The sequence below is a fragment of the Zooshikella ganghwensis genome, assembly GCF_018263875.1.
Classification (GTDB): domain Bacteria; phylum Pseudomonadota; class Gammaproteobacteria; order Pseudomonadales; family Zooshikellaceae; genus Zooshikella; species Zooshikella ganghwensis.
Genome location: NZ_JAEVHG010000012.1, coordinates 57,672 through 115,342, shown reverse-complemented (window position 1 = coordinate 115,342; position 57,671 = coordinate 57,672). Strand labels below are relative to the sequence as shown.

Sequence of the window (57,671 nt, the reverse complement as noted above, 5' to 3'; positions counted from 1 at the left end):
TAATGCCCTCTTTTGCCAGAGCTTCAAACATCGTGGAGGCAACCCCAGCATGAGAACGCATTCCAACCCCAACAATGGACACTTTGGCAATTTTATTGTCACCTTCAACTTCTCGGGCATTTAACTCAGCAGCCGTTTTTTCCAAAATATCCAATGCTTGCTGATAATCATTACGATGAACAGTAAAGGTAAAATCTGTTGTCTTATCATCAGAGACATTCTGGATAATCATGTCCACTTCAATATTAGCGGCAGAAATGGGCCCCAGAATTTGATACGCAACACCTGGTGTATCAGAAACACCTTTTACTGTTAATTTCGCTTCATCTCGATTAAAAGCAATGCCGGAAATTAATGGTTGCTCCATTGAGTCGTTTTCCTCGTAAGTGATTAGTGTGCCAGGACCTTCTTGAAAACTGTGCAGTACTCGGAGGGGAACATTATATTTCCCAGCAAACTCTACAGACCTTATCTGTAGCACCTTTGAGCCTAGGCTGGCCATTTCCAGCATTTCTTCAAAAGTGATTTTGGGGAGGCGCCGAGCATTATCCACAACACGGGGATCAGTAGTGTAAACGCCATCAACATCAGTATAAATTTGGCATTCATCTGCTTTAAGTGCTGCAGCCAACGCAACGGCTGTAGTATCCGAACCACCTCGACCAAGCGTGGTAATAGCCCCATGAGGATCAATACCCTGAAAACCAGCAACCACAACAACCCGTCCAGCATTGAGGTCTGCTTGAACTTTCTCTACATCTATATGCTCGATGCGTGCTTTGTTATGAGCATTATTCGTCTTAATCGCCACTTGCCCACCCGTATAAGAGCGAGCAGGACAACCACACTCATTAAGCGCCATAGCAAGTAACGAAATGGTGACCATCTCTCCCGTTGAGAGCAATACATCCAGCTCTCGTGCGGTAGGTTTAACTTGCATTTGCTTGGCCATATCAATAAGCCGGTTAGTTTCACCACTCATGGCTGAAACCACTACGACCACATCATCGCCCTTATCCCTGAACTTCTTAACTTTGTCAGCAACTGCTTGGATTCGCTCCAAGGAGCCAACTGAAGTTCCACCAAACTTCTGTACTATTAGTGCCATATTCCACTTGCTGCCACTGATGCCATGATACAGCTACTCCACATTCAACCTACAGACTATCTATTTGTAGGCCATCACTATGTGGTTCGTTAGCGCTTAAGATGAACTAACGAGGCTGCGTTACAAAAAAGAGCAATAATTAAACATTATTTGCCTGCGCTTGCAAACTGATGAGTCAGTATTTTTACTAACTCATCTAAGTAATCCCATAAAGTTATGGATTACGCATTCTCTTCAAGCCAAGTAGTTACCGATGCAACGGCAGTTGCGAGCTTAGCTGGCTCAGTTCCCCCACCTTGTGCAAAGTCAGGACGACCACCCGCTTTACCACCGACCAAACCTGCTACATAGCGCAAAATATCCCCAGCTTTAACCTGATTAGTAAGGTCCTTGGTTACACCTGCGGCTAAAGCCACTTTTTCTTCACTGATCTTAGTGCCCAAGACCACGACGCCTGACCCCATTTTATTTTTCAGCTGATCAATGGTGTCACGCATCGCTTTAGCATCAATTCCAGGGACTTCAGCGGCTAACAGTTTTACACCAGCCACCGTTTTAACCTGACTCAATAAATCGCTACCCGCAGCAGAAGCTAGCTTTTGTTGCAACTGTTCAACCTGCTTTTCCAGTGACCGGTTACGTTCTAAAACTGCACCTAGCTTATCCAACAATGTTTCGCGCGAAGCTTTCAATAGGTTTGAAGCTTGCCCAATCAGCTGTTCACTCTGTTCAATCCAGTTTAGTGCCTGTAAACCAGAAATAGCTTCAATACGACGAACACCTGCAGCAATACCTGTTTCCTGCACAATAATAAGGGCACCGATGTCACCTGTTTGCTTAACGTGGGTACCACCACATAGCTCCACGGAAAAATGCGACTGCCCCATGGCAAGTACACGAACCTGTTCGCCATACTTTTCACCAAATAACGCCATTGCACCCATTTTTTTAGCACTGTCGATATCGGTCACTGTTGTTTGAACTGGGGTGTTGGCTTTGATTTGCTCATTAACCAAACGTTGTATTTCAGCTAACTGTTTTGCAGTTACCGCTTCAGTATGAGAGAAATCAAACCGTAAACGCTCATGATCCACCAATGAGCCTTTTTGAGTAACATGTTCACCGAGCACTTTACGGAGTGCTGCATGTAATAAGTGCGTGGCAGAGTGATTTTGTGCTGTTGAAAGTCGCTTATCTCGGTCCACCAAGGCATTTACTTTTTGACCTACTGTAAATGAACCTTCCAAAACCTGGCCTAAATGAATGTGGTTTTCGCCTTGTTTTTGCGTATCGTTAACCTGAAACTTGCCATTTTGCCACTGCAAAAGCCCAGTATCACCTACCTGACCACCAGACTCTGCATAAAATGGTGTTTCTTCTAAGACAATAACACCCTGCTCACCGATTTTAATCTCTTCTACAGGCTCGCCATTGATAAATAAACCTGTAATTTCAGCCTGGTCAGTAACACGCTCATAGCCAGTAAACGCAGTAGCACCTTTAATATCCAGAACGTTATTATAGTCAACGGTAAACTTACCACTTCTCCTTGCTATTTCCCGCTGTTTTTCCATTTCCTGCTCATAACCTGTAAGATCCAATGTCAGGTTCCGTTCACGAGCAATATCATTGGTTAAATCAACCGGAAAACCATAGGTATCATAAAGGGTAAAAATAGTGTGACCAGAAACTTCATTACCCGACAGGTTAGCAATAGCCTCTTCCAGTACACGCATACCTTTATCTAAGGTACGAGCAAACTGTTCTTCTTCTCTTAATAAAGTACGCTCAATACCTGCTTGGGCTGTTACTAATTCAGGGTAAGCTTCGCCCATTACCTCAACAAGCGCTGCTACTAATTTATAAAAGAAAGGCTCTGTTGCACCCAACTTATTACCATGTCGAATCGCACGACGGATAATACGGCGTAAGGTGTATCCACGCCCTTCATTTGAAGGAATAACACCATCCGCAATAATAAACGAACAGGATCGAATATGGTCAGCAATAACACGTAATGAAGTATTATTTAGTGCAACACCGCCCAAAATATCAGACGCCTTCTGCAGTATGTGCTGAAACAAATCAATATCATAGTTGTTGTGAACATTTTGCAAAACCGCAGCAATCCGCTCTAATCCCATCCCCGTATCAACTGAAGGTTTAGGCAGAGGCTCTAGCTCACCACTGGCTTGGCGATTAAACTGCATGAATACCAAATTCCAAATTTCGATATAACGATCGCCATCATCATTCGGTCCACCTGGAGGATCTCCAGCGACATCAGGTCCATGATCATAAAAAATCTCTGTGCAAGGACCACAGGGTCCCGTATCGCCCATCGACCAGAAATTGTCTTTTTCACCTAAACGCGAAAAACGGGTTTGATCAATTCCCACCTCATTAAACCAAATGTCTTCTGCTTCTTTATCATCCTTATAAACCGTTACCCATAGCTTTTCTGCAGGGAGCTTCAGCTCCTCAGTCAAAAATGTCCAAGCAAATTTAATAGCATCTCGCTTAAAGTAATCGCCAAAGCTAAAGTTACCCAGCATTTCAAAAAAAGTGTGGTGCCGAGCGGTATACCCCACATTTTCCAGGTCATTATGTTTACCTCCGGCTCGAACACAGCGCTGTGATGAGGTTGCTCGCGTGTAGGTTCTTTTTTCTCTGCCCAGGAATACATCTTTAAACTGATTCATACCTGCATTGGTAAACAATAGTGTTGGGTCATCCGCAGGTATTAATGAGCTGCTAGGCACAATTTCATGACCATGGCGCTTAAAGAAATTTAAAAAAGCTGTACGTATTTCTGAACTCTTCATAGATGCATTCCATCAGGGCTAATTTGCAACCTGTTTAAGTCTTCACGAATCACTTAACATTGGTGAAACCGTTTCAGACAGCGTGTCATTCTGTTGCCCCCCGGCTGTCAGCCAAAAGGCCTGAAAAGGGTCTGTTCAAGAACCTATCAGCGGGGACTGCCAACGCGATGCCACAGAACAACACATTTTCGCGCACAAAAGCGCGGATTATATAATGATTTGGGTGAATGTTTCACCCAAGATAGTTGTTTAATTTTGTATCGATAAAGGCTTTTAAACAATCGCAGCTAGTCTTTCTTAACCTGAGCACTGATTTCTAATAACGCAAGCAAGCTAGACGTATCCCAACGACTTCCACCGATTTGCTGAACAGCCGCATAAAATTGATCAACTAAAGCAGTAACAGGTAAGTGGGCACCATTTTGCCGTGCTTCATCTAATACAATCGATAAATCCTTGCGCATCCAGTCCACAGCAAAACCATGATTGTAGTCACCCGCAAGCATCGACTTATGCCGGTTATCCATTTGCCATGATTGAGCCGCACCTTTGCTAATTACATCAACGACAGCCTCAGGATCTAAACCACTGGCTTTAGCAAAGTGTAGCCCCTCCGCCAACCCTTGAACTAAACCCGCAATACAAATTTGATTCACCATTTTGGTTTTTTGACCAGCACCTACCGGCCCCATATGTCGAACTGCACGGGCATAACAATAAATAACTGACTCAATACGGTTAAAGATATCAGCTTCTCCCCCAACCATGACGGTTAATGCACCACGCTCCGCACCTTGTTGTCCCCCTGAGACCGGAGCGTCTAAGAAATGCACCTGTTGTTTAGCAGCAATTTCAGCAACTTCCTCAGAGACATGTGCCGAAACTGTAGTATGATCAACCAACACCGAATTAGCAGGCATTCCAGCTAAAATACCTTCTTGCCCTAAAACCACACTACGTAAATCATCATCATTACCAACGCAAACAAACACCACTTCAGCATGACTGGCTGCAAGAGCGGGTGTATTTACACTTTTCCCACCATAGCGATCACACCACGCTATAGCCTTGTCTGCCGTGCGATTATACACACACACCTGATGACCCGCTTTTTGTAAATGACCAGCCATAGGGTATCCCATTACCCCTAGACCAATAAAAGCAACTTTCATAAACTTCTCCCTTTTATATACCCCACGAAAGACGTAGCTCGTTTTTTTAAAACACAACAAGTGTCACACACAATATTATACACTTTGTGCTTAAGTAGCTTTTTATTGTATATCATACAAGCACCCATGCTTTGATTGTCCACTCAAGCATGTCAGAACTTAGAAAAAAAGCAGTATTGTTAAGCTTGATTACATTGTAAGTTGTCGTCCATGCGTAACGCCATTATTTTTATATCATGGCTTTTTTATATCGTAGGCCTAGCAACCTATATAACGGAACTAACCACAATTCAACATGATTCACCTAGCCTTTAACTTGCCAGCACGAGCATCGGAATATCTACAATGTGTATTCAATATCAAAATTGGGTTTATAAAAGTGGATTTATAACACGAATACTCTTTGATCTAGAAAAGAGAAATCGAATTTATAACAACTCACCATTTACTTCAGTTGAACGCGCATTAGAAACCAACACACTTTCACCTTCTTTAAATTTATTATCGACTAAAGAGCTTTCATTTAATGCTAACCACTTGGTTAGCATTAAATGAAAGCTTTTAAGTGTAAATGGCTTTATTAATATATCGTTCATACCACTATTAATACAGAAATCTCTACTTTCCACTAAAGCACAGGCAGTAAGCGCAATAATCACGCTACCTTTACACATCGACTCTGCACGGATTTGCTTGGTTGCAGTCAACCCATCCATAACAGGCATATTTAAATCCATAAAAATAACATCATAAAACTGTTTTTTTGCTGCATCTATTGCAGCCAGCCCATTCTCCGCAAAGTCAACCGTTGCTCCCAGCTTTGAAAGAATTTTCCCCGCTAAGATACGGTTCATTTCTACATCATCTGTTACCAACACACGATACTTACTTAAAGAATTCTCTGTATTAAAATCATCATTTTGTGAACTATTACCTGGCACGATGGAACACCTTCCACTTATTTTTAGTAAATCAGAAGGTCTTACGGGTTTAGTAATAATAGAATCAACACCCAACTTATTTTTTAAAAAATCAATATTTCCCCTTAACAAAGGACTAATAAGTACTATTACTATTTTTTTGTTTACTTCTAATTGAAAAGCATTAACAGTATCAGCTGTACACTCATCAAATAACTCTGTGTCTAGCAACAAAATATCAGCCGAATAGTTTAATAAACTCTCTTTAACGGCGAGCAAACTTGATACTAATGTTACTTTGCAGCCCAAGCGCTCTAATTGTTCACCCAATATTTTTAGCACTATGGTGTTTTTATAGCCCAGCACTATAGAAGTTGATTTCCTCTTATCTATCAATGGCACTGTTTGAAAAGTATTTTTTTCATCACTTTCAACCATATCCAAGTTAATCGAAAAGCTAAATGTACTACCAAAACCGGGTTGACTTACTACTTTAATAACACCACCCATAAGTTGCACAATTCGCTGAGAAATTGCCAACCCTAAACCTGTACCACCATAATTTCGTGTAATACTTGAGTCTACTTGGCTGAATGCGGTAAATAATAAACTTTGTTTATCTTTAGGAATACCAATACCTGTATCTCTTACATAACAATTCAATATTATTTTAGCTCCATCCTGGGCAAGAATATTAACGCCTATTTCAATTTCTCCCTGATGGGTAAATTTGACTGCATTCCCTATAATATTAGTTAACACCTGACTTAACTTATCAGCATCACCTTTTAACTTCTCAGGAATACCATTACCTATACTGACACATAACTCAACACCCTTTTCCCCTACGGCTTTACTGAATAAAATTAGCTGCTCCTCCAAGAGTTCCTGAATACTAAATACTGTTGGTGACAATTCCAACTTTCCTGATTCAATTTTCGTCAAGTCAAGGATGTCGTTTATGATCGTAAGTAGAGACTTCGATGATATCAATATTCTGCCAACATAATCCTGCTGACTTGACGTTAACGGTTCTGTATTAAGTATTTCAGCAAAGCCAATCGTTGCGTTTAATGGAGTTCGTAACTCGTGGCTCATACTTGCTATAAATTGAGTTTTTATTCTAGACGCACTCAGGGCTTTTTCTTGTAAAGCAATAGCTCTAACAGCAGCATTATTCAACCGGCTACTGGTAATGTAATAATAAATCATTATTAATAAAAAAAGCACCACAAAGAAAACTAAAATTTTATAATTTATTGCTTTTACAACAATTTCAGCCTCATCACTTGCAGCTATTATTTTATTAATTGACTGTATAGAAAGCTCTCTCTCCTTAGTCGCCTCCAGGCTAGTTTGTTCATATATTTCTTTAAACTCACGATTAATTTCTTTTAATATACTGTTAGTTTCTTTATACAAATAAAGCAGCTCACCAGCCGAAGCAACTTGTGCATCTTCAATAATTCCGCTAATAATTAAAACATCTTCTCCTAGATCTCTCACAATTTTATTCGGCAACTCAGGTGGCCATAACTCCTCAAGTTGACCCTGTAGCGCTAAGACCTGCTCACTGACAGATAAGTATTGATCAGTATTACGCTCACTATCAGGGTCATTAACCATCTGATAAAATGAAGCTGTAAAATCTTTCAGTAAAAGGAGCTGATTACTCAGTATATTCTCAATCACTAAAAGGTTTCCCAGTTTCTGATCAACTCTTTTTAGTTGAAGCGTTGAGTATTTATTATTTTCAACTATTTTCTGCCCAACACCTTCCAGGTTATAGTAAAAAATAAAACCAAAAAATAACAACAATAAACCAAGCCCAACCACATTAATATAAATCACATACCGACTATTAGTATGGATTTTTCTTTTTAACTTCCTTAAGTACTGCATGGTATTTGCAAACAAAACTTAAAGGTCAACACTTCTGAAATAACGTGATCCTGATCACTAGTCTGATCAAATATAGCTATTCCACCCAATACACGTTCCCCAAGTCTAAAGACAACATCATCTGGGTTTCCAGTATTTAACAGCCTAGACATTTCAACACGCCAAACGCCATTCTGCCATATCCCTTTTGCCTTAATATCTGTTGATGAGCCTTGAGGAGACTCCGCAAATTTATATTTAGGCATAATGTTATCGATTTTTGCACCATATCGCGTGGTTGTATAAAGGTCATCACCTTTATCAGAGAGACGCTTGATATAAATAGCCCCCCCCGCTGTATTTACTTTTAGAGAACCACTCATTTTTGACTTACTGATAATTGTCATTTTATCATGAGCAAGTCCCAATGGATTGCTTCTAAACGCTTTCCAGTGCCACATATCGGCCACAAACTCATCACCAGAAAGCCAGTTTGTATTGTATTTCCCAGACATAGCAAACTGTATGGCAATACGATCTTCTCGTTGGGGACCTGTTTCGTAACGTCCTTTTTGATCAGACCAGATAAACGGCTTGTGACTTAAGCTTAATGTAGAGTCCTTCCATTCGCTGTATATGTAAACACTATCTTCAAACGTTGCAGCCTTTATAATAACCTCTGCAACGTTCGTCTTACCTTGAGGATCACTTTGTTTCAACGGTATTCTATAAGATGGAATATTTCCCCATTCATCACCAACACCATTAATTACAGGTTTTCCATTAGCTTGAACAACATGAATAGTTTGCGAAAAAGAAACTGCAGAAATATGTAGACTAAATAAAAGCAAGCTCCATTTAAAGTAGCTAAACATCTCCATTAACCATATTCTCCTTTTCAAACTATTCCTTAAAGGCACCTCTAAAGTTGATTTGTGAAGGGATAGATTAGTACTATTTTAATCTGTTAGTGCCCATTCACTCGCAAGCATTCTCCTCCTGTAATATATGTTAATAAATATTCAAAACTAATCTTAGCAAATTTTCCAGCAAGACAAGTGGGGTATACAAACAGTAGCTTTGCAAACTTGAATGGGTTTATGAGGCAGGTGCTAGAAGCATCGTAAGCATTATCTAATGACCAAACAACGTTTTGCGCTTCCGCTCAACACTGTGCTTACCAGGATGACTAATTCCTCTAAACGCACGCATCCATGCCATTAAATCAGACTCTTCAGAAGGCAATAAGCGAAACCCTGCAAAACAATGTTCTGCATTTTCTTCATCAGGTTTAACCCACATCACTTGAGCGATCAATAAGTATCGGTGCATATGATCAGCAACTGAAATGCACACATCCACAATGGCCCCTTCTTGAATGAGGGTAGGCAAATGTGCTTTAAAACCTGTAACTGAGACATCTCTAATTTGTGCAGATACAGTGACACCTGACTCACCCAGCCTGGCACAACCAGATGATAGCTGAATCAGCGCCCGCTCAATTCGCTCAACACGGGGGCTATGTCGCTTATTTTCTCGCATGTGACCAATCCATGACAGTTTGTCTACTCTAAGCATAGCCAATGTATTGACAGCTGCTAGGTAACCTGTCTGGATTGTAATCGAGTTAGTCAGGGGATCCAGGCCTGCACTACAACGTTAACAGGCCTATAAAATGGAATGGTACATGCTGTTGATGTTAAGCAAGCTTAAGCCTAACGATTAACTCGACGCCGGAAGCCAGCTAAGGCGAGCAGTGACAAAGCAACGACTGACAAAGTGCCAGGTTCCGCTACAGGTGTGGGATCTGGCTCAGGGTCAGGATCGGGAAAGATTTCATCTGCGGTGCCCTCCACCCCAACAGTAAACCCATTCCAGTTTTCATTACTGAGACTACGCCAGCTTACTGTATCAAAGGCTCCTGTAAACCTAATCGTGCCGTGGGGTTCACCTGTGCCAAGCAACTGATACTCAAAGACGCCATCACCAAGGTCTACAACACTTTTAAATGACGTACCACATCCCCAAAAACCACAAGCATTGCCATCAGAAGGATGGCCAAAGCTCAATATTTCGAAATCCTGATCAAATGCATAGCCATTACCATTTAAACTCACGTACGAAAAAACAGGGTTAGCTATCGTTTCTGAAAATGAAAGCGTTTGCATGCCTGCAAATCGTAATGCAATGATGTCAGTTCCTGTTGGAATATTATCCACGACATCACTTGTATAAGGTGAAGTCGCAGGGTCACGAGGTGTCCAAAAATCCACGCCACCACTTGGCTGGTAAAAAGAAATACCCCGAGGGTTCATATAAGTGACGTCAATTGTGGCTGTATCTGTCGTAATCACCCCCATTCCCACAAAACCATCTGCGGTTGTCTCTCCCGTTGTCCAATCAGTCCATTGAATAGGAACAGCAAGTGCTTGTATGCTCAAGAAAGAAAAAGAAATACCTAATAACGTTTTTTTAATTTGGCTGTTAGCCATCATATTGCCCTCATTGCTGCAGCTTCAATAAAACCCAAGCTATAAAGGCAAAAAATATGCGCACTTCGTTTATTGCTATTAATTCATAGGGTTAGTTTTTTATTTAACGATAAATCATTTTTTTTTGTAATATAATCTGACCGATTTTTATTGATTACTCAATTTACCACCTGGAGCCTGTTTAGCACCCACCTAACATGCCATGAATCCATCATTGTTAATAATGACTAATACTGTTGTATAACAGACATTATCGCTTGCTGTAGACTTGTTTTATCATGATAGTATGGCTGCTTGGCATCTCCTAACCGAGCAACATGAAGCTTGGGGTAAGCACGGGGAATAGGCGTTCTCTCTGCCGGCCAGATCACCCGATCTACTTTAATTTTCGTTAACTGGGCTAACCAATCAAGCTGTTCTGTTAAACTTAATTTTCCACAACTGCTCTTTTCAGGTTGCATATTAGCCACAAAAATAATTGGCACTGCCTGCTGCAGGATAGCCATTACGATATCTGACAATAATAAAGGCGGCATAATACTAGTCATAAAGCTGCCTGGTCCTAGAATAATATAGTTGGCTTGTTTTATTGCCAAAACAGCTTCATGGGTAGCCTGAACACTTGGCTCTAAAGCTAAAAAGCTCGGCAGGTGGTCTGCGGCATCAATTTTTGTTTCACCCCTCACATAACGTCTATCTATTTCAGCAATGAGATGCGTGGGCCTTTCAGACATGGGAATTAACTGAGCATCAACCTGTAAAAAGTCCCTTATTAAGTGTATGACGTCCATAGGACGCACACTTAACTGGTCTAATGCAAGTAAAATGAGGTTACCAAGATTATGTCCTTGTAATGTACCATCACACTCAAAGCGATATTCAAACAGTGTTCGGGCCAAGTTAGGCTGATCCGCAGCTAATTGATTAAGACAATTACGTAAATCTCCCCAGGCAATACAACCACTTTCCTCGCGTAATCGTCCCGTTGATCCCCCATCATCTGTCGTAGCTACTATTCCTGTTAAACTTGTGCCTAAAAACGCCAGTGCTGACATTAATTTTCCCAGACCATGACCACCACCTATGGCCACTAAATTGATTTCTTTTGCTAAAAATCCCATAGGCCTCCTCTTTATGAATGATCTGCAATAAAAAATTAACAACGATGAAGTATCAGGTTGATCTATGTTGTTAAAGGTAAATACTTAAAAGGACGTGTTTCAAAGGTATTAAATGCTTGGTTGAGGCAAGCTTATGTTTATTGAAGGCAATTTTCCTTCTTCTCTCTGTATAACATACAAGTTTAATGACCAAGATGTTATTGCTTTCAAATCTGACCTTGACATCAAGACAGTACAAGCTGCTCACCCTCTTATTGAGCGTGTTATTGAAGAGGCTGATAGTAACGTACTGGTCGATATGAGTGCTGTTAACTTTATAGATTCATCTGGAATCACGGCACTGTTATATTTGTATAAAAGACTCATAAAAGCGAACCGTACCCTATCATTGATTGGAGTGAAAGAACAACCTCTCCACCTCCTTCATCTCTTCGGAGTTAATCAAGTACTCACATTTTACGATTCGCTGGATACCTGTATTCAGGCATTATCATCACCTGTTAATCAAGTTTAACATGTTATAACTTACCGCTATGAATGGCTGTATCTGTTATTGCGCGAAGATTAAATAAGTCGAGTTGATCCCAAGCAGGCATAGCGTATCTAGGATAAAAATTACCCCGTTTACAAACTAAGGTTTAACCCAGCCAAGCAGATCCCGCAGGCTCGGCTTATACTAAGTCAAGGACACTTGCAAATATTCAAAGGATTTTTTTATGGTTAAGCAACGGATAGTGCTAACTGTTGAAGTAAAAGCCAGTAGCTTCAACGTCGAACCTAAGCACATTTGTTACCAAAAAGCACCTTACCTGAGCGCTTACCCCCCTTGTTTCTTTGTTTATGCTGAGAAATTAGTAAAAGGTGTGCTATGAGTGCTTGCCTCCTAGAAGAAACCACAGAAGCAAACTTAGAAAATATTCGTAAGCTTCGGCATACACTCGCAAAAACATTACCGTTGACTAAACTGCCCGCTGAAACGCAAAACAATATCCTGCTGGTTTGTAGTGAAATCACTACAAATATCATTAGACATGCTGACCCTCCAGCAACATCCATAGGTATTGAGCTGCTCAAAGCAGATAATCATTGGTACTTTTCCGTTTATGACAATGGCGGCGTGTTTCTCGATTTTGCCACCATCATGTCCAATAAAAAAGATGCCATTGCCGTATCCCATGAAAGTCATTTAAATGAATCAGGCATGGGACTTGCGCTCATAAGTACATTATTTCCAGAACATCACTATGAATGTCGAGAGCAGCGAAAAGATAACCGTAACTGTTTTCAAATTCGCTGTGAGCTTGTTGAGGTCAATTTACCTAAAGTCGCGGCAATAGATGATGACCGAACTACCGTATCTATCTTAGAGCGTTACCTACAACAAGAATTTCAAGTCCAAACCTATACCGACCCCATTGCTGCTGTTAAAGAAATCAGCCGTCATCCCGTTGATGTGGTAATTTCAGACATGATGATGCCTGGTTTGAATGGGCTTGAAGTAAGAAAACGTTTTGCTGCAAACCCAAATACCAGCAACATGCCGTTTATTTTTTTGACAGGTAATGAACAAACTGAAGCAGATGCCGTTGATTTAGGGATTGATGACTTTCTTGTCAAACCGGTGAAAAAAGACAAAATTCTCGCGGTTATTCATCGTGTTCTCAATCGGGCCAAACAAATTCAATCATCTCTTGGCGATCGGCTGGACAACGCAATAACTAAAGCACTTCGCGTTCAATTGCCGAATCAACTTTGGCGTTTTAATACTGCCACTTATATTCAGTCAGCCTCTTCTGGTGGTGGTGATTTTATCTATAATAGCCCAGACAAAAAGCTGTTATTACTTGGTGATATCATGGGACATGGCGAACAAGCCAAATTCTTTTCCCATGCTTACGCCGGGTTTATTCATGGTTTTATTCACGCTACCCATAATGTTGCACCCTCTCCTGATGAGTTATTAAATGCACTTTCAGAAGCAGCAGAAACAAATGATGTACTTCAGTCCACCTTAGTCACCTGTATCTGTATTGCATTTAATGAGTACGAAGACACACTGCTATGTGCCAGTGCCGCGCATCCCCCACCTTTTGTTGTGAGTCATGAACATGGCTGCAAGCCTATTAAAGTTGAAGGGCCATTACCTGGCTTGATTCCTGACCAGCACTATGAACCTGTCAATATTCAGCTTTACCCAGGTGAGCGGCTCGTCATCTATACGGATGGTTTGTTAGAGTCTGCCAACACTCCCCATGGACGCAAACAACTTGAAAAACATATTAAGAGTACACTGAAAAATACCTTGGATTTACCCATTCAGCGTGCCATGGACAAAGTCATTGAAACCTTTTATGCCTACGCGGCATCTCCTTTGCCGGATGACGTTACTGTAATTATGCTAGAACTAAATAAATCCAATACCCAAAGCCACCATAACGAATCTTAATAACCAACACAGTATTCTGTCGTATTAGGGCCTGTTAAAATAACATGATATCGGACAAAAAATGGTTTGTGCTCTCATATTTCACTCTCTAAGATATACTGCACATGACATCTTTATTTAGTAGTTTTAATCTCTTATGTCAGAAATTACACAACTTATTAAATCGCTTAAACAACAGTTGCGAGCACATGGCATTACCTATGCCCAAGTTGCTACACAATTAGATATTTCTGAGGCCTCTGTAAAACGACTGTTTGCCACTGAGCAGTTTTCACTGCAACGATTACACTCCATCTGCGGTATGATGAATATATCTATCGCTCAACTGGTACAACAGAGCCAGCAGGAAAAGTTTCCATCTGCGCTTACCATACAGCAAGAAAAAACACTCACTGCTGACTACAAATTGTTGCTCATTGCTATTTTGGTGTTAAATCATTGGCAATTTCATGAAATACTTGCTTACTACAACTTGGCAGAAACAGAACTCATTCAGCTACTTGCACAACTTGACCGTTTAAAAATCATTGATCTACTCCCTAATAACCGCATTAAGCTACGAGTGGATAGTAATTTTCACTGGCTTGAAGATGGCCCGATTCAACAGTTTTTTCAACAGCATGTACCTAACTCCTTTTTTCGGAGCCGCTTCCGGGCAAAAGATGAGCTGTTACTTTGTGTAAATGGTATGCTTAGTTCTGAATCTATTGGCATACTGCAAAAACAGCTTAGAGAACTGGGACGAAAGTTTAATGAGCTACATTATGATGACACGCGGCTATCCTTAGAGGAAAGGCGGGGTACATGCATGGTGCTAGCAATACGCCCTTGGTCACTGCCTATGTTTGAGGAGCTAAAACATAACAGTCGCTAGGCACTCAATCACTATTAATGCCCAAAACTCATAGTGAAAACAACTTCTGCGAGGGAACGCAAAATGATTATCGGTGTTTTCGGCTCGGCGATAGGCTCGTCTCCACTACTACAGCAGCAGGCTGAGCTGCTTGGCCAATGCATTGCTGAAGCAGGTGCAACACTTATTACAGGTGCCTGTCAGGGATTACCCTATGCAGCAGTAAAAGGCGCAAAAAAATACAACGGGAGTACTATAGGGTGTACTGCCGTTACGCACGAACAACTACATGAATCAATGATGGGCACTTCCGTAAGTGATTATGACCAGCTCATTTTTATTCCAGATGATTTTACTCATCATCATCAGCACCAGGTTTGCTTAAAATATCGCAATGTTGTTGCTGTCAGTCGCTGCGATGCTGCAGTTTTTATTAGCGGCCGCTGGGGGTCACTCAATGAATTTACCATTGCCTATGACATTGGTAAGCCGATTGGTGTGCTTACCGGTAGTGGTGGCATGACTGAATTCTTGCCTAGTTTACTTGAAGCATTTCAAAAACCCAGCAACAGTCGGTTATTTTTTAATGAACAACCACCAGTGCTTATTCAGCAACTTGTCGAAAACCACCAGACAAATGAATAAGTTCTTACATGAATAACTAACAGGTCCAGATTAAGAAAGTGCTACACCACCAAACAATCATAGAGACGATGTTATAATCTTATCGCATAAACCACTAAGTATACTGGCCACCATTAACAGATAAAATAGCACCTGTCATATAATCAGGTGCTTCCAATGCTGCATAGTTTAACACACTGGCAATTTCATCGACTTGTCCCGCCCGTTTAATATGCGTTGACCGTATAGCATCTTGCTGACGTTCAGGTGAAACATTATTAGCCATCAGCGAATCAAAAATACCTGGATTGACCCCTAACACCGTGATGCCCTGGGTTGCAAATGATTTGGACAAGCTAAGTACCAAGCCATTTAATCCTGCTTTAGCAATACCATAACCAATGTCTCTACTCCCAACCCAGGCAGCAGATGAACCAACAATCACTATACGACATTTGCCACCTGAATAGAGACAGCGATTTATTACTTCACAACAAAAGGATGTTACATACATTAAATTAACATTAATTTGCGCTAACACATCTGTTGTAGATAACCTTGATCTACCTTGGAGCTTATCCTTACGATCACCAAAGCGACCTATACAGCTGATAAAAACAAGCTCACCTGAAAAATCCAATGGCAGCTCTTGTCCTATTTGCTGAATTGATGTTTGCGAAAAGTCCAACATCATATAATCAGTTAACTGTGAGTAACTTGCCTTTTCTTGTCGATCAATACCAAGCACATGATAATGAGTAGGCTTTTTCAGTTGTTCTAAAAATGCTCCCGCTAATGTGCTATTTACACCTAGTATTAACAGTGTATGCGCCCTCATAGCCTGACCTCTGCTAACTGTTCCCTGTAATCACTCAAACGTTTTGCAATTACACGATTAAACTCATTTCGTGAAACATCCTTATTCATTAACGTTAATGATCGAGACAAAGGAAAAAGCGTTCGAGAGGAAAATTTTCCCCAAAAAGCCTGCTTCCTGTTACACTGACCGCCTTGTGCTCCCATACCAGGTACTAAAAATATACTTTCAGGTAAATAGCGCCTTAACTGTTCTGATTCATCAGGTAAAGTTGCGCCCACGACAAAGCCTATTACCTGACTTAAAGCCGACTCATTACCATAAAATTCCAGAAAACAATTAATAATATACTCGCTTAGCTTTAGATTATGCCCCATGAAGTTTTGAACTGAATCACTGCCTGGATTTGATGATCTCAACACTAAAAAGAGCCCTTTACCATATTGTTCAGCCAAATTTATAAAAGGTTGCAATGCCTCATTACCTAACCAGGGAGAAACTGTAATGGCATCAACTAAAAAGCTGTCTGCCTTATTACTATCATCAAGATAAGCCTGAGCATAACATTGATTAGTTTCTGCTATGTCTCCCCTTTTAGCATCTAAAATAATTATGTAATTTAATTGACGGGCATAAGACAGGCAATTACTTAAGGCAACCATTCCCAATAATCCATACTGTTCAAAGCAAGCACTTTGAAACTTAACTGCAGCAACATTTTCAACTGCCGCTGTCAATAACTCTCGACAGTATAGCTCCAATGTTGCTTCTATCCGGTGAGACTGATTAAAACAGTTAGGTATTCTATTTAAATCAGGATCTATACCTAAAACAATATTGCCATTTTTCTCAATACTATTCACAATTTTTGTTAGAAACGTTGATGATGCGGCTTGTAGTGTAGGTGGCCTTGACGAATAACTTTTGACCAAAGACATGCTTGATGCTCCTTGCGGTGACTAACAATAGGTATGACCTCTAAGACATCTATTCCATGAGTCTTTAAGTATAAACATTTTTGAGGGTTATTTGTAATAAGCTTAACACGATGTATATTTAAATCATGTAAAATTAAAATAGCATAGTAAAAATTACGACTATCTTCAGGCAGGCCCAATAGTTTATGCGCAGTAAAAGTATCGATATTTTTCTCTCTCATAAGCTTATAAGCTTTTATTTTATTGACAAAACCAACCCCTCTTCCCTCATGATTAAAATGGTATGTCATAAGGCCAGGTTTTTCTATGAGCAGCTCCATAGTTTGGCGCAACTGAAAGTTACAATCACAGCGATTATCGTCAAAAATATCTGCACTAAAACAAGCTGAATTTATTCTAAAAAGTGGAATTGTATCTTTTTCAAAAATAAGTGGATTATAAACAACAGCATGAAAAGATAAGTCACCCTTCTTATTAGTAATTTCATACCCTCCTAATGATAGACCTTGATATGTTCCAATTAGATCCAGCCCCAAAGCTCTACGTATTACTTTCATAAGACCTCCTTTCTTAAGCTAGCAATACTCAAAACCAAGTATAGCTTGAGATGTTATCACAAGATATAACTTACGATTAAGATATTACATTTTTAAACAGACCATATAGCATTAACGAATAAGTTCGCATAAAACAAAAAAAACCGAAATATAACTTATCTTTTAAAATTTTCACAAAACACAAAACAAGTTTCAATTACAATCCATTACTACATGTTAAACTCTATACCACAAGGCTTTTATGCCATAGAAACACCCTATTGAATCTTTTTATACGTACGATCCATAACGGATACCTCAATGGGTTTACAGCTCAGGACAACTGTATATCATAATAACTTGTCATAAATAGAGATTACAGCGACTAAAAGAACTGTTTCATATAACCTATTTTAAATGTACGATCACTCCAAAAAATAGCCATTACAACCAGATTAATCCACCCTACACTTAAACAAAACATATCAAATGAACACAATATTATTGTATGAAAGCTAACATAAAGATATCAATATTAATTACCTTCATAATTACTATTTTTGTTGTTAAAGATATTGTATTCATTGTTACTGAAAAAAGCCTTTTATTTGAACAACACCTCAATGAAAGTAAAGTAATACTGCAAACTGCAGAAGGTGTTCTTAATTACTATTACAGTCAACAAGAGCATATTGGTACTGAAAAAGCACAAGAATTAGCCTTAACCATTCTAAGGCAAATGCGCTACGAAGGAGGTAATTATATTTGGGTAAACACACTTGAATATCGATTTTTGATGCACCCTTTGCTAGAGACTGTAGAGGGCCAAGATATGTCACAGCTAACAGATCCTGATGGTATCAAACCAATTATCGTGGCCACAGATACTGCACTGGCAGGTGGAGGAACATTTCGCTACTCTTGGCCAAAACCTGGACAGCCGGCTGATAAATATTTTCCCAAAGTCTCTTATGTTATTCTATTCAAACCGTGGAAATGGGTTGTTGGTACTGGCTCTTATGTTGACCATATAGAGTCATCATACCTGAATGTTATTGCTTATAAACTTATAATCTCTTTAGCCTGTATTATTTTGGCCATACTTATAAGCACTATTATACTTAAACAGCTATATACTTTAGAGAAAGATCTCTAAAGGTTTATACTCAACATGTTAAGAATCAATTTACCGAAAAACTAGCTAGCGATAAATACCAGCGCCAAGAATAAGGTGTTTATTGACTTTTCTTATGTAAGTTGTTTTAAGTTGCACCTTTTCTGTAACTGGATTTTTCCACCAATAATTCACCCATCCTTCACTTTTCTCTTCAGCAATACGTAAAAACTCTTGAATAAGTGGAAATCCTAGTTTATCTCTTAGATTTATAACCAGCTTTCCATTAAGCTCTGGAAATGGATGTGCAACTAAAACACCATCGGTACTTAAGGCAAAGATATAAATCTCACCATAATTGAATTTGCTTTCAGGCTTCCTAAATTCAACAAACGCTCTTTTTTCTCCATTTTCATCTATATAGTCCTGAGCCCTATTTATCAGCCCAGTAATATCTTCCTCTGAAAACAACTGAGAGGACATTGTTTTATAGTCATACTTATCATATAAATCTATTAACTCACCAGCAACAATTGCCTCATTAAGCGCCTTATTAAACCTATCAAAAAGAGACTTAGCATTCGGGTTCAGTTTATTAAAGGCAATGTAAATAGGTTCAATTTTGAATGGGGGGGATACCTCTGCAACTACCGCCCTGTAATTGTTCTTATCGCTACTCGATAAGAAGTACTCTGCAGCAAATCTATCAGCCAAGACAAGTTCTACCCTATAGTTTTCTAAAAAATGAAATAGTGACAAATATGATTTAACGCGTGTTGTTTTTGTATACTTAGCAAACAGCGGCAGCTCATGTATATTTTCAAGCATACCAACTCGATACCTTATCAAATCATCACTGCTTTTGATTGATATGGGTATGTTATTTTTTAACTGATAAAACACCAGTGATACTGCAGCAAATGGCCTAGGTAGCATCACATTTTTAGCATCCCCAGTCTTAAAGTAAGGAACAGTAGCAAAGTAATTCGGGTTTGTTAGATTTTTATGCACTCGTGCCGCTGGGTTAAATTGAACATTATATTGAATATCTGCCTTTTTGAAGATGTGATCGATAATTTCTAATAGGAATCCTCCTTTTACATCATGTTTATCTATATAAGGAGGCCAATCAAGTGTATTGATAATTTCTTCTGAATAGATACAATGCGACCATAGTAAAAAACCTAAAATTGCACAAACATTCAACCTATTCATAGTAAACTAAACACAAAAGGCATTTATTTATAAGTATATACTAGCACCCTCTATCTCTCTCCCAAGGACTATACTTAAGAAAAATAATAGCTAAAAATTAGTGTGGGTTGCTAACCTATTGAATTATGAGGTTATTCAATGACAACACAGTTGCCATTACCTGATGATAAAAAGATGGTTATTTTGATTCGCGTTGAGCCTGGCTGTTTAGGGCCAGATGGAAAAAGCCATATTGAACCTTTCTGTATTTATATGCAAAGCCACGTTGCCTCCGTTCACAGTGACTTTGCTAAATGGGAGATCAGACCTCGACATGACAAAACGCATCCTGAACTTGAATACTTTTTCATGAATAAGAAGTTAACACCTGCACGTGTTGAAAAATACTTACATTTCTTTAACTTGGATTTAGCACTCTTTGAAGATGAGATACATGAATTGCTCGATCAGCAAATCGAACAATTCCATGCCTCACCATCAAATACACCAATGCACTAATCCGTTATCAATTTACCAAACGTACATGATGAATCCAGAGGCCACCGTCTTTTCTAGGAGCCACCCATATTTCCTGATGAGCTGATTTGTGCACTCTAAAACCCATGGGAGCACGACTACCTATGTTATTTTTATTACAACCTTTTCCTGGTGGTGCATTACAAACACCTTCACCACCTGCGTCATCGCCACTGTCCAAATAACTATTATAAGCATCCAGATGACCATAGAGTTTGCTTAATTCTTCATAGTCATGGGCATTAGGCCACTGGCTATCAGGATCGGTTGAATAATCCATGCAGGTTTTTTGACTCGTTCCATCCTCAGATGTATGCCCTAACCCTAGCAGGTGACCAACTTCCTGACACATAACATGATTCATTTCTCCAGGAATAGTCCAATAAGTTGCATAACTATCGTTTACTTTTGCTGTACCCCGATCAATATGACCATTTGCATCAATGCCAATGGTTGCCAGCCCTAGCCAACCATTAAAACCATAAGCAGCGTTACATACACGAATTTGACCAGCTTGCATTTTACAACGCTTTCGAACACGATTACTGTCTTCTTTTTTTACAGTATCCAAAGGAATAGCAACAGACCACTTAACCAGTGTTTGATCGTATGAGCTTCCCCACTCAGCAGTAGTACTATTGATCACCTCTAATCTAAATACCGTGTTATCCATTCTCGCCCAGTGGTAATTATTCCAGTTATGATCAGCTACAACCATAACGGGAAACAAACTAGCTACTACGATAAAACGATAAAGTATTTTAAGTTTATTCAGGCGAATTAATTTTATTTTCAACACAGACTTTTCCTTTGTATAGTTCACTAACTTACAAGAAAAGCCATCAAAAACTATGCCTTATTTACTAACTGACAAGGATACAGTTTTCGTAATCAATTTATCAAAAAATAAAACACTAAAGACTTAACCGCTAAATTGAAACGACTGATTTAGCCGCTAATAGTCGCTCCATTTCTGGTGTCTGGATCTTTGGTGCATGATTATTGCGACCAGCGATATAGCATTGATTAAATACATGAAAGTAGTCTGCCAACAATTGTGCACTTTGTACCTCGCCCATAGCCGCCAGTAAGTGAATAACCACTTCAGCGGTGGCTAAATTACCTTGATTCTGAGCCCTACGAAGCTGATATCCAGATAGTTGCTGTGAACGAATACTGACCACTGGTAGTTGGTGTAGGTAACTACTTTTGCGGTAAATTTTTCTGGCTTGCTGCCATGTACCATCCAGTAAGACAAAGGCAGGGTTAACAATGTCCTGTAGTCTGGTCTCAGACATAACAGGATTGCCCATCAACATATCATCAGGAAAAACCAATATCGGGGTATAGCGTTCAGAATGCATTCGGCTTAACAAATCAGTATTTGGCGTCGTCCGAAACCAGTCAAACATAGTTACATCAGGCAAAGTATCAACCAGTAACTGACCGGTATTGGTTGGTTTATGACGTTCATAGGGATGCATCAATAACCAAAAAGCTGCTTTAGACTCAAGGGCTGGCGTAAAAGCACAAATACATGCAACAGTTGGCACTCGACATTGAGGACAACGTTGTATATAGGCGCCACGAGCACGAAAAGGACGGGAGTGAGTCGCTGTATTAGTCACACCATTAACTATTTATTTTAACAACCAATGAACTGAGCATTTTAATAGATCCTGGCTTATCAGTCACCATTCGATTGTCCTGCTTATCTGCAAGAGAATAATGAGGAGCATTGATCAAACGCAAACCTATGTAATGCATACTTCATTCAGCATTGAAGTTTTCAGCATATCATCAAATAATGATGCATAATTTCGTTTAGTCGAAAGGACTACACCATTCTCATTAGTTTAACCTGATAAGGACCAAACATGGCAACAAAGCATGTCAATGTTACCGCCACAATGGGCGAGTCTTTTTTAATCAAGACCCAAGTCGGTAAGCACGAACTTATCCTTGACCAACCAGAACAAGCAGGTGGTACAGATCAAGGCCCAAATCCTCTGGAGTACTTTTTTGTTTCGCTTGCCGGCTGTGTTGCCTCCATTGCTCGAATTAAAGCCAAGCAGGATAAAGTCAACCTCCGCAGTATGACAGTAAACGTCAGCGGCGACCTTAATCCAGCGGGCTTACTTGGCAAACCTACAAATGATCGTACCGGATTTGATAATATCAAAATTGCCGTCACAATGGATGCAGACTTATCTCAACAAGAAAAGCAGCAATTTATTGATGAAGTATGTGACCGTTGTCCTGTACATGAAAATATAAAACATGTGACAACCGTTGCTCATACAACGGAATAATCCCACTTATACCCAATACGAATGGTTTTTAGGTGCGGCCATCGAGTGACGAAGAAGGCTGAATAACGCACGTCGGAACTGTTTGCCTCAAAGTAGCGGCAAACAAACTTCCAATGAAAAATTCACAGTGTGTTCGACGAGCGTTATACGGCCCTCTGAAATGAGAGTAGTACTATTGACGCATACTCACTGCAACTCTATTCAAACCATTCATTAAAGCAATAGCAAATGTTAAATCAGATATTTCCTTATCTGAAAAGTGGTTTTTTAATGGTAGATAGTCATTATCTTCAGTATGAGAGTGCGCAATATGGGTGACCGACTCTGCCCAAGCCAGTGCAGCCTTTTCCCGCTCAGAAAATAAATGGCTAACTCTCCACCCTGCTAACGCATCAATTTTTTCATTGCTTACGCCTTGATCCCGTAATGACTTAGCATGCATATTTAAGCAGTAGGAGCATCCATTTATTTGGGAAATGCGCAAGTAGACTAACTCAATCAGGGCTAACCCTAAGGGACTATCTTCAAGGCACTTTTTGACTTGTCTAAATCCTTCCAAGGCTTCACCAGAAAGCTCATAATAAGGCAGTCGAGGTTTATTCATAGATGTAGACTCCTTTTACAGTAAATAGACAGCATTAATTGTATAGTTTTCAATCACTATAAAAAATATGGTAATACTGTCATCATAGGATAACCACTGTATAGATATACTCAGATAAATACTACCCCTCTCTGGAGTTTGTAATGCCTAACCTATGCAAACGACCTTTATTTCTATTTAATATTCTTACCGCATACCATATCTTATTCAATGCTTTATGCTATGCTACTACCTCTCCCTCTACATTTATCATTAATAATATAAGTGTTGTTAATCCAGACACAGGTACTATTGACAAAAATCGCTCCGTTTTTATTCAAAAAGGTATTATCAAGCATATTACTTCTTCCGACAGTATTAGAGATATAAACATTAAAATAATTGACGGTTCGGAAAAATACTTAATTCCAGGATTAATTGACAGTCATGTCCATATCAGTGGCACTGTTGGTATGCAATTACCACACGAGAAAAAGCACCCTGAGATAGTTAAATTATTTAATGCCCAGCTGCCCCGCTGTTACCTTTACCACGGATTCACCACACTGGTTGATTTAGGGGCTTATCCGGGCCGCGTGGAAGCATTTAAACAACACGTTATCAGCCCTGAAATATACAGCTGTGGAAGTAGCTTAATGCTGGAGAATGGCTACCCTGCATTGTTTCAACCCAAAGAAAATCGAGTTGCACTTTTTCCAAACCTTTTATTTAATCCACAGAGTAAAACCCATTTACCAGGACTTTCTGCAATCCAAAATAATGTCCGCAATAGTATTAAACGTGTAATCAACGAAGGTGGAATTTGTGTAAAGAGTTACCACGAAGATGGTTTTGCTAAATCAATTTGGCCTGTTCCTTCAAATGAGCTACAACAAACTATCAATCATGAAGCAGCAAAACACAACTTACCTTCTATTGTGCATGCAAACTCCATTAATGCCTACAAAGCCATTATTAATTCTGGGGTAAATATTATTGCACACGGGATGTGGAATTGGGATGAATTTAAAGGTCAGTCTGGTGTTCCTCAAGAAATAAAAACAACACTTGAAAATGCCGTTAATAATAAAGTAGCGATCATGCCAACATTCCGAGTTGTTGGCTCTAATATGGATCTATTTGATTCTACCTTCCTGCATGACAAAGCACTTACCCATGTGCTACCCAAACAACACATTGCCTGGTTAAAAACCCCTGAAGCTAACTGGTTTAAAACCATGTTACTTAGCAATCTACCAAAAGGGACTCCCATACCTGAAGTCCTGAATATAATGCACAATATATACAATCAAGGTCAACGTGCCTTCCAGTATTTTTATCAACTTAATGGACAAGTTGTATTTGGCTCCGACACCCCCTCTTCCCCAAGTTACGGCAGTATTCCAGGGTTAAATGGTTATCTGGAACTTCGAGCTATGGCAATGGCAGGCATGACCCTCAAAGATATTTTAGCTTCTGCCACTATTAACAATGCTCGAGCCTTAGGCCTCGACCAAAGTATTGGTTCAATCACCGAGGGTAAAACCGCAAACCTGCTTATATTAGATAAAAATCCTCTTGAAACAATTAGTGCCTATAATGCAATTGATACGGTTATTATTAAAGGACAAGCCTATAAACGAAGTTTTTTTTCAGCTAAATCAACGTTATAAATAAAATCTAAAAGGAGTGATGATTATGCGCTTTTTTATGGTAATTTTATTAACGCTATATTCTTTAACGGCACTTGCGTCATGTCCAGAGTATCTTAACGTAACACTTCGCAAATTACACTCACAAGACAGTGTTAACTTATGTCAAGTCACAGCAGGAAAACCCGTTCTTATCGTTAATACAGCCAGTCACTGTGGTTTTACTCCACAATTTAAAGCATTAGAATCACTTCATAAGCAGTATAAAGATAAGGGGCTTGTCATTCTCGGTTTTCCTTCGAATGACTTCCGTCAAGAGGCCAAGAACGAGGCCAAAACAGCGAAAGTCTGTTATGTTAACTATGGTGTCACTTTTACCATGCTGTCCCCCTCATCAGTCACAGGAGATCAAGCCAACTCTGTTTTTAAATATTTAGCCACAAAAGCTACACCTCCTAAGTGGAATTTTTATAAATACCTGGTAAGTGCTGATGGGGCTACTGTAAAAGCCTTTGCCAGCGCAACAGAACCAAATAGTGATGCCTTTCTACAAGCCATAGATCACTTATTATGACTAATAGCAAAATATATATACCCTGCTCGAATGATTTCTAGGTTTTGTTATCTTCACTCTTGACCACCAAGGATGGTGGAAATGCAGTTTATGCAGGAGCATTTAACTGCCACCCCAATCACCTATTAATATGGGCTCATGGGGCTTCGTCACTCGATGGCCGCATTCGTATTGGGTATATATGCACCTCCTAGTAAGGTGTAAGAGAGAGGTATGAGCCTACTGAAACCTATTGCCTGTTGCAGTTGAACTTTTTGAAATGCAAGGTATCCTAGTCAACATTGGCCCACTAAGTGTCTATTACATAACACTCAAGAAAATACTTGGAATGAATCTCAAACTGTTTTCACTCATAATGCTTTTACTACTGACACTCACCAGTCAGAGTAAAGTATTTGCTGTGGAAACAGATACGACACATGCTATGCAGCTCCAGCAAGTTAAGACTGAGCATCAAACTAAACATCCCAGAACTAAACATCATAGTGATACAGCAGCTGCTACCCAACAAATGGATAGCAACACTCACACATGCTGCAAAGCGTCCTCTTCTTCTCAATACCACAGCAAGTGCCAGCAAAGTGGGTCATGCTCCAGTGGTCATTGCTTATCATCTGTTGTATTACCAACAACCACGTCCTCAACACCTTTACCCGAAAAAGCGTTGGAACTTAGTCTGTATACCACCTTTACACCTTCACACCCTTCAAGTATCCCCTACCGACCTCCCATTATTGGCTAACCTGTCTATATCGATCGCATATCCTTAGTGTTGTCACTTTGGACTTCGCGAACAAACCCATTTCCAGGTTCACAGTACAGATTTTGCTAAGCAGCTTAAGCAGATAGGTTTAAAGGCAACGATTGCTGTTGTTAATAAATATCAGCTTTGTGAACAATAACGAGTATAGGAATTCGTTATTCAATTCTGCTGCAAAAGCCCTGTGAACAACTGAATATCAGTAACTGTTATATAACAGTTAGTTAAACAGGTTTTTGCCATTATGCTCACTCTTAAACTATTTCGTTTCTTTGCTTACTGTATTTTTTTCTTGCCTTTTATTTCTGGCTTTGCCGTTGCTGAGACTGAATCCAATCGTCCGCAAAGTCCCCAAGTCAGTGCGGGTCAGACTCAAGCCTCTAATAATGGCCTTCAGCTCACCGTCTACAAAAATCCAAGTTGTGGATGTTGCAAAAAATGGATGACACACCTGAATGAGCAGGGTATTAAAACACAGGCTGAACACCTTGATGACCTATTAGCGATCAAAACCCAATACAACATACCCTCAACTCACCGTTCATGTCATACAGCAGTATTGACGTCCCCCAAAAACAACAAAACTTATGCATTTGAAGGTCATATCCCTGCTAAATTCATCAAACAGTTCCTAGAAAATCCTCCTACTCATGCAACGGGTTTAGCTGTCCCTGCAATGCCGGTAGGTAGTCCTGGGATGGAATATGGTAATGAATTTTTACCCTATGAAGTGTTTTTAATTAAAGAAGATGGCTCAACTACCACTTATGCTCAGGTGCAAACACTGGAGGATCAATACTAATGACCTCCCAAGCACTATTAACCATAACGGCTGGGGTTTTCCTCAGCCTGGCTTCTGGTATGAGTTACGGCTCGCCACTTACCCTGTCGCAAGCGCTTCGCCTGGCACAACAAAATGATCCATGGCTCACTAAAAGCCAGCATATCCAAAAGGCGACCATGGCCAAGCAAATCGCCGCAGGCACCTTACCTGACCCCAAAATGTCAGTGGGCTTGGCAAACCTGCCTACTGACACCTTTGACTTTGATCAGGAGCCAATGACGCAATTTAAAGTAGGTGTAGCCCAAATGTTTCCTCGTGGCGACAGTCTACAACTCAAACAGCAGCAACTTAAACTACAAAGTCAGCAACATCCTTTCCTGCGACAAGACCGTAAAGCCAAAGTGGCCGTGACTGTAAGTCAGTTATGGTTGGATGCATACCTTGCCCAGGAAAGTATTGCCCTTATTAATCGTAATCGGGGCTTATTTGAGCAGTTATCGGGTGTAGCTCAGGCCAGTTATGCTTCAGCCATGGGTAAGTCCCGTCAGCAGGATATTGTTCGTGCTCAGTTAGAACTAACACGGCTGGATGATCGCTTAACAAACCTGAAGCAGCAACAGGAAATGCGATTACAGGCATTATCGGAGTGGACAAGTGATGCCTTTATCAGCGAAATAAAACCAAGCAACATAAAGGGGCGCATCGCATCCCCTACTATGGTTTCAAGCTATTCAGTCAATAGACTAACTCTCAGCCAAAAACTGCCTAACCTTCATCTTCTTAAACGACAACTGGTTTTTACAAAAAATTCCACACCACAAACACTCGCCAAGTATTTTATGCAACATCCTGCAGTAAAGGCATTGGATCAGCAAATACAAGCTAACCAGACTGAAATAAAACTTGCTGAACAAAAATACAAACCCGAATGGGGTGTTAATGCCAGCTACAGTTACCGAGATGATGCCCCCAACGGTAATGATCGTGCTGACTTTTTTTCAGTAGGCGTAACCTTCGACTTACCACTGTTTACCACAAACCGACAAGATAAAGAGGTGCAAGCTGCAGCATCTCAAGCGGAAGCTATTAAAACCGAAAAGTGGTTGTTGTTAAGGAATATGATGGCGCGATTTGAAACAGCAAAAGTACAACTCAAACGATTAGATCAACGCTTATCGTTATACCAGTCACAGCTTTTACCACAAATGCATCAACAGGCGGAAGCCGCTTTGACAGCTTATACCAATGATGAAGGCGATTTTGCTGAAGTCGTTCGCGCACGCATTGCAGAGCTTAATGCAGAAATTGACGCACTAACCATTAATGTTGCAAAACAGAAAACCATCGCACAATTGAATTATTTTCTCATCACAAAATAAATTTTAAGACATAAAAGAAGCAGTAAAAATGATACTGTTTTTTGCGTAGGAGAAACATCAATGACAACGTTTCTGCGTCATAAAGGTACGCTGATAACGGGCATTATTCTGGGCATATTACTCGGTTTGTCAGGTTATAAAATTACCGTATTAAATACTGATACATCATCAAAACAGGCTAACAGTAATACAACAAGTGACGAAAAAAAACCGTTATACTGGGTTGCTCCTATGGACCCCAATTACCGTCGAGATAAACCTGGGAAGTCGCCCATGGGTATGGATTTAATTCCCGTTTATAAAGAAGATCAATCAGATCAGGACGCAGGCCCAGGCACTATAAAAATAGCGCCAAATGTCGTTAATAATTTAGGCGTAAGAACAGCAAAGGTCACCAGGCAACCTTTAACCGCTAGTATTACTACCGTAGGTTATATTCAGTACGACCAAGACCGATTAATTCATATTCACCCACGCGTAGAAGGCTGGATAGAAACCCTTTATGTAAAAGCACAAGGCAATACGGTGCAAAAAGGTGATCCACTATACGCAATTTATTCACCCGCACTCGTAAATGCACAAGAAGAATTTTTATTGGCTCTACAACGTAATAACCAACAACTTATTAATGCGGCTATTGACCGCTTAAAAGCACTACAACTACCCACTACCACCATAGAAAAATTACGAAAAACTCGACAAGTACAACAAACTGTCACGTTCTTTGCGCCCCAAAGTGGCGTCGTAGATAACTTGAATATTCGTGAAGGTTTCTTTGTTAAACCAGGCATGACTTTGATGGCTCTAGGTTCTCTCAAAGAGGTCTGGGTTGAAGCAGAAGTTTTTGAACGCCAGGCAGCGTTAGTTAAACCGGATATGGCCGTGACGATGTCCTTGGATTATCTGCCCGGAAAAACCTGGCAAGGCAAAGTGGACTATATCTACCCAACACTCGATGCCAAAACCCGAACCGTAAAAGTACGTCTGCGTTTTGCTAACCCAAATAAAGTACTTAAACCCAATATGTTTGCACAGGTGGTTATTCACGCCGATAGCACAGAGCAGCGGCTACTTGTCCCCCGTGAAGCCATCATTCGTACCGGGCGGCAAGATCGAGTGGTACTGGCTTTAGGTGATGGCCAGTTCAAATCCATTGCGATCACCATGGGTAAAATGAATGAACACTATGTTGAGGTCATAAACGGCTTAAAGGAAGGTGACAGTATTGTCACATCGGCTCAGTTTTTACTGGATTCTGAATCCAGCAAAAACTCTGACTTTCAACGGATGAGCTCAACGGATCAAACATCTCAAAACACAGCACAACATGACCACCATACTGAGCAGAGTGTGGAACCCAAAACAGAAAAAAAACCATCAAGTGCCTGGGTTGAAGCAGAAGTGCATAAAATAATGCCTGACACCCGAACAATAAATGTCACACACCAAGCTATTCCAGAGTGGCAATGGCCTGTCATGACGATGGACTTTATGTTGGCAGACAATATTAATATTAATCAGTTATCTCCAGGATTAACTGTTCATATTGAAGTGCAAAAAGCCAGTAATAACCATTACCAAATAACCCAAGTACACATTCCCAGCACCCCGCAACAAACATCAGAAAAAACCAGCAAGCAACAACACAGCGACCATAGTGAAGTGCATAAGCATGGACAACCAGGAGAAACACCATGATTAAAGCCATTATTCACTGGTCAGTTCATAATCGCTTTTTTGTTTTGCTGGCAACGTTTATCTTAGTGGGTATTGGTTTTTATTCACTCAAAAATACGCCTGTTGATGCTATACCTGACCTGTCAGATGTGCAGGTGATTATAAAAACCAGTTATCCTGGACAAGCTCCTCAAGTGGTCGAAGATCAAGTCACTTATCCGCTTACTACTGCAATGTTATCGGTGCCTGGCGCTGTCACAGTCCGCGGCTACTCATTTTTTGGTGACTCCTATGTGTACGTCATTTTTGATGAAGATACCGATTTATACTGGGCACGTAGTCGTGTTTTAGAGTACCTCAGTCAGGTGGCTCCCTCATTGCCGACGACGGCACGCCCTCAATTGGGGCCTGATGCTACTGGGGTTGGCTGGGTTTACCTTTATGCTTTGGTGGATAAAACCGGTCAGCATGATATTAGCCAACTACGCAGTATTCAGGATTGGTTTTTAAAATATGAATTACAAACCATCCCAGGTGTATCCGAAGTAGCGACTATTGGTGGCATGGTTAAGCAGTATCAGGTAAAGGTAAACCCTGACAAACTCCGTGCCTTTGGAATTCCCCTTGCACATATTCAACAAGCCATTAAGCAAAGCAATCAGGAAGTGGGTGCTTCTGTCGTTGAAATGGCTGAGGCTGAATATATGGTACGTGCCTCCGGCTATATTCAGAACCTGCAAGACTTAAGCAATATCCCACTCGGCGTTAACCAAAATGGTATTCCTCTTCTCTTAAAAGATGTGGCGGATATTAATTTAGGTCCTCAAATGCGACGTGGCATTGCCGAGTTAGACGGTGAGGGAGAAACCGTAGGTGGTGTCGTTGTTATGCGCTTTGGTGAAAATGCACAACATGTAATCGATGGCGTTAAAGCAAAATTGCAACAACTGAAACAGGGACTACCAAAAGGTGTGGAGTTAATAACGGTCTATGACCGCTCAGGGTTAATTGAGCGGGCTGTTGACAATCTTTGGCATAAGCTGTTGGAAGAATTTATTGTTGTCGCACTGGTATGTATTGTATTTCTTTTCCATGTCCGTTCATCCTTAGTGGCTATTATCAGTTTACCGGTAGGTATTCTCACCGCATTTATCGTGATGTATGCCCAGGGTATTAATGCCAATATCATGTCATTAGGCGGTATTGCCATTGCGATTGGCGCGATGATTGATGGTGCCATTGTTATGATTGAAAACATGCATAAACATATGGAACGCACGCCACTTACGCCTCAAAATCGCTGGCAAATTGTCGCTCAATCAGCCAGTGAAGTTGGCCCTGCACTCTTTTTTAGCTTATTAATTATTACTGTAAGTTTTGTGCCCGTCTTCACCTTAGAAGCCCAGGAAGGCCGCATGTTCTCACCACTGGCGTTTACTAAAACCTATGCGATGGCAGCGGCGGCGGCACTGGCAATTACTTTAGTCCCAGTATTAATGGGCTATTTTATTCGGGGTAAAGTCATAGCCGAACATAAAAACCCTGTCAATCGTTTATTAACAACACTGTATTTACCCTGCCTGAAAATGGTTTTACGCTTTCCAAAAATAACGCTGTTGTTCGCTTTTATTACCTTAGGCATTGCAATTTGGCCACTGGATAAAATTGGTAGTGAATTTATTCCTCCGCTTGATGAAGGTGATTTAATGTATATGCCAACCACTTATCCAGGCATATCAATTGGTAAAGCGCGGGAATTATTACAACAAACCGATAAATTAATTCGAACCTTACCCGAAGTACACAATGTGTTTGGTAAAGTAGGACGAGCAGAAACAGCTACAGACCCCGCACCATTAACCATGATCGAAACCTTTATCCAACTTAAACCACGTGATCAGTGGCGCCCCGGTATGACAACTGATAAATTGAAAAAAGCGCTGGATAAATTAGTAAAACTACCTGGCGTCACTAATGCCTGGGTAATGCCCATCAAAACCCGTATTGATATGCTAGCCACTGGTATTAAAACACCCGTCGGTATTAAAATTGCTGGCCCTGACCTTACGAAAATCCAAACGATTGGCCAACAGTTAGAAACTATTTTAAAAGATGTACCAGGTACTGCGTCGGTTTACTCAGAACGTGTTGCAGGTGGTCGTTATATTAAAGTCGATATTCAACGGGAAAAAGCAGCCCGTTATGGCTTAAATATTGCCGATATACAACAAGTGGTTGCTACTGCTATTGGTGGGATGAATGTTTCACAGACTGTTGAGCGTTTAGAACGTTACCCTATCAACATACGTTATCCACAGGATTATCGTAACTCACCAGAACAGCTTGCATTACTACCGATTGTGACGCCTATGGGCCAACGTATATCGTTAGGTGATGTCGCCAATATCGATATCGAGGATGGCCCGCCAGGTATCAAAAGCGAAAATGCTCGCTTAAATGGCTGGACATTTGTAGATATCGAAAATATGGATGTTGGCACTTATGTTCAACAGGCGCAACGTACCGTCAATGAAAAACTGTCACTACCTGCCGGCTATTCCATCAGCTGGTCAGGCCAGTATGAATATATGCTGAGAGCTAAGGCTAAATTAATGTATGTGGTACCACTCACCCTCGCGATTATTGTGGTATTGCTATTTATGAATTTTCGTAATCTGGCCGAAGTGCTCATGATTATGGGCACCCTTCCCTTTGCCATGGTTGGTAGTATCTGGTTAATGTATTGGCAAGGCTATAATTTTTCTGTGGCGGTTGGTGTTGGCTTTATTGCATTAGCTGGTGTGGCTGTTGAAATTGGCGTAATTATGCTGGTTTACCTCAATCAAGCCTATAGCACTTTATTACAAGACAGCCAACAGCAAGGTTCTTACCCCTCTGTTGTGGAACTTAAAAACGCAATCATACAAGGTGCGGGTATGCGGGTACGTCCAGTGATGATGACTGCGGCCGCCATCATTGTAGGCTTATTACCTATTTTATATGGCTCTGGCACTGGTTCAGAAGTCATGAGCCGTATTGCAGCACCCATGGTGGGCGGTATGTTAAGTGCTGTGTTTTTAACGCTATTGGTTTTACCTGCCGTGTATTTTTTATGGCAGCGCTATCAGCTACACGTCGCTATACAGAAAAAGCATGCTACTCCTTTTTCTGAAAGCATCGGCAGTCTCAAATAAAGAAACACACCGGCAACTCAAACGGAGTTATAATCATGGACAATTATCTCTCACGATTCCTTTCCAGCGCTCTATTTTTTATCGCCCTTTTATCTTCACCACTGGCTCTCGCCAGTGGTTCGGGACACCACCATCATCAAAAAACCGCTAGTGCTGTTGGCCAACCTGCAGAACAAACACAGGCGACAAAAACCATTCATGTAACAATGACTGATAATATGAAGTTTTATTTTCAGGAGGCACTCAATATAGCACCTGGCGACACGGTACTTTTTATTGTAAAAAATGACGGGAAAATACCTCATGAGTTTTCTATAGGCAACCAGCATGAGCACAAGGAACATCAAAAAATGATGCGTAAAATGCCCAATATGCGGCATGAAGATGGCAATACCATTACTGTTGATCCTGGTAAAACTAAAGAAATCGTCTGGCAATTTAATGGTGAAAAAGAGGTGATTTTTGCCTGTAATATCCCAGGGCATTATGAAGCAGGTATGCACCATCGAATGACACTAATCGGAAAGTAGCTTTGCCATTATATCTACTACGATAATTAAATAGTTACAGATGCATTACTAACAAACGCAACCTGATTTCCAATGAGTACGCAGTAAATCCTTCCCTGGAGGCTTGTCTGCTGCAGGGATGCGACAGACAGTTCTTTGGAAATCAGTCCATTTTTTATATTTTGAGCTATTTTTCAGGCCACTTAGATACTTTTAAAAACGGTTTTGTCCATTTAGGGGGCTTTGGTAATTTCACGTTTGGCCATTTATCTTCTTTAGGCCATTTGGATAAACTTAAACTGTATTTAATTAGCTCATCCTTTTGTATGTCCGTAAGCAAAATATCATTAATAGTAAACCCTGGACTAAACATCTTATCAATTTGTGCTTTTAAATTATCCCTAATTTCTCTAGCTTTTACTTTAATTTCTTCCAAAGAAACCATCTTTTGAGATATTAGTGATCCATCCCAAACCCACTGACCTTCACTTTTATCAAAAAAACCTTTTGGAACCTGAGCTGTTTCCACCTCAGCAACAGACATATGAACGGGCCATAAAGAGGAAACATCCTCACTATGAGAGACTATAACACCTTTATGATCATAAACAATTTTTAAAGTATCCCGACTAAATTTAATTTGAGAGTCATACCAGTCATTATCTAAATCATCACATAAATATAATGTATTAGGAATAGCTTTTTCAGGCTTGTAAAGTTTTAAATTTTTTAATTCCATAATAATCTTGATTATAGCTAAATAGATGAAACTGTTAACCATTGCCCGTTTACTAATTTTTGCAATGGCCGAGCATAGACAACATCAACTAAATCATCAGCAGGTGGTCCATTAGTAACCCCCGTAATCACAAAACCACTTCTGTCACTAATACCAACATTCCTCCAAATAACTCCATGCTGAACAGCACCTAAGCGTATACCCTGAATATATAGTCTTTTTGAGCTTTCTGCTATATTATAAACGGCCCTCGCGGTTGCAAGCTTATCAGACGTATTCACATCAACTGCATCCGTTTTCGCGTTAGGTAACTGGTCTAAACCAACATCTACTTTAGTCGGCTTATACCCCTCATGATAGACACGTTGATTATGTTTTTCGCCAGCATAGATATCCCCAACCACATGAATATCGGCCTCAAAAAGACCTCCTGTTTTGGGTACATAATTATCTTTAACATATTGACGTGATGCCAAAACAATAGCTGGGTCAATTTTAAGTTCTATATTTTTACTGCTAGATATTTCTAAAACGACTTTTAGATAAAGGCTACTGGCACTGCCACTGTTTTGTTGAACTTTTGGTTTATAGGTTTTAGGATATTTTCCAATACAAATTAAATCACCCTGATGATCATAGAGACCGAACTCGGTAATATAAAAACCGCCTACATCAACGGGAATAACAGCTTCAGCTACAACCCAGTTTTTATTCTCCGGATCAATTGATAAATGGGTAATATTGCCAGACCAACGTTCTCTCACGAGAGATGTTGCCGTTTCGCTAGGGAAGGTTTCTTTACCTTCATCAACCCCACCATCGCCCACTTTAATCGTTGTTAACTTTAGCGTATCCCCCATTAATGTCGCATTAGTTAATTTTGCCGTACCTACTTCAGTGAGTAAGTTGTAATATTCTATATTCATAACCCCATCTATTTTTTTACTATATTATTTAGTTAATTATATTATCAGTGACCTCCTTAATTCATCAGGTGAAATTTTTCATTTTTACTTATACTCATTGTGAAGAACGCTTAAACCCACACAACAGATATCTTTGATGTTATTTTGTGACACTTACACACCAGTTTAACCATAAAATCCTTAAAATAACGAATATCTTTTTAATTGTCTGATTAGACGCTTACCAAGCGATATAGACCCAATACGAATGGTTTTTAGGTGCGGCCATCGAGTGACGAAGCCCCATGAGCCTATATTAATAGGTGATTGGGGTGAGGAGCGAAGATAACAAAACCTAGAAATCATTCGTGAAGGGTATAGATGTCAGCTTCAGGCATTATTCTCTAATAGCAACAGGTTGGATATGTATAATGCGTCGCAAGTTTGATATACATTCGTTCCGCGAACGAATGAAGGAGGATCGTTCTTACGATATTACCCAAGACCGCTATTGGGAAGCAGATGAAACCATGTCGATCTATGGTGATCCTGAATTAGGCACATCTGTGTGGGATGATGTAAGAAGCTTAGAGCAGGTCGACGAAGGCAGAACGCTGTTACCTTATGTAATACGTGATAAAACACCTCCTATCTTGGATCGCATCATACCGCCAGTGCCTGAGCCTGATACTTCGCCTGATGTAAATTTCAAAATTGTAATTGAAGTGGCAGGTATCCAACATAACAGCTCACAACGGTTGTATTTAGGTACCGAGAAAGACAGTGAACAAGGGCTTGATCTAAAAGCCGCTGTCACCCACTTTAAGGATGAAGAGCATTATCGCAGCCTCGTCGAGTTTAATAACCTCCAGAATGTCCCCCGAGAGCTGGGTATTCGTATTGCCATGCATGGTCGTGGTGAACCTCCTCTTTATCTGCCACTTATTCAACAGGTTCAGCCTGTACCAAAAGAAACAGAGAAAGCACTTTGGGATACGATCATTATTCCCGTCAAACCCTTGACTTATATTAATGAGAAAAAATCCCGTCCAGAATCGGATATCCTCCAAGAGGATGGCTGGGTCTATGTCTTTTGGAAAAATAAACTATGGCGGGAACTACAAGTCAGCAACAACCAAACCTACCGCGATACACGTCTGACGCTGCATCGTCATGCCCGCCAAAGCCGCTTAGGATTATCTGACCCCAATGTACGTGAAGCACTTGGCACTGCTTACGACACTATCTGGGTACCCTATAAACTGAATGGTGAAGTACAACAAGGTGCAAATGGCGTAAAAATACTGTTTAGCCCACAGCAACTAAGTTGGGAAGATATTGACCAGCTTGAAAGTAATCCTGCTGAATTAGATAAACAGGCTACATCCGTTGATAGTGTTGCAGTTTATGAACAAAGCAAAGGCTTTGATTTAGCCGAGGGGCCTGTTGGTCCCATTGCGCCAGCACTGCTTGACCAAAATAAAGAAGTGGTTCCCCCGCAAAAAAATAAACGTGTCTCATCAGAACGATACCTCGATCGCAACCGCGCCAATAAAATTCCTGTCGTTTATTTAACTGAGCGCCCTATTGATACTAAAGTGACGGCTATTTACCCCGTTCGCTTTGCTTATGCTAACTTTTTTGAAGAATCACTCGAAAAAGCAGCTGAGCCACCATCCATCAATACCATGCTCGGCGCAAACACCATTGCCGATGGCAAAGGCTACGTCATACGATTATTACGCCAAGGCTGGGTATATATTCGGGAAGAAGATGACAGCGCTAACGGCCATTTTCATATCTTTAAATACACAAAAACCGAAGAGAACGGCACCGTAAAAGAGCAGTTTGATAAATACCTCTTTAAAAACAAAGTGAATGCACAAGGTGGCTTGGTATATGACAGCTCCGGCAGTGAGAACGGCTACCCTTTCATTTTTGTTAAGCGCTCTTTAAAAGAAATCAGTATCGCCTACAGTGAACACGAGTGGCACGCTGATGTCATCGATAAAATGAATGGGCAACTGGACGCGCGTAAAAAAGCGATGCAACGGGTCAATTTGCATGCTGATCAAGATCCTTACGCACTACCTGCTACCACAGAAAACTTTAAACAGCTGGTTGAGGATTACCGGGGCCGCAAACATCGTTTATTAGCGCTTAAAAATGCCGATGTAGACCCCTCTGTCAAAGACATCAGTTTAGACATTCTCACAACAGAAACATCCTACGAGCTTGAAGCTGACCAGATTGCGGCTGAACTTCAGGAAAAAACACTGTACAGTAAGACAGCACGAATCGTTGCTTTACACGATCCTGTTGGTCGTCAAAAAGAAATTGCCCGTGTTCATGCCATGTTGTCGCTCTGGGAGAAAGAGTATGCCTCTAAAAGTATGTATCCCTATGTCATTGGGCAAATTGTCAATGACTTAAAGCGCTCGGCAGAAGGGGAGATTAAAGAAATCGTCGAAGAATCCATCAATTGGCAGGAACATGGTGAATACTGGCAAAATATTGAGGATGAATTTTCGGTATTCAAAAAACGGCAGGAGCAGTTCGCCTCACTTTATAAATCCTTTATGTTTGGTTCTGCCAATATTGGCACTGTTGGCTCTCTCGATACTTACTTTAAAAATTTCTTTTGTCATGCGCCCCATTCTAATCAGGATGCTGAGCAAGAGTTGCAAAAACTTTGCGAGCTATCTGAAGGCATATACCAAGGAATCATTGCATCAGTATCTGGTAAACAAGTACTAGAAGAAATTATTTCCGATGCAGCAGAGCAGCCTAAAGAAATTGAAAGCTCTACAAATGCTTATCACGTGGCCTTCCAGCTATTCAGACTCATTGTTACTACCCCTCAAGAAGGGTTTGACTGGTCAATCGCTTCAGTGAAAGCGGTTGATAAGCTTTTACAGCAGGTTGGTGCCATATGGGGGCACTCAGTTTCTTTATTGAAATTTAGTAAAGAGCTGGGTCAGCGAACTGTTAATAAACTGACGTTTAATGCCTTAAAATATGTAACGAATCAGCTAATATACGATGTATTTAAAGTCTATGGGCTAGAGCTTGATACCAATAAAAGAATACGAATGACCCACGATGAACTGGCAAAAACCCTTGCTAACTGTATTAATAAATCCAGTAATAGTAAAAACGCCAACACCATTCTCGATAAAGCTGTTAAGAAAGTTCAAAGAGGCCAATCATTATTTAACTGGGCAGAGCGAGTGAAATCTCAAAAACTTCCTGAGCTTCTTAATCTTTCAGAAGTGCGCGTGGTAAGAGCCTCAGGTCATCGCTATTCATTTGTTGTCCCAACCAACAGAGTTGAAAAAATAGGGTTAATTTTCGATACAAGCTTTGCGGGTTTATCATGCTTTTTTAATTTGATGACAATCTATGATATTACTCAATCTACCCGCTTTTCCAAAGCAAACCCCTTCAATCAAGGAAACAGTCTTTATTCAGCCATCTCCCTAACAGCAACTATCAGCTCACTTACGCTTGATTCAGCTTTGATTATGCGTTCAGGAGTTCTTGTTACTAATTCAGCATTAAACAAAGCAGCTCCGCTTTTAGTAAAAGCGCTAGCACCTAAGATGATGGGAGCTGCAACCAGGTTAGGGGAATTTCTTGCTTCCAAGACTGCTACACGCCTGATTGTTATAGCCAACGTGGCTACTATGCTGTCATCATCATGGGATGCTCTTAAAGCTTATAATCGAGGAAGTTATGGAGAAGCTACAGGATACTCTTTAATGGCCGTAGGGTCAGCAATGGTTTTTTCCCAGGTGTTATTTACTGCAGGCTCAGCGAGTACAGCAGCAGGTGCTAGTGCTGCAGGCACTGGCGTAGGACTTCCTGTCGGCGTAATTATTGCTGCTATTGGCCTCTTAATTTTGGGTATTGGTGGTGCACTACTTATTATCTACGGTCAAACCCCATTAGAAACATTGCTTAAAAACTGTTTTTGGGGATCAGGGTCCAAATATCTTTTTTGGCCGGGAGATAGAAGTAAATTGCTAAGGGATGACCGACCCGATATTTCTACAAGATTGACTTGGAGTCAAGATATTAGCGTAGCACCTGAAATACAACTTGCTTACCGAATGGAATTACAGGAGTTTATGAATATCCTATATATGCCTCAGCTTAAGCTAGATAAAAATATTGGACTATTTCCAGGTTCTGGCAACACCTACCACTATAAATTCATTTTACCGGGGTTTGAGCCAGGTATATCTGAAGTTGAATTTGCACTTTATACCAAGGCAGGTTTTGATGAAAATGGACAGTACATCATTAAGCCTAACAAATTACTTACTCAGCAGATGGCAGAAAAAATGAAGACAGCTGATGTAAAACTTAAAGAGGGTGCAGCTCATTTTAGCCTTGAGATGAAGTTCAACACCAAAGCCAGCATATTCTGGGTATATCGGCCTCAGCCTAATATTATTGTTCCAATGCGTTTAATTACCGATGACGGGAGATTAAAAACACCTATTATCGGCATGCGAGATGAGAGACCATTGTAATGGGAAAGTTTATTAAAACTATTTATCCAAAGCCTTTTTTCCTGAAACGGAAAGAATTACTGATCATAGACATTAGTTCATTTACGCAACCTGAGCCTATTATTGAAATTAACGATCGTCAGCTTAAGGTCATGCAAAATAAAACTGAAATCCGAAATTGGTGGGCAAGTCTATTTTTGCTAGGACTTATTTCTATGCTTGGATTTAAGCTACTTGACTACTATGAAGCATGGAACAGTGCAGAATGGTCAGCTAATAGATTTATTTACTTAAGAATAAGTCAGTATGGCAGCAGTTATTTTAAACAAACTAACGATATTGGTGCTTTAAAAATATATAACAAGGTAGGTGATGACGGAAAAATGTCATTTAGAGAATTTATCCATGATCGCTATAACAACTATACGCACACCACGCAGCGTATTATTGGTGACATCATTTTTACGGGCATTCCCTTACTTGGTATTTCTATCCTATTGCCTTGGATAATTTTATTACGCAAGCCAGCCCCGTTGATTTTTGATCGGGAAAAACGAGTAGTATATAGCTGGCAAAAAGGGGGCGTTTGGGCACAGCGGTATGATGATATTCGGCTTCACGAAAACATCCAGATGATCCTATTTTTTCTACGTTGCGAACTAAAAGATGGTTCATTAGGCTGGGCGAAATACTCATTGCAACCCACAGGAAATCCTTTATTTTCACCGTTGTCAGCCTATAAACCCACTTTAGCGTATATTGCTCAATTTATGGAATATGGCCGAGAAAAAGTTTTACCGGATCAAGACTCATGGCAAGCCAAGCCTCCGTTTTACTTTAGGGATGATCCAGAACCTGCAAATATTGAACAAGAAATTAACCGTATTCTGCAGCGCATCACTGAAGTGAATAATGAAATTCCATTAGATGAAGAGGGAAACCCTATTCCACCAGAGGAGTAAATTTCAAAAATACTGATAAAAAGATATCGTTAGTGTTTTGGCTCTGGTCAAGCTGGTGACAAAAGCAGCCTAATTCCCATTGAACACGCCGTGCATCCTTCCCTGGAGGCTCGATTGCCGCGTCCTGCGGCAAACGGTTCAACGCTAATCAGCCGGCTTTTGTTGAAAAATAGAACCTATGACTTTACTAACAACCACCTATTTCAAGAATCTTTGTTTTATAATATTAACATCACCTCAATATTCGCCAATGGTGCCTGAGATTGTTTGTACAACACGTGCCGGGAGCACGGGGAGTGTCAGAGGCCAAGGATAGCCTTCTGACATGGGTGAAGCAAATAATCTCTGGTTCCATATAACCACAGTATATCAATATATAATGCAAATGCAGAAAACAGGTAAAAAGTGACAATTTATACGCAAAGAGTTAAGTGTAATGGCTAGACTTTTTAAAACCACTTATCCAAATCCTTTTTTTCTGAAATGGAAAGAATTGCTGGCTATAGACCTTAGTTCATTTACACAACCGGAGCCAATAGTTGAAGTTAACACTCGTCAACTTAAGGTCATGCAAAATAAAACCGAAATCCGCAACTGGTGGGCAAGCCTATTTTTGCTTGGACTTATTTCTATGCTTGGATTTAAACTACTTGACTACTATGATGCATGGAAAAGTGCGGAGTGGAATGCAAACCGCTTCATAGAAATTGCCAAGAAAGAAAATGGGAATGAGTATTTTAGTTTTACACAAGATCCCGGTGCTCTAGCATTTTATTCTGCTGTAGGCGATGACAAAAAAATGTCATTCAAAGAGTTTATCCACGACCGCTATAACAACTACACGCATACCACGCAGCGTATTATTGGTGACATCATTTTTACGGGCATCCCCTTACTTGGTATTTCTATCCTACTGCCCTGGATAATATTATTACGCAAACCTGCACCATTGATTTTTGATCGAGAAAAACGAGTAGTATATAGCTGGCAAAAAGGGAGCGTTTGGGCACAGCGGTATGACGATATTCGACTCCACGAAAACATCCAGATGATCCTATTTTTTCTACGTTGCGAACTAAAAGATGGTTCTTTAGGTTGGGCGAAATACCCATTACAACCCACCGGAAACCCTTTATTTTCGCCACTTTCAGCTTATAAACCTACTTTAGCGTATATTGCTCAATTTATGGAATATGGCCGAGAAAAAGTTTTACCTGATCAAGACTCATGGCAAGCCAAGCCTCCGTTTTACTTTAGGGATGATCCAGGACCTGCAAATATCGAGCAAGAAATTGACCGTATTCTCCAGCGCATCACTGAGGTAAATAATGAAATTCCTTTAGATGGAGAGGGAAACCCTATTCCACCAGAGGAGTAAATTTCAAAAATACTGATAAAAAGATATCGTTAGTGTTTTGGCTCTGGTCAAGCTGGTGACAAAAGCAGCCTAATTCCCATTGAACACGCCATAAATCCTTCCCTGGAAGCTCGATTGCCGCGTCCTGCGGCAATCGGTTCAACGCTAATCAGCCGGCTTTTGTTGAAAAATAGAACCTATGACTTTACTAACAACCACCTATTTCAAGAATCTTTGTTTTATAATATTAACATCACCTCAATGTTCGCCAATGGTGCCTGAGATTGTTTGTACAACACGTGCCGGGAGCACGGGGAGTGTCAGAGGCCAAGGATGGCCTTCTGACACAGGTGGAGCAAATGATTTCAGATACCATGTGAACTTTTAATATCTATAAAATTCACTTTTAGTATTTTATTTAAACTGCCACTGTTGTCCTTTTGAATCATCCTTTGTCCAAATACCTACCCAATCGCCGTATTTTGTAAAGTGCTTCAAGTAAACCATACGATACGCCAAGTTTTGAATACGACCATCAACCAGTTGCCAGCGCTGATTAAGCTGTTGCGCATTGCATTGACCAATGACTGCTCGATTAGTCCCTTTCCACCACTGTGGCATTTGCAAGCATTTATCAGGCGCATTAGCAGGATGTAACAAACCTTTACTATCTAACTCCCATTGCTGAGATTTTGAGTTACTACAACGCGATGCATTGATGCGCGCTCCATTGGCACTGCTATTACTGGTTGTACCTAAACACACATTAAGTTTATTCTTTACAGGCTTAAACTTATTATTGCCTGGATCAGGGTTTGGCGTCGGATCTGGATTAGGGGTTGGGTCTGGATCGGGTTTACTCTGGCATGTATTGGTACCACGTAGTTTACCAAAGTTTTGCGTCCATAAATGTCGATAGCGATTATTGCTGTTATAGGCATAACCTACACCAATATCGCAATAATTTTTACTCAAAATAGAAGCTCTATGCCCAGAGCTGTTCATCCATTGCTCCATAGTGCCTTCGGCATTCGAAGAACCCGCAGCAATATTTTCGGCTGCATAACCATGCTGGTATCCCTGCGCCTTCATACGCTCAAACGGTGATCGTCCATCACGACTGGTATGGCTAAAATAGTTATTCTGAGCCATATCTTCAGAGTGCAAACGAGATGACTTAGCCAGTTTGGAATCATAATTATATTTGTGTAAATTCCGAGCTGCACGTTCCTGGTTGACTAATTTAAAAACAGCCTGCTCTCTAGTTTCATCCAGCATTTTGGCAACATTTGTCGTGCCTTGTTTCATTTCACGAATTAGCTGTTGTCCTTCAAGGTAACGGATAAAAAATGTTCTCCCCATAACCTCAATTTTACCAGAAACGCTTTCTGGAGAAATCGCAAGAATTACTTTACTGTTTGGCTCACTGTCAACAGCTCCCATCCATAAGCTACTTACTTGAGTACCTGAGATCTCAGAGGGTTGAAAACTTGTAGATGCGCCATTATCCACAACATGCTTCTTATTTACAATAACTTGAATTCCATCAAACAATTGTATTTTCAATTTATCCAAAGCAAGCAAATTGGTCGTTAAAATCTCAGGATTAATGTGAATTATTTTCTCTTTTTTAACGATGGAACTTTGGTTATTTAATTCAACAGCAGTGTGAACAGTGTTTTCTTGTGTTAGGTTTAATGTTTTAGCATTGACAACATTAACAAAAAGCACTGCTAGAGGAAGCGCAATAACTTTTGATACGCTCATAAACCTTCCTTAATACAAAATTTTACTATTATTAATAATATATTAAGAAGTTTATAATTTTCGTTGAGCTTATCGCAAAGAACACATACGCTATTATTTTTTAATAGTTAATGAGAAGTAAACTTAGACAAAAATATCAAGAGTGTATAGTTTCACATAAAAAAAGATAGTCAGTCTATTCTATTTTTTTGCAAACCCTTCATGAGGCTCAACGGGGGAATGAACCAAATTATAGTGACACTGAATGCACGTTTCTTTATTAAAAAATGACTGCGCGTGTGCTCGTTGCCCCTCAAGCGATGAAACTGCAATTTTAGACATGGTATGACAATTACGACAAGCCCTACTATCGTTGGCTAGCATTTGCTCTCTAACTTGTTTAGCTAACTGTGGCTTTAGGCTTTCCCAAACAGCTGGGTTAGTAAAGTCATTTCTTAATTCTGAAATACTATCATTAACGCCACCTTTAACATGTACCCACATAGCTAGTAATAGAGGCTTTGGTATATGGCAATCTGCACAACTAACCATAATACCACTGTCGGATGTTCGATGTTTAGAAGAAACATACACTTCATCATTTGCAATATATTTATTCATTGAATGACAACTATTACTACAAAAATCATCTGTAGATGTCACATAATTTACGTGCTCAGCCGTTAATATCAACAGCACTCCAATAACCACGCCAATGAATAATACAACTCGCTTATGTTTCAACATAGCTATTTATGAATACGTTTCACAGACTCAATAGCCCACTCTTGATCCTTATTGGTATGACAGATCAAACAAGTATATTCAACTGTGATAAATGCTTTTCCCTCGTCATTTATTCGCACAAACTTGCCATCATCTGTAAACATCTTCCAGTTGGGATCTGTGCTGATGCGAAACAGATGGCTGCGCACATCACCCTCAGCAATTTCGCCAATTTTAGCTTGGTGTTTGACTGACACAGCTGATTTAGCAACACGGGGCATATGACAGGTGGTGCATTGAAACTTGGCTTTTGCAGCAATACTATCAACTGTTTCAGTGTGGCAAGTATTACATGTGTTTTGTTCTCCTTTAAATCCATTCCCTTGATATTTTACGCTCTGGTGTGGGTCATGACAGGCTGTACATTTTATATAACGGTGGGGTGAAGCTAATAAATCTTCATACTGCTCATGATGTCTGATTAAACCATTGCTCGCGTCAATTTTATTAGCATTACCACGCCGATGACAGTCACCACAGTTTTCCTCAATACTAAGTTGTACTTGCTCAGGTTGAGAGGCATGACGAGCTCCAGCGCCGTGACAAGCTTCACAGGTAACTCCATCAGCATACCAAACCCCGTAAATACCAGGTAGATTATTTTGGTGTGGACCTTCAGGCCCAGATTGAACCCACCCTGTTGTATGACACACGCCACAGGTATAAGGTTTACGGGGTGTTTTACTTGCATCATAACCAGTCCAAGTAGATGCCGTTTTTAATATTTGGTTGGCTAAGTTAAATTGACGAAATTTATCACCCGTTAATATATAGCCTTCTTTATCCATAAAACGTGCTTTCCATGCAAATCCTCCAATAACGTAGGAAATATCATTCCAATCTTTGTCCTCTGGTGGAGAAGGCACTCCAGGGGAAGTTCCTTTTGGAAAGGAGGGAGGGCCAGTTATTTTTTGAATTTTATGGGGATGACCCGTTTTAATATAAGAAGAGTATATATCTGCGTGGCATTGATTGCATTTTTTGTCGCCAGCATATGTCTGACTCGCAATAGTGCTAGCACTAATACATAACGAAAATATCGTAAAAAAAACAATAACCATAATCGCCTACGACGAACATTAGGCCAAAGATCAGTTTTCATTATTGAGTATTTTTGTCTATAAATATAAAAAATTTATAGCCCCTCAAAAATGATCTTTCAACCAAATGATATATCCACAGATTAATCATTAAATAATAGCCACTCCATTTTATTAACAAAGCAGCATACCCTAAATGTAGTTAGCTTTGTGCAAAAACAAAAGGAGTTATCAGTTAATGCGCTGGGTAATTGCAGATAAATGCAATTTGCGATATTTGCTAGGCGCGAATCATGAAGTTTAGTTGTTCTAAATGAACAATGAGCAACAACGAGTAGTACTTTTACCGTCGTAATTCTTCGGGCCGTGATTATTTTTCCACCGAGCGGTGTTACAAGTCATTTATGTAGAATGACTACATGGCATTCCTTGTGCCTTGCTAGGCGAAAAAATAGTCTACGGCAGTGGTGATTTAAATTGTGTTAACAGGCCCTAATACAAGAACACGACCGTATTTATTCCACAATTAAAACACCACGATACATCTGCATTTGGCAATGAAAAGAGTACTCTCCGGATTTTAGAGGCGGAAGCTTAATTTCTGCAGGTTTATTCAGTGGTAATGTTTCACTAATCTCTAAGTCAGGAAACAGTACCATCTCTGCACAAGGTGAAGCATCTTTACGTATAAAGCGAAGTGTAACAGGCTGGTGAGCCGTTAGCTTAATGTGTGCTGGTTCATAGACACCATTATCAACTGTAACAATAAAGCTTGTGTTATCAACAACAGTTGTTGCCGGTTTATAAAGCCAGAACCACCAAATGATTAAGCCAATCAGCCCTAGCCCCATTACATTCATTAAAAGCATGTATCCCGCCCTCCTAATTATCCTGCGCTTTAAAAAGACGTAACCGGTTAGCATTAGTCACAACAGTTACTGAAGAGAATGCCATTGCAGCACCTGCAATAACAGGATTCAAGAGCATTCCCCAGAGTGGATATAAGACACCTGCTGCGACTGGGATACCTGCTATATTATAAATAAAAGCACCAAGCAAATTTTGCTTGATATTTTTCAATGTTGCTTTACTAATGGCAATGGCATCAGCCAGACCATGCAAAGAACCACGCATTAGCGTTACATCTGCACTTTCTATCGCGACATCGGTACCTGTGCCAATAGCAAACCCAACATGAGCCCTGGCTAAAGCAGGCGCATCATTAATGCCATCTCCTGTCATCCCCACAATTTCACCTTGCTGCTGTAGAAAAGCTACTTTTTCAGCTTTTTCTTCAGGTAATACCTCTGCAAAAAACTCACTAATCCCTACTTTTTTTGCAACAGCTGCGGCTGTAGCCTGATTATCACCCGTTACCATAACTACACGAATATTATTTTTTTGTAAACGTTGGATAGCAGAAATTGCATCGTCTTTTATTGGGTCTGCAACGGCAATAATAGCACTAATATTTTCATTAACTGCAAAATAAATGGCCGTTTTGGCTTCGCTGGCTAACCTATCAACCTGACCCTTGACAGCATCAATATTAACGTTTTTAGCCCGCATTAACTTTTCATTTCCCAATAACAGCTGATTATTATTGCAACTTGCCTCAACACCATGACCTGTTATTGCTTTAAAAGCATCTATTTTTTTAAGTGATAAGTTACGCTCAGTAGCTGTTTCCATAATAGCCACAGCCAATGGATGCTCTGAACCTGACTCTAGACTCGCAGCCAGCTGCAAAATAGTTTCCTCACTCATATCATTCAAAGCAATAATATCAGTGACTTTAGGGGCACCTTGGGTGATCGTTCCTGTTTTATCTAACATCATCGTAGTAATTTTTGACGCAGTCTGTAGTGCTTCACCATTACGCATTAACACACCTGCTTCAGCAGCTTTACCAACGCCAACCATTACTGACATTGGCGTTGCTAATCCCAGTGCACAGGGACATGCGATAATTAACACAGTCATGGCAGATACAAGGGCAAAAGCCAGGACGGGGTCAGGTCCAAAATTAAGCCAAACCAAAGCACTTAACACTGAAATAATCATTACCGTTGGTACAAAATAAGCCGATATCACATCCGCTAACCGACCAATAGGTGGTTTAGAATTCTGTGCTCGTTTGACCATACTAATAATATGTGCCAGCGCAGTATCCTTACCAACACGTGTCGTAATAAATAAAACAGTACCATGCTTATTTAATGTACCACCTACGACCTCATCACCTATGCCTTTTTCTACAGGCATTGGCTCTCCAGACAACATAGACTCATCAACTGTTGTATTTCCCTCTTTGACGACACCATCAACAGGTATTTTCTCGCCAGGCCTGACCCGGATAATATCGTTCAGTTGTACATACTCAATGGGAATATCTATTTCCTTATCATTCCTTATCACTCGTGCTGTCTTAGGTTGTAACCCTACTAAACGTTTGATCGCTTCAGACGTTTTTCCCCTGGCTCTTAACTCCAGTGCTAACCCTAAATTTATTAAGCCAATAATCATGGTCGTTGCTTCAAAATACACATGACTCGCCATCTCTGGGACACTACTAGGCAGCAAGACCACCACCATGGAATATAGCCAGGCAGCCCCTGTCCCTAATGCAATAAGTGTATCCATTGTTGCGGAATGGTGTTGCAGTGACTTCCAAGCACCTAAATAAAAATGCTTTCCAGAGTAGACCATAACAGCCAGCGTCAAAAGTCCTACTATCAACCAAGCGATTTGCTCAAGGGTACTGGATACACTCATATCCCCGGTCCAAAGACCATAAATCATTAGGGGAACGCCTAAACCCAGTGCGACTGTCATATTACGAATTAACTGTTTATAGTGTTCAACGTCCGCCTTTGACTTTTCCTCAAGTACTTCTTGTTCGGTTGCTCTATTCATAACCTGAGCACGATAGCCAGCTTGCTCAACTGCATTAATGAGCTGCGTATCAGTAACACTACCAGAAACCTCAACCATACGCTGAGCAAAATTCATCGTTGCTTGTTGAACACCCGGCACTTGTTTCAGTGCATTTTCAATTTTACCTACACAGCTAGCACATCCTGCTCCTTCAATAAGTAACTGATGTTGTGAAAGCTCACACTGCACCACACTCTTTTCTTTATTTGAGATTGACTGCTCCATCACCTTTTCCTATCTGAAAGCCAATGCTTAATGAGTCACCATATCCATGCCATTATAAACTACACCTTTGAGCTACACATAGGTCAAGCAAAGCCTGTCATAAGTTTAGGGAGTAAGGTAATCTCAGCCACAAAAAAAAGGCCCAACACGGGCCTGTATTATTCTATATTTCAAAACGACTACTCTTTGAGTATACCCACTGGTAAAGATATATTTATAATTTTTTTATTTTTGTTGTATTTGGAAAACGTCCTGGGCAAGATGCACTACTTCCACGTCCCGTAATGACATACCCTTCAGGTAAGGGTGATATAGAACACATCGTATCAGTACTTCTAGGTGTTTTAATTTTCCATACATTAGGAAATTGATGAGGACACGATGCACTACTTGATTCACTGGTAATAATGTAGTTTTTTGGTAGTTTTGATACTTTACAAATAGACTCAGACTGTCTTGGTTTTTTTATTTTCCATACATTAGGAAATTGATGAGGGCACGATGCACTTGAACCTTCAGCAGTAATCACATAGCCATCAGGGAATGGTGAGATCTTACAAATACTATCAGATGTACTTGGTTTTTTGATAATCCACATATTAGGGAATCGTCCTGAACAACTGGCACCAGAAGCCTCTCCGGTAATGACCCAACCCTTTGGTACTCGCTGGTTCTTACAAATCCTCATACTCTGAGATACAATCGCATTATATACTTCAGTTTGATCATCATTCAAAGGAAGTAGCCCCTCCTCATTTATAGGACTTAGCTCCTCATACAAATAGTTTTCATCAGCATTAATAGTTGTAGTAAACTGACTTCCAATAGCAAAAGCAATGACAGAATAACCAAGTATTTTTTTCATTTTTCAAATTCCTTCCATGAGAATCAAACTCACCCTAATTTAATTCTCTGCAAGAATCAATATAGACAAAAGTCTATACACTCTTTTTATACCCAATACGAATGGTTTTTAGGTGATTGGGGTGAGGAGTGAAGATAACAAAACCTAGAAATCATTCGTGAAGGGTATATAAGTTAATTTTTTAATTATTATCATTTATTATTGGATATAGAAAAATGCATATAACTTGCTTTTAAAACATCATTGCCAAAAGCCTGTATAACGACCAATTCGCAATACTTTAATCAGCACAACCTATATCCTTTAAAAGCTATTTTATGCTATTGCCTTGTTATTTGATATGGTAATAGCTTAATTAGAAAATACTGTTTTTATTTAGAAGACTCCTCTTTAGTAAGCACTTTTATTCTGATTCTCAGATGAACATTTTCAATAACCAGCAATATAATTGAAATCAAAATGAAAATTTCAAAAATGATAGACTGGCCACTGCTACTCCAAAATAACCAGGCCAAAATAGCCAGAACAATAGCTGTGAGCAATAAAAGAAAACGGTCTGTAAGTAACTCCAAATATCTTTTCATTATTTTACGTATCTATTTATAGATGATATACCCAAAGCGAAGTGTATACCCCCAGTGTAGGGTATATACGCAGTAACAAACATAATATCGCACAGTATAGATTCAAATAATTTCATTAGTATGTTAAGAAGAGTAAAACCATGCTTTCCACTTGGCACGCCACTTGCTGATCTTGACCTTACACATTAAGTTGGCTGAAGGACTGAAGTATTTTTATGAAGATTATAATTGACGACTTATCCAAGCCAAAGGTAATCCAGTTACTCACAGAACATCTGGATGGTATGAAAGCAAACTCACCGCCAGAAAGCATTCATGCACTTGATCTCGAGGCACTACGTAAACCTGAAATTACTTTCTGGAGTGCATGGGAAGGGCTAGAGGTTACAGGTTGTGGTGCACTAAAAAGACTCACTGTGCACCATGCTGAATTAAAATCTATGCGAACAGCTAAATCTCATCTACGAAAAGGGGTTGCTACTCACCTACTGCATCATATCCTGACTAAGGCTAAAGAACGAGGTTACAAACAAGTCAGCCTTGAAACAGGCACGACAGAAGCATTCAAGCCTGCACACAAGTTATATGAACGCTTTGGTTTCAGCTATTGTGAACCATTTTCAGACTACTCTGATGACCCATTTAGTACTTATATGACCAAACAGCTCTAACATCCCGAGGCAATGTCATATAACTTTTTTAAAATATCGTTATCCAAAGTCGGCCAGCAATGCTTAAATGGGTTTGTGAAGCAGGTGCTAGGAGCACCCTGTATAGTGTTGTGAGAGGTACAACCAGCATTTTGCTAATAAGCTGACCACTTAACTTAAAGCAATAATCTTTAAAGCTATCTTTTTAGCTTTTTGTGCTGCCTCAAGGTCACCTAGGACATATGCTTGACTAATTGCACCTTCTTTTAAAAAACAAAGCACTTCAGTTACAGTCGCAACATTATCTTTAGATATATTCAATTGCCGAACATGCTGTTCAATCAGGTGAGATACCTTTTCTTTGTGTGCCAGACAGCGCTGATTAACCTCATGATTAGAAAACTCAGCACATGCATTAATAAAAAAACAACCACGAAAATCCATTAATACATCTACTCTACTATTAAACCAATCATCCAGTGCATCAAAAAATACTTCAATAGCAGGCAAACCTTTTTTAACTCCATCTAATCTTGTCTTGAGCCAATTAATAAAAATTTTATCCCTATAACTAACAACTTCACATACCAGCTGCTCTTTACTTTCAAAATAGGAATACAACGTTTTTTTTGCAATACCTGACTCTTTAAGTATCTGGTTTATACCTACCGCATGAATACCATGTTTATAAAAAAGCTCAAAAGCTGTTTGAATCAGTTTTTCTCGCTTATTCATTAACTTACTCATCAAGATCTTATTCTGAAAAACTATGTTGACATAAGTATACAAGTTTGTCTACTATAGCCGATAGACAGATCGGTCTACCATTCAATAATGGAGTTATATCATTATGATCTCAAATGTTCTGACACGCTGGCCTGCAGTCACAGCAGGTATAGGTGCAATGTTGTGTATAACAGCCTTGGGTTCATTAGACCAGGCTGCACAGCCTCTTGCATGGTTAATGGCGCCATATGGTGCAACTATGGTTATTTTATTTGGCCTGCCTGATAGTCCACTTGCCCAACCACGAAATATTATACTGGGACACCTAATGACCACCTTAATTGGCTTAGTGATGGTAAACATGTTTGAGGTAAATGCTTGGACAATGGGGGCAGCTGTCGGTCTTGCAGTAGCCTTTATGATACTAACAAAAACAACACACCCTCCAGCTGGAGCTAACCCTTTATTGGTTATGCTAACAGGAGAGTCATGGATGTTTTTGTTTAACCCTGTATTGATTGGTACCCTACTCATTGTAACGATTGGTGTAGTATATCATCGATGGATTTGTAAGCGTGTATACCCCATAAGATGGCTTTAATAACCTCTAAAAAGAGGTACAAAAGCATATTGAGACATTAAAACTCAACATGCCTGTCTTTTAACCTATTTGATTCATGTTTTTTAGCCTATGGATATTTTATTTTTAAATGGTACAACTTGCTCAGGGAAAAGTAGTATTGCTAGTGAGTTACAAGCTATATTACCTGATTATTATTTACACATAGGTATTGATCATTTTATAGCAATGATGCCATCAAAATCTAACGATTTAGAAGGTAGTGAAAAAAAAGACGGTTTTTACTGGAGGGAAACTTTACTGCCAGATAATACAACTGGTTATCAGATTCAACAAGGCCCCTACGGGATAAAAGTAAATGACGCCTATCGAAAGACAGTCGCAAACTTAGTGAGGAATGGTCTTCGTCTTATCGTAGATGATATTACAAATGGTGAGTCGGAAATGAAAATATGGAGATCGGTACTGGCACCGTATAGTACTGCATATATTGCTGTATATTGTAACTTAGACACACTAGAAGAAAGAGAAAAAAATAGGAAAAACAGAAAACAATATACAGCAAGAGAGCAGTTTTATCGTGTTCATCAAGATATTAAGTATGATTTTAGTGTAAATACGACTAAAACCTCTACAGAAGCCTGTGCCAAAACCATTGCACAATTTATTAGAAACAGCAGTCTCATTGAGGACATATCGTAGTGAATCCCAAAGAAATAGCCACACAACTTCGTTGTCCTTCAGGCAAAAAAGCCCCTGAAATTGCCCAGCAAATGAATCAAGCAAATTACCAAATAAACAACAAATGCATTAATTTACTGCATATCACCGTTAATGATCATATATTGGAAATTGGTCCAGGAAACGGCGCTTTTGCACAAAAGGTCATTGAAAGTGCCACAAATGTGTCCTATAAAGGGCTTGACTGGTCCTCTGCTATGGTAAACGAAGCCAAAATACACAACCAGCAGCTTATTGCCTCAAATAACGCCAGTTTTCACCAAGGTAGCTCAAGTGCTATACCTTTTTCTTCTTCAAGTTTTAATAAGGCATTAGCAATTCACACTTTATACTTTTGGGACTCCCCTTTCTTACATTTTGCTGAAATCCACAGGGTTATGAAGAAAGATGGCTTATTTTGTATCGCTTTTGGTGATAAGTCATTTATGAAAGACTTACCCTTTTCACCGTTTGGCTTCAATCTTTATCACTCAAAGGAAGTAGAACAACTGTTGGCAATAGCTGGATTTCAAGTTCAAACCGTTCAGCAATATTATGAAACAGGACTAAGTAATACAGGTGCAACTGTTGAAAAGCTCATTAATGTTATTCTTTGTAGAGCTTAGTTTAAAGCATACATTTCACTCTTATCTTTCCTTTTACCGAAAAGTAAAAACAATAAAATCAACCCATATGTTAAAAACACCTTATATACAAACCGATAGTCTCAACCTCAAAGTGTCGGTTGCGTCTGAAACTGCTTGACTCCATTAGGTATCTGATACCATGCTTGTTTCTCTCTCACCCAAACATGAACAGTTGGCTTAATAATACGAGTATCACTCAACGTACTGGGCTTTAGTTTAATGACATCAGGGTTATCTGGGTCAAAGTGATAAATACGATTACCACAGTTTGGACAAAACTTAGCATAATTTTTATTACCACTATCTGCTAACCGTTCCCACTGTTTCATTTCCCCATGAAAGGAAACAGAGTCAGCGTTAACTACAGCCGTGATGCTAAAAGCACTGGTCGACAGCTTTTGACACGCTCGACAATGACAAGCTATGACATGTGTAGGTGGTTCCAATAGTTGATAGGTTACATTGCCACATTGGCATGATCCTGTAATAGGATATGAAACATCACTCATGGTGCTCTCCAATAATCATCTCCAAAATCTACCCATAAAGATTTAAGTTCTATTCACCATCGCTACGTTATAATTTAACTGCTTCAGAAGCAACAGCAGAAATCTTAGTGTCAAAACTAGAAATCCCAGAAAGTGTTGCGTTGTGATGCTCTCGTATATATTTTGCTGCTGCATGCTTTTTATCATGTGTCGTATGTGCATCCGCAACCAGCTGAACGTTATAACCTAATGCAGCCGCACGACGTACCGTAGTATCGATACAAAACTCTGAGGCATAACCACAAATTATTAAGTTATCCACGCTCAATGCAGACAAAAGGTCAGCAAGATCAGTTCGTAAAAATGAATCTGGCGTTGTTTTGCGTACTTTATAGTCATTTCCTTCAACCCTGAGGTTAGACTGTAATTTCCATGTTTCACTACTGTACTCCAGTAATGTGTGTGCTTGCTCATGTTGAATGAAAATAACAGGTACATTTGAACATCTTGCCTGATGGGTAATAGCATTTATCCGTTGTATAACTTCATCAGCTTCATAAGGTCTTGGCTCTTTATCAAATAGGATACATTGTACATCAATGACCAATATTGCTGACTTCATAATCAATCTGTCCTAAATTCCAACACTATACATATGAACAGCACGAGTACACAATATCACCACTCTCATGTATTCGCGCTTGCAAGGATGCAATGATAATTTGTCAGTGCAAAATAAACAATTTTGTTTTAACTTTGCCTTTCCAGCATCGCCTGCAAATAGGATAATATTTAACCAAACCTGTTTGATGCAGCAATACTTTCACATGATAAGAGGTATAAGCGCTAACAAATATAGTCAGGAAGTATATCCTGTACTGTGGGTATAACTGAGGAGAGTAAAAAACTGATTGACAGAAGATTTTTAATGGCAGAAAAGAATTTACATGAAAGTGTATACTCAACGAGCATAATAATAGTTTAGAAATTTAAAGCAAAATGTAATAAATTAATAATTTAGAAGACTAAGACACACATGCCTATCTGTATCCATGCCGATGAACATCGTATATTAAAATAAAGTAACTTTTTATTTAACTATTTTTTCGTTAAAGCAGCTTGATCTTTTCCCATTGAAGGTCTACCACTTACCCCACGGGGCACTTGAGTGATTTTTCCACCTGCTTTAATAAACTCATCGACTTGAGCTTCAATAGACTGATGAGTTTCAACAGAATCATTTACCTTTACTTTCTTACGAGGCATCTTCATTCTCACATATTAATCGTTAAATTCGTACTAAGTATAGTATAGGATTATAATTAATACAGAAGATAGATGAATGCTTGATATATAATTATTTTACGAGGGCCTGTTAACACTTAAAGAAATCATAACCCTTATTAGCATGAAAGCCTGAGAGAACAAACTGTGAAATGTCCAAAGTGCCAAGTTGAACAAAATGACACAAACACAACTTGCATACACTGCGGTGTGGTTTTTGAAAAGTATTTCAAATATCATCCTCCTTCAAAAGATTGCTCAACTACTTCTCCTAAGCCAATCCCTCAGCAAAGTAATATATCAATTAGAGAAATTTTACTCTATCCAGGTAACAAAGTGGATAGCCCTTCTGTATACAGTCGAGCGGCCCTACTGATAATAATAAGTATTTGGGGATTTTCATTAATTTTTTCTTCAATTGCTAGCAATGCTGCTGGCAGTTCATTTTTGCATTTAATAAATTTACCCTTTCATGAGGCAGGCCATGTTATTTTTCGTCCTTTTGGAGAATTTATGACCTCTTTGGGTGGAACGCTAGGTCAACTTGCCATCCCACTAATTTGTTTTTATGTTTTTTTAATTAAACAGCATAATACATTTGCTTCATCTATTTGCGCCTGGTGGTTTGGTGAAAATTTTTTGGATATAGCACCTTATATTAACGATGCCAGAGCGGGTCAATTGTTATTATTAGGAGGGAACTATGGGCATTCTTCGCCATATGGGTTTCATGACTGGGAGTATCTTTTAACCGAAACGGGTTTATTACAGTATGATCAAGCAATTGCTGTTGGTGCTCATTTTCTAGGGTCCACTATTATGATATCTTCTATTATTTGGGGAGCCATAATTGTCTTCAAACAGTTTAAAATGCTCTCTTAATATAGTTTAACCATGAATCATACTTCTTCTTGATGGCTTTTGCTCGGTAAACGGTGTATTAACCAATAACCAATGCTCATCGACAAAATAACAATACCAATAGCAAATATATAAAATGGATCCGCCTCTTCATGATCCATAATGATCACTTTTCGAGCTATTGCCATTAATGCTGTTGCCATGACAATTTTGACATGGATAACATCATCTCGTAAATAGACTGTGATATTAATAAATATTTCAATTGCAATTAATACCGCCAAGAATGCACCAAATGTCGCAAGCATATCAGTAATAGTTAAAATTAAAAAAGGCGGAGAGACCAGTCTTTGATATAAAGTCCAGCCCACATCAATAACACCCATGATAATCACAAACACCATTAGTACTGCCAGAATTCTAACAGCAAAATGTATAGACTTTTGCAAGTTAAAAATCAACTTATCTTGCGTATCTACTTTCACAGAATCATGCCTCTAATTAAGTATTTATTTACATTTCTTATTAACTTGCCTCAAATCACCCTCTGCAATAATATACTTCAAATGCATACTTACTATCTGGTTGAAACTAACAACAGCAAACTCTAACTAGCCTAAAACAGGTGAGTCAAAATGCTCTGGTTTTAACGTAATAACTGAACAACGGACTGCATCTAATAAATTTTCAGCTTTATTACCTATCAGAAAGCCAGCTATACCTGTGCGACATACTGTGCCCATCACTAGTAAATCCACACCATTTTGGTTAATAAACGCGGGTAATATCTCCTCAGGCTCGCCCTCACTTAACACCTGATGTAATGTAATTTTTGCTTCCTCTACTGGACGTGTTAACTCAGTCAGCTTTTCATTACGAGCATCTCTTTCCTTAAGTGCATACTCAGCAATTTCAAGCTCACTTAACCTTCCCCATGATCGAAAATATCCCTCTCCAAATAAACGCCAGGCGTGAAAAACATAAAGCTCTGCTTCATTAGTAGCAGCGAATGCAGCAGCACATGATATTATTTTCTTATTCAACTCAAGC

At 39.7% G+C, this 57,671-nt stretch carries 52 protein-coding genes (2 of these 52 cut by a window edge); 23 read left to right on the top strand and 29 right to left on the bottom strand.

Translation table 11 applies throughout. From position 1 onward, the window contains the following. The 8 genes from KHS79_RS16505 to KHS79_RS16470 form a co-directional block, all read right to left on the bottom strand. Positions 1-1,108, bottom strand: the 5' portion of a protein-coding gene (locus tag KHS79_RS16505) for an aspartate kinase (protein WP_027709341.1). The gene continues 128 nt to the left of window position 1, outside the view; the window shows 1,108 of its 1,236 coding nt (coding positions 1-1,108); its start codon is at positions 1,106-1,108; the stop codon falls past the left edge of the window. A gap of 221 nt (positions 1,109-1,329) precedes the next feature. Beyond that, positions 1,330-3,933 (bottom strand): alanine--tRNA ligase, encoded by a 2,604-nt coding sequence (alaS, locus tag KHS79_RS16500; protein WP_212720403.1) that lies wholly within the window; start codon positions 3,931-3,933, stop codon positions 1,330-1,332. A 287-nt stretch (positions 3,934-4,220) separates the two neighbouring features. Then, positions 4,221-5,105: an NAD(P)-dependent oxidoreductase gene (locus KHS79_RS16495; RefSeq protein WP_212720402.1), complete on the bottom strand. Its 885-nt coding sequence runs from the start codon at positions 5,103-5,105 to the stop codon at positions 4,221-4,223. 428 nt (positions 5,106-5,533) lie between these two features. After that, a complete protein-coding gene (locus KHS79_RS16490; protein WP_212720401.1) occupies positions 5,534-7,531 on the bottom strand; it encodes an ATP-binding protein in 1,998 nt (665 codons plus the stop codon). 383 nt (positions 7,532-7,914) lie between these two features. Then, positions 7,915-8,787, bottom strand: coding sequence for an ethylbenzene dehydrogenase-related protein (locus KHS79_RS16485; RefSeq protein ID WP_212720400.1), 873 nt, complete (start codon positions 8,785-8,787; stop codon positions 7,915-7,917). 253 nt (positions 8,788-9,040) lie between these two features. Further along, positions 9,041-9,448: a PilZ domain-containing protein gene (locus KHS79_RS16480; protein ID WP_165773333.1), complete on the bottom strand. Its 408-nt coding sequence runs from the start codon at positions 9,446-9,448 to the stop codon at positions 9,041-9,043. A 173-nt stretch (positions 9,449-9,621) separates the two neighbouring features. Beyond that, positions 9,622-10,401, bottom strand: coding sequence for a PEP-CTERM sorting domain-containing protein (locus KHS79_RS16475; protein WP_094786714.1), 780 nt, complete (start codon positions 10,399-10,401; stop codon positions 9,622-9,624). 224 nt (positions 10,402-10,625) lie between these two features. Next, positions 10,626-11,519: a gluconeogenesis factor YvcK family protein gene (locus KHS79_RS16470; protein ID WP_094786713.1), complete on the bottom strand. Its 894-nt coding sequence runs from the start codon at positions 11,517-11,519 to the stop codon at positions 10,626-10,628. Between the two features lie 133 nt (positions 11,520-11,652). Between KHS79_RS16470 and KHS79_RS16465 the strand changes: the two genes are divergently transcribed. The 4 genes from KHS79_RS16465 to KHS79_RS16450 all read left to right on the top strand — a co-directional run bounded on the left by KHS79_RS16465 (position 11,653) and on the right by KHS79_RS16450 (position 15,463). Further along, complete coding sequence (locus KHS79_RS16465) at positions 11,653-12,033, top strand: STAS domain-containing protein (RefSeq protein WP_094786712.1); 381 nt, start codon at positions 11,653-11,655, stop codon at positions 12,031-12,033. Between the two features lie 354 nt (positions 12,034-12,387). Continuing rightward, positions 12,388-13,965: a SpoIIE family protein phosphatase gene (locus KHS79_RS16460; protein ID WP_212720399.1), complete on the top strand. Its 1,578-nt coding sequence runs from the start codon at positions 12,388-12,390 to the stop codon at positions 13,963-13,965. 136 nt (positions 13,966-14,101) lie between these two features. Next, positions 14,102-14,839, top strand: coding sequence for a helix-turn-helix domain-containing protein (locus KHS79_RS16455; protein WP_212720398.1), 738 nt, complete (start codon positions 14,102-14,104; stop codon positions 14,837-14,839). A gap of 63 nt (positions 14,840-14,902) precedes the next feature. Further along, positions 14,903-15,463 (top strand): SLOG cluster 4 domain-containing protein, encoded by a 561-nt coding sequence (locus KHS79_RS16450; RefSeq protein ID WP_212720397.1) that lies wholly within the window; start codon positions 14,903-14,905, stop codon positions 15,461-15,463. 94 nt (positions 15,464-15,557) lie between these two features. On the opposite strand, the gene KHS79_RS16445 is transcribed toward KHS79_RS16450, so the two are convergent. The 3 genes from KHS79_RS16445 to KHS79_RS16435 are packed head-to-tail and all read right to left on the bottom strand — an operon-like array spanning position 15,558 to position 17,754. Continuing rightward, positions 15,558-16,280 carry an SDR family NAD(P)-dependent oxidoreductase gene (locus tag KHS79_RS16445; protein ID WP_212720396.1) on the bottom strand — a complete coding sequence of 241 codons (723 nt, stop codon included), beginning with the start codon at positions 16,278-16,280 and terminating at the stop codon, positions 15,558-15,560. After that, complete coding sequence (gene pyrF / locus KHS79_RS16440) at positions 16,277-17,197, bottom strand: orotidine-5'-phosphate decarboxylase (protein ID WP_212720394.1); 921 nt, start codon at positions 17,195-17,197, stop codon at positions 16,277-16,279. The genes KHS79_RS16445 and pyrF overlap by 4 nt, the downstream gene beginning before the upstream one ends. After that, positions 17,131-17,754 (bottom strand): GTP cyclohydrolase II, encoded by a 624-nt coding sequence (locus KHS79_RS16435; RefSeq protein WP_212720392.1) that lies wholly within the window; start codon positions 17,752-17,754, stop codon positions 17,131-17,133. The genes pyrF and KHS79_RS16435 overlap by 67 nt, the downstream gene beginning before the upstream one ends. Before the next feature lie 487 nt (positions 17,755-18,241). Between KHS79_RS16435 and KHS79_RS16430 the strand changes: the two genes are divergently transcribed. Beyond that, entirely contained in the window at positions 18,242-18,889 is a 648-nt protein-coding gene (locus KHS79_RS16430) for a cache domain-containing protein (protein WP_212720390.1), read from the top strand. 45 nt (positions 18,890-18,934) lie between these two features. Here KHS79_RS16430 and KHS79_RS16425 read toward each other — a convergent pair whose 3' ends face one another. Next, the gene (locus KHS79_RS16425) at positions 18,935-20,062 is read right to left on the bottom strand and encodes a cache domain-containing protein (protein WP_212720388.1); all 1,128 of its coding nucleotides are present in this window, start codon (positions 20,060-20,062) and stop codon (positions 18,935-18,937) included. Between the two features lie 138 nt (positions 20,063-20,200). Here KHS79_RS16425 and KHS79_RS16420 point away from each other — a divergent pair, with 138 nt between their 5' ends. Continuing rightward, positions 20,201-20,560, top strand: a complete 360-nt coding sequence (locus KHS79_RS16420) for a hypothetical protein (RefSeq protein ID WP_212720386.1) — start codon at positions 20,201-20,203, stop codon at positions 20,558-20,560. Between the two features lie 7 nt (positions 20,561-20,567). On the opposite strand, the gene KHS79_RS16415 is transcribed toward KHS79_RS16420, so the two are convergent. Both KHS79_RS16415 and KHS79_RS16410 read right to left on the bottom strand, forming a co-directional pair. Next, the gene (locus KHS79_RS16415) at positions 20,568-21,377 is read right to left on the bottom strand and encodes a zinc metalloprotease (protein ID WP_212720384.1); all 810 of its coding nucleotides are present in this window, start codon (positions 21,375-21,377) and stop codon (positions 20,568-20,570) included. 130 nt (positions 21,378-21,507) lie between these two features. Then, positions 21,508-22,206, bottom strand: a complete 699-nt coding sequence (locus KHS79_RS16410) for a tRNA-uridine aminocarboxypropyltransferase (protein ID WP_212720382.1) — start codon at positions 22,204-22,206, stop codon at positions 21,508-21,510. A gap of 249 nt (positions 22,207-22,455) precedes the next feature. Here KHS79_RS16410 and KHS79_RS16405 point away from each other — a divergent pair, with 249 nt between their 5' ends. Beyond that, positions 22,456-22,890, top strand: coding sequence for an OsmC family protein (locus KHS79_RS16405; RefSeq protein WP_212720381.1), 435 nt, complete (start codon positions 22,456-22,458; stop codon positions 22,888-22,890). A gap of 172 nt (positions 22,891-23,062) precedes the next feature. On the opposite strand, the gene KHS79_RS16400 is transcribed toward KHS79_RS16405, so the two are convergent. Beyond that, positions 23,063-23,494 (bottom strand): carboxymuconolactone decarboxylase family protein, encoded by a 432-nt coding sequence (locus KHS79_RS16400; protein WP_094786700.1) that lies wholly within the window; start codon positions 23,492-23,494, stop codon positions 23,063-23,065. 143 nt (positions 23,495-23,637) lie between these two features. Between KHS79_RS16400 and KHS79_RS16395 the strand changes: the two genes are divergently transcribed. The 8 genes from KHS79_RS16395 to KHS79_RS16360 all read left to right on the top strand — a co-directional run bounded on the left by KHS79_RS16395 (position 23,638) and on the right by KHS79_RS16360 (position 34,023). Beyond that, complete coding sequence (locus tag KHS79_RS16395; RefSeq protein ID WP_212720380.1) at positions 23,638-25,146, top strand: amidohydrolase family protein; 1,509 nt, start codon at positions 23,638-23,640, stop codon at positions 25,144-25,146. Between the two features lie 25 nt (positions 25,147-25,171). Beyond that, on the top strand, positions 25,172-25,699 hold the full coding sequence (locus KHS79_RS16390; protein WP_212720379.1) for a glutathione peroxidase: 528 nt from the start codon (positions 25,172-25,174) through the stop codon (positions 25,697-25,699). A gap of 328 nt (positions 25,700-26,027) precedes the next feature. Next, entirely contained in the window at positions 26,028-26,441 is a 414-nt protein-coding gene (locus KHS79_RS16385) for a hypothetical protein (RefSeq protein WP_212720378.1), read from the top strand. Positions 26,442-26,703: 262 nt separating this feature from the next. After that, on the top strand, positions 26,704-27,261 hold the full coding sequence (locus KHS79_RS25940) for a DUF411 domain-containing protein (RefSeq protein WP_233468467.1): 558 nt from the start codon (positions 26,704-26,706) through the stop codon (positions 27,259-27,261). Next, positions 27,261-28,622: a TolC family protein gene (locus KHS79_RS16375; RefSeq protein ID WP_212720377.1), complete on the top strand. Its 1,362-nt coding sequence runs from the start codon at positions 27,261-27,263 to the stop codon at positions 28,620-28,622. The genes KHS79_RS25940 and KHS79_RS16375 overlap by 1 nt, the downstream gene beginning before the upstream one ends. A 60-nt stretch (positions 28,623-28,682) precedes the next feature. Then, the gene (locus KHS79_RS16370; protein ID WP_212720376.1) at positions 28,683-30,320 is read left to right on the top strand and encodes an efflux RND transporter periplasmic adaptor subunit; all 1,638 of its coding nucleotides are present in this window, start codon (positions 28,683-28,685) and stop codon (positions 30,318-30,320) included. Next, positions 30,317-33,493, top strand: a complete 3,177-nt coding sequence (locus tag KHS79_RS16365; RefSeq protein ID WP_212720374.1) for an efflux RND transporter permease subunit — start codon at positions 30,317-30,319, stop codon at positions 33,491-33,493. Before KHS79_RS16370 ends, KHS79_RS16365 begins: the two co-directional genes overlap by 4 nt. Positions 33,494-33,528: 35 nt before the next feature. Next, positions 33,529-34,023 carry a cupredoxin domain-containing protein gene (locus KHS79_RS16360; RefSeq protein WP_051311700.1) on the top strand — a complete coding sequence of 165 codons (495 nt, stop codon included), beginning with the start codon at positions 33,529-33,531 and terminating at the stop codon, positions 34,021-34,023. A 166-nt stretch (positions 34,024-34,189) separates the two neighbouring features. Here KHS79_RS16360 and KHS79_RS16355 read toward each other — a convergent pair whose 3' ends face one another. Both KHS79_RS16355 and KHS79_RS16350 read right to left on the bottom strand, forming a co-directional pair. Further along, the gene (locus KHS79_RS16355; protein ID WP_212720372.1) at positions 34,190-34,741 is read right to left on the bottom strand and encodes a hypothetical protein; all 552 of its coding nucleotides are present in this window, start codon (positions 34,739-34,741) and stop codon (positions 34,190-34,192) included. A gap of 17 nt (positions 34,742-34,758) precedes the next feature. Further along, the gene (locus KHS79_RS16350; protein WP_212720370.1) at positions 34,759-35,667 is read right to left on the bottom strand and encodes a phage tail protein; all 909 of its coding nucleotides are present in this window, start codon (positions 35,665-35,667) and stop codon (positions 34,759-34,761) included. 410 nt (positions 35,668-36,077) lie between these two features. Between KHS79_RS16350 and KHS79_RS16345 the strand changes: the two genes are divergently transcribed. From KHS79_RS16345 to KHS79_RS16335, 3 genes are all read left to right on the top strand, one after another. Continuing rightward, complete coding sequence (locus KHS79_RS16345) at positions 36,078-40,184, top strand: toxin VasX (protein WP_212720368.1); 4,107 nt, start codon at positions 36,078-36,080, stop codon at positions 40,182-40,184. Beyond that, on the top strand, positions 40,184-41,125 hold the full coding sequence (locus KHS79_RS16340) for a hypothetical protein (protein WP_212720366.1): 942 nt from the start codon (positions 40,184-40,186) through the stop codon (positions 41,123-41,125). Before KHS79_RS16345 ends, KHS79_RS16340 begins: the two co-directional genes overlap by 1 nt. Positions 41,126-41,561: 436 nt before the next feature. Then, positions 41,562-42,503 carry a hypothetical protein gene (locus KHS79_RS16335; RefSeq protein WP_212720364.1) on the top strand — a complete coding sequence of 314 codons (942 nt, stop codon included), beginning with the start codon at positions 41,562-41,564 and terminating at the stop codon, positions 42,501-42,503. Between the two features lie 393 nt (positions 42,504-42,896). On the opposite strand, the gene KHS79_RS16330 is transcribed toward KHS79_RS16335, so the two are convergent. The 6 genes from KHS79_RS16330 to KHS79_RS16305 all read right to left on the bottom strand — a co-directional run bounded on the left by KHS79_RS16330 (position 42,897) and on the right by KHS79_RS16305 (position 50,081). Next, the gene (locus KHS79_RS16330; protein ID WP_212720362.1) at positions 42,897-44,249 is read right to left on the bottom strand and encodes a CAP domain-containing protein; all 1,353 of its coding nucleotides are present in this window, start codon (positions 44,247-44,249) and stop codon (positions 42,897-42,899) included. A 180-nt stretch (positions 44,250-44,429) separates the two neighbouring features. Then, positions 44,430-44,975, bottom strand: coding sequence for a NapC/NirT family cytochrome c (locus KHS79_RS16325; protein WP_212720360.1), 546 nt, complete (start codon positions 44,973-44,975; stop codon positions 44,430-44,432). A 2-nt stretch (positions 44,976-44,977) separates the two neighbouring features. After that, a complete protein-coding gene (locus tag KHS79_RS16320) occupies positions 44,978-45,880 on the bottom strand; it encodes a cytochrome c3 family protein (RefSeq protein ID WP_212720358.1) in 903 nt (300 codons plus the stop codon). 689 nt (positions 45,881-46,569) lie between these two features. Continuing rightward, on the bottom strand, positions 46,570-46,923 hold the full coding sequence (locus tag KHS79_RS16315) for a cupredoxin domain-containing protein (protein WP_212720357.1): 354 nt from the start codon (positions 46,921-46,923) through the stop codon (positions 46,570-46,572). Between the two features lie 13 nt (positions 46,924-46,936). Further along, positions 46,937-49,216, bottom strand: a complete 2,280-nt coding sequence (locus KHS79_RS16310; protein WP_212720356.1) for a heavy metal translocating P-type ATPase — start codon at positions 49,214-49,216, stop codon at positions 46,937-46,939. A 214-nt stretch (positions 49,217-49,430) separates the two neighbouring features. Further along, positions 49,431-50,081: a hypothetical protein gene (locus KHS79_RS16305; RefSeq protein ID WP_212720355.1), complete on the bottom strand. Its 651-nt coding sequence runs from the start codon at positions 50,079-50,081 to the stop codon at positions 49,431-49,433. Positions 50,082-50,880: 799 nt separating this feature from the next. Between KHS79_RS16305 and KHS79_RS16300 the strand changes: the two genes are divergently transcribed. After that, entirely contained in the window at positions 50,881-51,336 is a 456-nt protein-coding gene (locus KHS79_RS16300; RefSeq protein WP_212720354.1) for a GNAT family N-acetyltransferase, read from the top strand. A gap of 150 nt (positions 51,337-51,486) precedes the next feature. On the opposite strand, the gene KHS79_RS16295 is transcribed toward KHS79_RS16300, so the two are convergent. Then, on the bottom strand, positions 51,487-52,050 hold the full coding sequence (locus tag KHS79_RS16295) for a TetR/AcrR family transcriptional regulator (protein ID WP_212720353.1): 564 nt from the start codon (positions 52,048-52,050) through the stop codon (positions 51,487-51,489). A 115-nt stretch (positions 52,051-52,165) separates the two neighbouring features. Between KHS79_RS16295 and KHS79_RS16290 the strand changes: the two genes are divergently transcribed. From KHS79_RS16290 to KHS79_RS16280, 3 genes are all read left to right on the top strand, one after another. Then, a complete protein-coding gene (locus KHS79_RS16290) occupies positions 52,166-52,642 on the top strand; it encodes an HPP family protein (protein WP_212720352.1) in 477 nt (158 codons plus the stop codon). A gap of 90 nt (positions 52,643-52,732) precedes the next feature. After that, entirely contained in the window at positions 52,733-53,323 is a 591-nt protein-coding gene (locus KHS79_RS16285) for a chloramphenicol phosphotransferase CPT family protein (RefSeq protein ID WP_212720350.1), read from the top strand. Continuing rightward, positions 53,323-53,967: a class I SAM-dependent methyltransferase gene (locus tag KHS79_RS16280; RefSeq protein WP_212720348.1), complete on the top strand. Its 645-nt coding sequence runs from the start codon at positions 53,323-53,325 to the stop codon at positions 53,965-53,967. Before KHS79_RS16285 ends, KHS79_RS16280 begins: the two co-directional genes overlap by 1 nt. 107 nt (positions 53,968-54,074) lie before the next feature. On the opposite strand, the gene KHS79_RS16275 is transcribed toward KHS79_RS16280, so the two are convergent. The 3 genes from KHS79_RS16275 to KHS79_RS16265 form a co-directional block, all read right to left on the bottom strand. Further along, positions 54,075-54,497, bottom strand: coding sequence for a GFA family protein (locus KHS79_RS16275; RefSeq protein WP_212720346.1), 423 nt, complete (start codon positions 54,495-54,497; stop codon positions 54,075-54,077). 67 nt (positions 54,498-54,564) lie between these two features. After that, the gene (locus KHS79_RS16270) at positions 54,565-55,098 is read right to left on the bottom strand and encodes a cysteine hydrolase family protein (protein ID WP_212720344.1); all 534 of its coding nucleotides are present in this window, start codon (positions 55,096-55,098) and stop codon (positions 54,565-54,567) included. 476 nt (positions 55,099-55,574) lie between these two features. Then, positions 55,575-55,742 carry a hypothetical protein gene (locus tag KHS79_RS16265; RefSeq protein ID WP_165773222.1) on the bottom strand — a complete coding sequence of 56 codons (168 nt, stop codon included), beginning with the start codon at positions 55,740-55,742 and terminating at the stop codon, positions 55,575-55,577. 228 nt (positions 55,743-55,970) lie between these two features. Here KHS79_RS16265 and KHS79_RS16260 point away from each other — a divergent pair, with 228 nt between their 5' ends. Then, on the top strand, positions 55,971-56,642 hold the full coding sequence (locus KHS79_RS16260; RefSeq protein WP_325167634.1) for a zinc ribbon domain-containing protein: 672 nt from the start codon (positions 55,971-55,973) through the stop codon (positions 56,640-56,642). Positions 56,643-56,659: 17 nt separating this feature from the next. Here the strand turns inward: KHS79_RS16260 and KHS79_RS16255 are convergent, their stop codons facing one another. Together KHS79_RS16255 and KHS79_RS16250 are read right to left on the bottom strand one after the other, a co-directional pair. Further along, positions 56,660-57,106, bottom strand: a complete 447-nt coding sequence (locus KHS79_RS16255; RefSeq protein WP_027708958.1) for a phosphate-starvation-inducible PsiE family protein — start codon at positions 57,104-57,106, stop codon at positions 56,660-56,662. 126 nt (positions 57,107-57,232) lie between these two features. Next, positions 57,233-57,671, bottom strand: partial view of a universal stress protein gene (locus tag KHS79_RS16250; RefSeq protein ID WP_212720340.1) — the end only. It continues 506 nt past the right edge of the window; the window shows 439 of its 945 coding nt (coding positions 507-945); its start codon lies off the right edge, out of view — the gene reads right to left on this strand; the stop codon is at positions 57,233-57,235.

Bases quoted from the DNA above. Each gene is read 5' to 3' on its own strand.
- KHS79_RS16315 (WP_212720357.1), bottom strand. From the start codon at position 46,923: ATGCTTTTAATGAATGTAATGGGGCTAGGGCTGATTGGCTTAATCATT.
- KHS79_RS16285 (WP_212720350.1), top strand. From the start codon at position 52,733: ATGGATATTTTATTTTTAAATGGTACAACTTGCTCAGGGAAAAGTAGT.
- KHS79_RS16345 (WP_212720368.1), top strand. From the start codon at position 36,078: ATGCGTCGCAAGTTTGATATACATTCGTTCCGCGAACGAATGAAGGAG.
- pyrF (WP_212720394.1), bottom strand. From the start codon at position 17,197: ATGTCTTTGGTCAAAAGTTATTCGTCAAGGCCACCTACACTACAAGCC.
- KHS79_RS16420 (WP_212720386.1), top strand. From the start codon at position 20,201: ATGACAACACAGTTGCCATTACCTGATGATAAAAAGATGGTTATTTTG.
- KHS79_RS16430 (WP_212720390.1), top strand. From the start codon at position 18,242: ATGAAAGCTAACATAAAGATATCAATATTAATTACCTTCATAATTACT.
- alaS (WP_212720403.1), bottom strand. From the start codon at position 3,933: ATGAAGAGTTCAGAAATACGTACAGCTTTTTTAAATTTCTTTAAGCGC.
- KHS79_RS16435 (WP_212720392.1), bottom strand. From the start codon at position 17,754: ATGAAAGTAATACGTAGAGCTTTGGGGCTGGATCTAATTGGAACATAT.
- KHS79_RS16470 (WP_094786713.1), bottom strand. From the start codon at position 11,519: ATGGGATTTTTAGCAAAAGAAATCAATTTAGTGGCCATAGGTGGTGGT.
- KHS79_RS16275 (WP_212720346.1), bottom strand. From the start codon at position 54,497: ATGAGTGATGTTTCATATCCTATTACAGGATCATGCCAATGTGGCAAT.
- KHS79_RS16485 (WP_212720400.1), bottom strand. From the start codon at position 8,787: ATGGAGATGTTTAGCTACTTTAAATGGAGCTTGCTTTTATTTAGTCTA.
- KHS79_RS16390 (WP_212720379.1), top strand. From the start codon at position 25,172: ATGCGCTTTTTTATGGTAATTTTATTAACGCTATATTCTTTAACGGCA.
- KHS79_RS16385 (WP_212720378.1), top strand. From the start codon at position 26,028: ATGAATCTCAAACTGTTTTCACTCATAATGCTTTTACTACTGACACTC.
- KHS79_RS16495 (WP_212720402.1), bottom strand. From the start codon at position 5,105: ATGAAAGTTGCTTTTATTGGTCTAGGGGTAATGGGATACCCTATGGCT.
- KHS79_RS16365 (WP_212720374.1), top strand. From the start codon at position 30,317: ATGATTAAAGCCATTATTCACTGGTCAGTTCATAATCGCTTTTTTGTT.
- KHS79_RS16480 (WP_165773333.1), bottom strand. From the start codon at position 9,448: ATGCGAGAAAATAAGCGACATAGCCCCCGTGTTGAGCGAATTGAGCGG.
- KHS79_RS16295 (WP_212720353.1), bottom strand. From the start codon at position 52,050: ATGAATAAGCGAGAAAAACTGATTCAAACAGCTTTTGAGCTTTTTTAT.
- KHS79_RS16455 (WP_212720398.1), top strand. From the start codon at position 14,102: ATGTCAGAAATTACACAACTTATTAAATCGCTTAAACAACAGTTGCGA.
- KHS79_RS16310 (WP_212720356.1), bottom strand. From the start codon at position 49,216: ATGGAGCAGTCAATCTCAAATAAAGAAAAGAGTGTGGTGCAGTGTGAG.
- KHS79_RS16460 (WP_212720399.1), top strand. From the start codon at position 12,388: ATGAGTGCTTGCCTCCTAGAAGAAACCACAGAAGCAAACTTAGAAAAT.
- KHS79_RS16465 (WP_094786712.1), top strand. From the start codon at position 11,653: ATGTTTATTGAAGGCAATTTTCCTTCTTCTCTCTGTATAACATACAAG.
- KHS79_RS16370 (WP_212720376.1), top strand. From the start codon at position 28,683: ATGACAACGTTTCTGCGTCATAAAGGTACGCTGATAACGGGCATTATT.
- KHS79_RS16290 (WP_212720352.1), top strand. From the start codon at position 52,166: ATGATCTCAAATGTTCTGACACGCTGGCCTGCAGTCACAGCAGGTATA.
- KHS79_RS16450 (WP_212720397.1), top strand. From the start codon at position 14,903: ATGATTATCGGTGTTTTCGGCTCGGCGATAGGCTCGTCTCCACTACTA.
- KHS79_RS16445 (WP_212720396.1), bottom strand. From the start codon at position 16,280: ATGAGGGCGCATACACTGTTAATACTAGGTGTAAATAGCACATTAGCG.
- KHS79_RS16355 (WP_212720372.1), bottom strand. From the start codon at position 34,741: ATGGAATTAAAAAATTTAAAACTTTACAAGCCTGAAAAAGCTATTCCT.
- KHS79_RS16360 (WP_051311700.1), top strand. From the start codon at position 33,529: ATGGACAATTATCTCTCACGATTCCTTTCCAGCGCTCTATTTTTTATC.
- KHS79_RS16395 (WP_212720380.1), top strand. From the start codon at position 23,638: ATGCCTAACCTATGCAAACGACCTTTATTTCTATTTAATATTCTTACC.
- KHS79_RS16300 (WP_212720354.1), top strand. From the start codon at position 50,881: ATGAAGATTATAATTGACGACTTATCCAAGCCAAAGGTAATCCAGTTA.
- KHS79_RS16305 (WP_212720355.1), bottom strand. From the start codon at position 50,081: ATGAAAAAAATACTTGGTTATTCTGTCATTGCTTTTGCTATTGGAAGT.
- KHS79_RS16375 (WP_212720377.1), top strand. From the start codon at position 27,261: ATGACCTCCCAAGCACTATTAACCATAACGGCTGGGGTTTTCCTCAGC.
- KHS79_RS16265 (WP_165773222.1), bottom strand. From the start codon at position 55,742: ATGCCTCGTAAGAAAGTAAAGGTAAATGATTCTGTTGAAACTCATCAG.
- KHS79_RS16400 (WP_094786700.1), bottom strand. From the start codon at position 23,494: ATGAATAAACCTCGACTGCCTTATTATGAGCTTTCTGGTGAAGCCTTG.
- KHS79_RS16335 (WP_212720364.1), top strand. From the start codon at position 41,562: ATGGCTAGACTTTTTAAAACCACTTATCCAAATCCTTTTTTTCTGAAA.
- KHS79_RS16340 (WP_212720366.1), top strand. From the start codon at position 40,184: ATGGGAAAGTTTATTAAAACTATTTATCCAAAGCCTTTTTTCCTGAAA.
- KHS79_RS16330 (WP_212720362.1), bottom strand. From the start codon at position 44,249: ATGAGCGTATCAAAAGTTATTGCGCTTCCTCTAGCAGTGCTTTTTGTT.
- KHS79_RS16425 (WP_212720388.1), bottom strand. From the start codon at position 20,062: ATGAATAGGTTGAATGTTTGTGCAATTTTAGGTTTTTTACTATGGTCG.
- KHS79_RS16475 (WP_094786714.1), bottom strand. From the start codon at position 10,401: ATGATGGCTAACAGCCAAATTAAAAAAACGTTATTAGGTATTTCTTTT.
- KHS79_RS16405 (WP_212720381.1), top strand. From the start codon at position 22,456: ATGGCAACAAAGCATGTCAATGTTACCGCCACAATGGGCGAGTCTTTT.
- KHS79_RS16325 (WP_212720360.1), bottom strand. From the start codon at position 44,975: ATGTTGAAACATAAGCGAGTTGTATTATTCATTGGCGTGGTTATTGGA.
- KHS79_RS16270 (WP_212720344.1), bottom strand. From the start codon at position 55,098: ATGAAGTCAGCAATATTGGTCATTGATGTACAATGTATCCTATTTGAT.
- KHS79_RS25940 (WP_233468467.1), top strand. From the start codon at position 26,704: ATGCTCACTCTTAAACTATTTCGTTTCTTTGCTTACTGTATTTTTTTC.
- KHS79_RS16350 (WP_212720370.1), bottom strand. From the start codon at position 35,667: ATGAATATAGAATATTACAACTTACTCACTGAAGTAGGTACGGCAAAA.